This is a genomic window from Streptomyces sp. NRRL F-5755, assembly GCF_001279365.1.
Taxonomy (GTDB): Bacteria; Actinomycetota; Actinomycetes; order Streptomycetales; family Streptomycetaceae; genus Streptomyces; species Streptomyces rimosus.
Genome location: NZ_LGCW01000270.1, coordinates 1 through 57,671, shown reverse-complemented (window position 1 = coordinate 57,671; position 57,671 = coordinate 1). Strand labels below are relative to the sequence as shown.

The window sequence follows — 57,671 nt, the reverse complement described above, 5'->3', positions numbered from 1 at the left end:
GGGGACGGTCCCAAGGTCCCGCGCCCGGGGACCAACGGCCTTGCGACACGCGGCCCGACGCCCACCGAGGGCCCTTCGGCCTTCGGGTCGGGACCATCGCCGACGTGGGAAGACGGTGCGCGGGAGTGCAATGGAGGCGAGCGCAGGCACAGCGATTCGGAAGGTGCACCATGACCGCCACACCCCTGGAGAAGACGACCGACGGCACGGCCTGGGAGGGCTTCGACGGCGGTCCGTGGCGCGACACCATCGACGTCCGCGACTTCGTCCAGCGCAACCACGTCCCCTACGAGGGCGACGCCTCCTTCCTCACGGGCCCCACCGAGCGCACGACCGCGGTGTGGCAGAAGCTGCTCGGCATGTTCCCCGACGAGCGGGTGCGGGGCATTCACGACGTGGATGTCAGCACCCCGTCGCGGATCGACGCGTTCGCGCCCGGCTACATCGACGAGGAGCGGGATCTGATCGTCGGCCTGCAGACCGACGCCCCGCTCAAGCGCGCCATCATGCCCAACGGCGGCTGGCGGATGGTCGAGGGCGCCCTCGCCGCGTACGGGTACGAGCCGGACCCGGCGGTCAGGGAGATCTACACCCGGCTGCGCAAGACCCACAACGACGGCGTCTTCGACGCGTACACGCCCGAGATCCGTGCCTGCCGCTCCGCCGGCATCATCACCGGCCTGCCCGACGCCTACGGCCGGGGCCGCATCATCGGCGACTACCGCCGCGTCGCGCTGTACGGCGTCGACCGGCTCATCGAGGACAAGCAGGCCGCCAAGGCCGACGCCGACGCGCAGTGGCCCACCGAGGACGTGATCCGCGAGCGCGAGGAGATCGCCGAGCAGATCAAGGCGCTGCACGAGCTGAAGGCCATGGCCGCCTCGTACGGGTACGACATCTCCCGGCCGGCCGCCACCGGCCGCGAGGCCGTGCAGTGGCTCTACTTCGGCTATCTGGCCGCCGTGAAGGAGCAGAACGGCGCGGCCATGTCGATCGGCCGCATCGACGCCTTCCTCGACATCTATCTGCGGCGCGACATCGAGCGCGGCGTCCTGGACGAGCGGCGGGCACAGGAGCTGATCGACGACTTCGTCATCAAGCTGCGCATCGTGCGGTTCCTGCGCACCCCCGAGTACAACGAGCTGTACTCGGGCGACCCGACCTGGGTCACCTGGTCGCTGGCCGGGATCGGCGAGGACGGCCGCCCGCTCGTCTCCCGTACGACCTTCCGCGCCCTGCAGACGCTCTACAACCTGGGCCCGGCCCCCGAGCCCAACCTGACCGTCTTCTGGTCGCCGCGCCTGCCGGGCGGCTTCAAGGAGTTCGCGTCGAAGGTCGCCATCGACACCTCGGCCCTCCAGTTCGAGTCCGACGAGCTGATGCGCCCGAAGTACGGCGACGACACGGCCATCGCCTGCTGCGTGTCGGCCATGGCGGTCGGCAAGCAGATGCAGTTCTTCGGCGCCCGCGTCAACGTCGCCAAGGCCCTGCTGTACGCCATCAACGGCGGCCGGGACGAGATGACCGGCAAGACGGTGGTGGCGGGCTTCGAGCCGGTCGAGGGCGAGTACCTGGACTACGCCACCGTCGCCGAGCGCTACGACGCGATGCTGGAGTGGCTGGCCGAGACGTACGTCCACGCCCTGAACGTCATCCACTACATGCACGACAAGTACGCCTACGAACGCATCGAGATGGCCCTGCACGACCGCACCGTGCTGCGCACCATGGCCTGCGGCATCGCCGGGCTGTCGGTCGCGGCGGACTCGCTGTCGGCGCTCAAGTACGCCCGGGTGCGGGCCGTCCGCGACGAGACCGGGCTGGTCACGGGCTACGAGACCGAGGGCACGTACCCGGCGTACGGCAACAACGACGACCGGGCGGACCGGTTCGCGAAGGACATCGTCCACACCTTCATGCAGAAGGTGCGCAAGCACCCCACCTACCGCGGCGCCGTGCACACCCAGTCCGTGCTGACCATCACCTCCAACGTCGTCTACGGCAGGAAGACCGGCGCCACCCCGGACGGCCGCCCGGCGGGCGAGCCCTTCGCGCCCGGCGCCAACCCGATGAACGGCCGCGACGAGCACGGCTACATCGCCTCCGCGCTGTCGGTCGCCAAGCTGCCGTACGACGACGCCGAGGACGGCATCTCGCTGACCAACACCATCACGCCGGACGCGCTGGGCCGCACAGAACAGGAGCGAATCGCGAACCTGGCGGGCGTGCTGGACGGCTACATGGCCGGCGGCGGATTCCACATGAACGTCAACGTGCTGGACCGGGCGACCCTGGAGGACGCCATGGAGCACCCCGAGAAGTACCCGCAGCTGACGATCCGGGTGTCCGGGTACGCGGTGAACTTCGTGCGGCTGACACGTGAGCAGCAGCTCGACGTCATCAACCGCACCTTCCACGGGGCCCTGTGACCCCGCACCCCGGCCCACGGCGCCGGTGCCGGGCCCTCACCCCGGTACCGGCGCCGTGTCCTTCTCCTCGCCCGCACCCGGGCGACACCCCCTCAGGAGGGCCTGACATGACAGTTACGCTCGGGACCGAGATCCCCGTACGCACCCCGCCCCTCGCCGGGGTGACCGCCCAGGAGGCCGCCACCCCGGCCGCAGCGGTCCAGCACCGCCCGGTGGCCGGTTCGGTGCACTCCTGGGATCTGTCCACCGGCGTCGACGGGCCCGGCACCCGCTTCGTGACCTTCCTGGCCGGCTGCCCCCTGGCCTGCCTGTACTGCCACAATCCCGACACCTGGAAGATGCGCGACGGCAAGCGCGTCCTGGCCGACGCCATGGTGGCCGAGGCGGCGAAATACGAGGCGTTCATCCGGGCCGCGGGCGGCGGCGCCACCCTCAGCGGCGGCGAACCGCTCCTCCAGCCGGTCTTCGCGGGCGAACTCCTCCACCGCTTCAAGCACGAACTCGGCCTGCACACCGCCCTCGACACCTCCGGCTTCCTCGGCGCCCGCGCCACCGACGCGCTGCTGCGGGACACCGACCTCGTCCTGCTGGACATCAAGTCCTGGCACCCCGGCCTCTACAAGCGGCTCACCGGCCAACGCCTGCGCCCCACCCTGGACTTCGCGCGGCGGCTCGCCCGGCTGGACAAAGAGGTGTGGGTGCGCTTCGTACTCGTCCCGGGGCTGACCGACGACCCGGCCAACATCGAGGGCGTGGCATCCTTCGCCGCCTCGCTCGGCAACGTGACCCGCGTGGACGTACTGCCCTTCCACAAACTCGGCGCCTCCAAGTGGGACCGCCTCGGCATGGACTTCACCCTGCGGGACACCCCGACGCCCACCGCGCCGGAGCTGGCGACGGCACGGGAGATCTTCGAAGGGGCCGGATTGACGGCGGTGTGAACGGGGAGGCCCGTCAGCCGAACCGCACGCTGGAGAAGGACGTGCTGCGCGGTGCCTGCTTGCCCGGGGCGAGCGGAATGGGATGCCCCTTGCACTTCTTGCCCGGGAAAAGGACGGCCGGCGTCTTCGTCGCGTTGCGGGGAGCTTGCGCGTGCTGCCCCATCGTCAGACACCGGCCGTTCGGCGGATTCTCGACGAGATACGACTTGCCTTTCGGCCCCAGCCAGATGAACGACCCCTTCGCGGCGAACGCTGCGCCCATGGGAAGAGTCGTGGCGAAGGTGAGCCCCGCGAGAGCTACGACGACTGGACGGAAGACACGCATCGTTCATCCTTTTCTGGAACGGCCGGCCTGGCCGGATCGGGCTTTTCCGGGTCAACGACACCCGGCTTTGTCCGACACGCCTGGTACGCCCCATCGGACCACTTCGGCATCTGCCGGATTCCCCGCCGTGGTGAGCCGGGCGCACGCGTCGAAGCGCGCGAGAACGAGGCGGGCCATGGCGGCCTGGGCGCCGAGCGGGCGCGCGGTGCACATGCACCCCGTACGTTCGGCCTCCGCGTCCAGATAGTCGGAGAAGCGCCCCGGAGCCATCAGATAGGGGACGACCGCGATACGGGTACGGCCCTCGGCACGCAGGTCCTGGGCCGTACGGGCCGGCGACCGGTCCTCCTCGCGACCGGCACACAGCAGGGCCGGGCGTACCGGAACAGGTTCGCCTCGCCGGACGTGCAACGCCCTGCTCAGTTGCCGTGCGACGGCGTAGCAGCCCTCATTGCCGCCGGGCCGGCGCGAGCCCGCGGCGGCCAGCACCACGGCGTCCGCCGGAAAACCGGCACGCGCCTCGGCCTCCTCAAGACGGTACGTCAGCGCTTCGGTCAGCAGCAGGTGCGGAGCCAGCGGTTTCGCGGCGCGGGCGGGCCCGAGCAGAGCGGGCAGGTCCACGGTGAAATGAAAGCCCGCGCCCAGCAGCAAAGGCACCACAATCGCCGGTGTCCCCTTCAGGGCGGCAACGGCTTCGGCGACCGTGGGCCCGTGGATATCGAAGAACGCGCTTTCCACCCGGAGAGCGGGACGCAGCGCTCGGACCTCCGCCAGCAACCGGTCCGTTTCCCTTTGCGCTCGGGCCTCGCGGCTGCCGTGCGCAGCGGCGATCAGGACCGGAGGAAAGGACGCCATACCGGCACCGTAATGGCGCGTTCCCGCCGCGATAAGACGCCGCCGGTCCCGGACCCACAGGGACGACCGGCCCTGATCAAAAGGCCGTTCGGCGCGGGGGACCGGCGCACAGCGGGCATAGCCTGAAGTCGCTGCGGCCCGGGAAGGCGCGGGCTTCGGGCGGCAGGCGGGGGAATACGGAAAACGCGTCCCGGCGCCCAGCAGTTGGCAGGAGTGCTCTCATGGTGTCATCCACCGACCGGCCCACTCTCGTTCTCGTCGGCCACGGCATGGTCGGCCAGCGGCTGCTGGAGGAGCTGGCCGTACGGGACGCGCTCGCCGGGCCGGGCAGAACGGACGGCCCCGGCGGAGCCGACGGCCCGGACGCTGCCGGGGACGGTCGGCGGTGGCGCGTGGTGATCCTCGCCGAGGAGGAACGGCGCGCCTACGACCGCGTACACCTGTCCTCGCTGTTCACCGGGACCACCCCGGAGGAACTGAACCTCGCCGGCCCCGACTTCCTCGAACGCCACGACATCACCCTGCGCCTCGGCGACCCCGCCACCGCCATCGACGCCGCCACCCGCACGGTGACCACGCGCCGCGGCGCGGCCTGGCACTACGACGCGCTGGTGCTGGCCACCGGCTCCTACGCCTTCGTCCCGCCGGTCCCCGGCCGGGACGCGCCCGGCTGTTTCGTCTACCGCACGGTCGAGGACGTCCGGGCCATCCAGGAAGCGGCGCGCGGCGCCCGCACCGCGGCCGTCGTCGGCGGCGGGCTGCTGGGCCTGGAGGCGGTCGGTGCCCTGCGCTCGCTCGGCCTGGAGACCAGCGTGGTCGAGGCCGCGCCCCGGCTGATGCCCGGCCAGGTGGACCGGGGCGGCTCCGACGTCCTGGCCCGCACCATCGAGGCGATGGGCGTCCATGTGCACACGGACGCGGCGATCACCGAGGTGTGGACCGGCGCCGACGGCCGCGTGCGCGGCCTGTCGCTGTCGGACGGCGGCAGCGTCCAGGCCGACCTGATCGTCTTCTCCGTGGGCGTACGGCCCCGCGACGAACTCGCCAGGACCGCCGGCCTCGACGTCGCCGACCGCGGCGGCATCGTGATCGACGCCCAGTGCCGCACCTCCGTACCGCAGATCTACGCGCTCGGCGAGTGCGCCCGCGCCGCCGACGGCAACGTCTACGGCCTCGTCGCCCCCGGCTACCGGATGGCGGAAGTCCTGGCGGACACCCTCACCGGCACGGAGAACGGCTTCACCGGCGCCGACACCTCCACCAAGCTCAAACTGCTGGGCGCCGACGTCGCCTCCTTCGGCGACCCCTTCGCCCCGGACGCCGGCGGCTCGGTGCTGTGGGCCGACTCCGGCTCCGGCGTCTACAAGAAGCTGGTGCTCGGCCCGGACGGCAAGCTGATGGGCGGCATCCTGGTCGGTGACGCGGACGCGTACGGCACCCTGCGCCCCCTCGTGGGGGCCCAACTGCCCGGCCCGGCCGCCTCCTTCCTGCTGCCCGCCGACGGATCGGGCCCGGTGGACACCACGGCGGTGCTGCCCGACGACGCGGTGATCTGCTCCTGCAACGGCGTGACGAAGAAGGCCCTGCGCGACGCGGTACGCGGCGGTGCGCACGACCTGGCCGCCGTGAAGAAGTGCACCGGCGCCGGCACCCAGTGCGGCGGCTGCGTCGGCGCTGTCACCTCCATCATGGAAGCGCAGCTGGCGGCCGAGGGGATCGAGACGGGACCGGGCGGACTGTGCCCGGACTTCACGCAGACCCGCCGCGAGCTGTACGAGATCATCCGCGTGACCGGCATCGACAGCTTCACGCGCCTGGCGAAGGAGTACGGCGTACCCGGCCCGGACGGCAAGCCGCCGCACGGCTGCGCGGTCTGCCGCCCGACCGTCGCCTCGCTCCTGGCCACCCTCGGCCCCGAACTCGGCCTGCACCACATCCTCGACGGCGAACAGGCCGCCCTCCAGGACACCAACGACCTCTTCCTCGCCAACCTCCAGAAGGACGGCACCTACTCCGTGGTGCCCCGCCTGCCCGCCGGGGAGATCAGCCCGGAGCACCTCATCGTGCTCGGCGAAATCGCCCGCGAATTCGGCCTCTACACCAAACTCACCGGCGGCCAGCGCATCGACCTGTTCGGCGCCACCGTGGACCAGCTGCCGGACATCTGGCGCAGGCTGGTCGACGCCGGCCTCGAATCGGGCCACGCGTACGGCAAATCCCTGCGGACCGCGAAATCCTGCGCCGGATCGCGCTGGTGCCGCTTCGGACAGCGCGACTCCGTCGGCATGGCCGTGGAACTGGAACTGCGCTACCGCGGACTGCGGTCCCCGCACAAACTCAAGCTGGCGGCTTCCGGCTGCATCCGCGAATGCGCCGAGGCCCAGAGCAAGGACGTCGGTGTCATCGCCACCGCGAAGGGCTGGAACCTGTACGTGGGCGGCAACGGCGGCACCAAACCGCGCCACGCCGACCTGCTCGCCCAGGACCTGAGCGACACGGAACTGATCCGCACCATCGACCGCTTCCTCATGTTCTACATCCGCACCGCGGAACGCCTGGAACGCACCGCGACCTGGCTGGAGCGCATCGACGGCGGAATCGACCACATACGGGACGTCGTCCTGCACGATTCCCTCGGCCTGGCCGAAGAACTGGAATCCCAGATGCAGCGCCACGTCGACGCCTACCGCGACGAATGGCGGGCCGTCCTGGAAGACCCGGCCAAACTCCGCCGCTTCACCAGTGCCTTCCCCGCCCCCGACGGCCCGGCCGCCCCCGGCCACGTCCAGGTCCGTACGCACGAGGGCGACTGGCGGTCCGTCTGCCTCCTGGACGAACTCGAACCCGGCCGCGGCATACCGGTCCGCGTGGGCGACGAACCGGACCCGATCGCCCTCTTCCGCTCCCCGGACGGCGAACTCTTCGCCGTCTCCGACACCGACCCCGTCTCCAAGGCGGACGTCATCTCCCGCGGCATCTACGGCGCGGTCGACGGAACCCCCGTCGTCACCTCACCCATGTACAAGCAACGCTTCGACCTGCGCACGGGCGCCTGCCTGGACGACGAGAGCCAGCGGCTCGATGTGCGGGGGGTGCGGGTGTTGTGAGGTGAAGGTTCGGCGGCCCGGGTGGGGTGGTGGCCTGCCTGAGCTGCCGGTCACCGCGGTGACGCCCCGCCCGAAGCCGTTCGGACGGGGCGTCGTGGCGTCTGCGCGTCATGCCGCGCGGATCACCTGAAGAAGTTCCAGTTCCCCTCGATCGGCAGCGGGTAGCCACTGTCGGTCCGGTCGCTGACCAGGTCGTACCGGACGTACTGGTCGTCCTTGAACAGGTACACCTTGTCCGTGTCGAGCACCGAGTTGACGGCCGCGTCGATCCCCCGCTGGAAGGTCTCCGGCAGCCCGCGCCAGCCGCGCAGAATGGGCGTCGGCCCGCCGAGGAGCTTGTCGTTGGGTACGTCGTAGCGGATGTACAGGTCGTCCTTGAAGAACCAGCTGACGTTCGGGTCGCTCTGGTGGTTGACCGCCGCGTCGATGCCGAGCTGGAAGTCCGGCGGCAGCCCCTTCCACGCCTCCGCGATGCTGAGCGGGTAGCCCGGCTCCACCTTGTCGGAGTCCAGGTCGTAGCGGACGTACTGGCTGTCCTTGAAGAGATACACGACCTGCGGCTGGTCCCGGCGGTTGAGCGCGGCGTCGATGCTGCGCCCGAAGGAGTCGACCAGGCCGGGCCAGTTGCCCTCGATGAGCTTCGGGTACCCGTCGAAGCCGTGGTTCTCCTTCATGCCGTAGCGCACGTAGGAGTTGTCCTTGAGGACCCAGGTGATGGGGTCGTTGCCCTTGGCCCGCACCACGGCGTCGATACGCCGGTAGAAGGATCCGGGTGAAGCGGTGTGCTCTGCCACGTTCCACACCCTCTCGCGGTCGATGGGTCTGGTGCACGCCTGCCGGCCGGCGGCTCTGCGAGCTCGTCACGTCACATTGCCAGCCCACTACGGTCGTGTCACGCCACCATCACGCATCGGCTCATTCCTCATCACTCCGCCATTCGGATCGAGCCATGTCACATCCACCCAAACTCCCTCCATTGCCTCATGCTTCACCCGCGTGCCCCAGGCCCCCCTGAACCGCCTTGAAACTGTAAAAGCGCCCAACTGGCGCAACCCGCGGGGTGATCCGCTCATCTGGACGGTTGGCAATGAAGACCGGGACGAAGAGGCTGAGCGGCCGCCGCGTGGCCGTGACCGGCGCGCTGGGGCTGGCCTCGGCGGCGCTGGCCGCCGTGCCCGCACACGCCAAGGGCAGTGTGGACGTCACGGCGCCGGGCACGGCGGCGGTCGGCAAGACCTTCTCGGTCACCGCGCAGGGGAACGACGACGCGGCGTCCTACATGCGGATCTGCCTGGAGGGCCGCGGCGCCGGCAAGGCATGGCACCAGCTGGCCTGTGGCGCCACGGTCGAGTGGGGAGGATCGGACGCGCAGGTCACGGCCAAGGCGAAGGGCACGCAGCGCGGCGCCCTGGAATTCCGTGCCGTCCTGTACGCGTTGAACAGCCCGAGCGACAACCACCCCGTGCGGATGCGGGGTTCGGGTGTGGTGAAGGTGCAGGTTCGCTGACAAGGCCCTGAGGAACTGGGGCCCTTGGCCCCTCATTGCGAGAAGCGGCCCCGTATTCCTGCCGGCATGAGGTGGGGGTGCGGGGTCGGCAGCGTCGTCCGGATGCGCGGTGGCGGACCTCGGCAGCCGGAAGCCGGGCGCGGCCGCTGCGCGGCCACCGCCGGCAGCACGCCGACGTTTCGGCGTCCCCCGAAAGAACCGGCGCCTACCGTCCAGCCATGAGTCCGCACACCTATGCCACCCGCCTGCGCTGGGACGGTTCCACCGCTGCCGGCATCCGCTCCTACTCCCGTGACCACGTCGCCACCGCACCACCCGCGGACGCGGAGGTGGCACTGAGCGCGGACCCGGCGTTCCGGGGCAATGCCGAGCGGCTCAACCCCGAACAGCTCGTCGTCATGGCCGCCTCGTCGTGCCAGATGCTGTCGTTTCTCGGTGCCGCCGCCCGCGCCGGCATCGATGTGCTGTCGTACGACGACGAAGCGACGAGCCATCTCGACCTGACGGCCGCCCCCGCCCGCCTTGGAACGATCAACCTGGCGGTCACCGTCAAGGTGGCCGCCGGAACCGACACGGCCACGGTCCAGGAAGTGGCTGAACAGGCTCACCGCGCGTGCTACATCGCCAACTCGTTGTCGGTTCCTGTCGAGGTGACCACCACGGTGGTGGGCGAATGACCTGCCGACCGCGGCGCTGAGCCGGTCACAGTCTCACCCGGAAGGCCCCTGAACTGGCCGGACGGCGTCCCGGACGGTCCGGGACGCCGTCCGTGAGCATCCCGGACCGTTCCGGGCGGTGAATCGCTCGGCCACGTCTCTCCGGTTCGAAGATCACCGTGGTGGGCGGCAACCAGGGCACCCCGGCAGCGTGAGCACCCGCACCTGGACTTCCCACAAGGTCGGCAGCTGGGCCGACAGCGCCCAGAAGATCAGCGGTTACGTCACTCCGGTGGCCGGCTGACCGGGTGCCGGTGGTCCGCCATGTTCCCGGAGTGGCGGGTCACCGGCCTCGGCGCGTCCGGCGTCGTCATGACCTGTCGGGGCTTTCGCGGATGCGCCCTCCTATCCGGTGCCGAGTGCTTTCAGCTCGGTGCCGTTCGGGCCGGTCTTGTAATAGGTCACCGTGCCGGGTTTTTGGTTTTCCCCGAGCAGATCCGACCACGTCGCATAGGCACCGATCGACTGGTTCACGCAGAGGCCGATCACGAGGAAGACCGCCAGCTGGGTTGCGAGCAAGAGGCCGACGCGGCCGAGGACCGAGCGCCAGGAGCGCTTGGACAGGCGCGGCCACAGCCAGACGGTGAGGACGAAAAGTGCTGCCGCGGACAGTACGGCCAGGAGCAGCAACTTTTTGCTGGTGAGCTCCATGCGGTGCTTTCTTTCGGGCGGTCGGGTCCACGCGGGAGAGAGGCGGATGATGTCTGGCCGGGTAGATGGCGGGAGACGGCGGGATGGTTGCGTGGCATGCGTCACTTTGGCTGCGCGGCCCTGTCACACTCTCGTGCGGCGACGGTAAAGGCGCACTCATAAATGTCCTCTAACATGGCTGTGCCAACTGCCGATGGGCAATTGTGGGAGGGCAAGGAGCGGGAGGACGAGAGCGCGGTGAGGATTCGGCCGTGGGTCCCGGTATTGAGGCTGCCGGCGACGACGCTGTACGTCATGGTGCTCGCCGTCACCGCCGCCTGGCTGGCCGCCCAGCCGCTCCGCGAGCAGAAGCGCTTCATCCGTCACAACAGCAGCAATGTGCACCACCTCGAAGGCGGTGAGTGGTGGACGCTGCTGACCAGTGGCCTGGTGGTCGACGGAGTTCCCGTGCTGCTCGGTATCGCTGCGGTGGCCGCGGCGCTCGGACGCGCCGAGTGGCGCTGGGGCAGCGCGCGCGGCCTGGGCGTCTTCCTCTTCGGGCATGTGGCGGCGACCTTGCTCACGCAGGGCGTCGTGTGGCTGATGCGGCTCGCGCACGTGCCGGGCGCCCTGGCCCGTATGCAGGACGTCGGCATCAGCTACGGCCTGGTGGCCACCGTCGCGTGCCTGCTGGCCCTGGGCGGCGAGCGCGCCCGGCGCTACGGTCTGCCGGCCCTGGCCGTGACCCTGGCCGTCGCGTGGACGATCAATCAGGAACTGGCCGATGCCGGCCACCTGGTGGCACTGGGGCTCGGCGTCCTGGTCTCGCGTACCCGCTGGTTCCGGGCCGGTCCTGCCGGGCGAAGCAGCAGCCGTCCGGCTTGTCCCGAGGCGTGTAACAGCTTCGTGGAACGATCGAGAAGCGGCTGATACATGCCTTCGGGGTGGCCGCAACACCGAGCTGACTGACTGGTCGGCACGGGGCGGCCCCGGTGCCCTCCTCTCCCTCCGCCGGGGCCGCCTCATTCCCCGAGGACGGAAAGCGGACCTGCCTTCTGTCTGGCCGGTGCGAGAATTCCTCGCCTTCCCGTGAGCAGCCCATAGCGAACGTTTCTGAGAACGGTTCTTATCCTTTGCCCGCTCTTGGACGCGTCTCGTGGTATGCCGCCGTTGTCCTCGTGGTCGCGCCACTCCGGCGGAATCGGACCACATTTTGCGGAATGTTGGTGCGGAACTGTAAACGCCGCCTCCGCGCGGACTCTCTATACGGTCGGATGCCCATAGGGGCATTCGACCGTCTGCACGCTGAACCAAAGGCTCTCGATGTTCCTGCCCCCTTTCCTGTTCGCCCGCCCTCCCGCGGATACGAAACCGCCGGCAGCCGGTGCGCCCGGCCCGTCCGGTACGGCGGTCTTCCGGGGCGCCCCGGCTCACCCGCCGCGCACCCTGCTCGATGTGCTGGACGCCTCCGTGTCCGCTCACCCCGAGGCGCCCGCCCTCGACACCGGGGGAGAAGTGCTCGACTACCGCGCCCTGTCGGCGGAGGTCGGCCGGCGCGCCCATGCCCTTACGACGCATGGCATCGGGCCCGGTGACCGGGTCGGAGTGCGGGTCGCCTCCGGTACGGCGGAGCTGTATCTGTCCATCCTGGCCGTGCTGCGCAGCGGTGCCGCCTACGTGCCGGTCGACGCCGACGATCCGGAGGAACGGGCGGCCTCGGTCTTCCGCGAGGCGGGAGTGTGCGCGGTGCTCGACGGCGCGGCCGAGCCGCGGCTCACGGCGGCCGACGGGGATGCCGAAGCTTCACCAAAGCCCACCACTTCCTCACCCGACGGCAGCACCGTGCCCCCCACGGTGTCCCCGGAAGACGACGCGTGGATCATCTTCACCTCCGGCTCGACCGGCGCGCCCAAAGGCGTCGCCGTCACCCACCGGGCCGCCGCGGCGTTCGTGGACGCCGAGGCGGGGCTGTTTCTGCGCGGCGGCAGCCGGCCGCTGGGGCCCGGTGACCGGGTGCTGGCCGGACTGTCCGTGGCCTTCGACGCCTCCTGCGAGGAGATGTGGCTGGCCTGGCGGAACGGCGCGTGCCTGGTGCCCGCGCCACGCTCGCTGGTGAAGGCGGGCCATGAGCTGGGGCCGTGGCTGGTCGAACGCGGCATCACGGTGGTCTCCACGGTGCCGACGCTGGCCGCGCTGTGGCCGGACGAGGCCCTGGCGGCCGTGCGGCTGCTGATCGTGGGCGGCGAAGCCTGCCCCGCCGGGCTCGTGGAGCGCTTCGCCACCCCGGGCCGCGAGATGTGGAACACGTACGGGCCGACCGAGACCACCGTCGTGGCCTGTGCCGAGCGTATGCTTCCCGGAACGCCGGTACGGATCGGACTTCCGCTGGACGGCTGGGACCTGGCCGTCGTCGACGGCGACGGAGCGCCGGTGCCGTACGGTGCCCAGGGCGAGCTGGTCATCGCGGGCGCGGGTCTGGCCCGCTATCTCGACCGGGCCAAGGACGCCGAGCGCTTCGGCCCCTGCCCGGCGCTCGACGCGCGGCGTGCCTACCGTACGGGGGACGTGGTGCGGGCCGAACCCGAAGGGCTGGTCTACGTCGGACGCGTGGACGACCAGGTCAAGGTGGGCGGCCGGCGGATCGAACTGGGGGAGATCGACGCGGCGTTGGCCGAACTGGACGGAGTCCGCGGGGCCGCCGCCGCGGTGCGGACCACCCCGTCCGGCGGGCGGATCCTGGTCGGTTACGTGGTGACGGAGGACCGGCCCGGTACGGATACGGGTTTCAGCCCCGAGTCGGCGCGCAAGGTCCTGGCGGACCGGCTGCCCGCCGCGCTGGTTCCCGTACTGGCCGAGGTCGCCGAGCTGCCCACCCGTACCTCCGGAAAGGTGGACCGCGATGCGCTGCCCTGGCCACTGCCCGCGGCGGCCTCCGGGGGCCCGGACGCAGAACACGCGGCGAAGGAGAATACGGCAGGCGCGGAGGATGACGACCCGCGCGACGCTCTCCACGGCACCGCCGCTCGCCTCGCCGACGCATGGCAAGAACTGCTGGGCGTACGGCCCGACGCGGACAGCGACTTCTTCGCTCTGGGCGGCAGCAGCCTGAGCGCCGCCCAACTGGCCTCCCAGCTGCGCACCGACCATCCCGGCATCTCGGTGGCCGACCTCTACCGGCAACCTGTTCTACGGGAAATGGCCGCTTACCTGGAGACACTGGCGCCCGCCCGTACGGAGGCCGCCGGCAACGGAAGAACCCACGACAGCGGAGCCGAAGCGATACGCCCCGGCAAAGGGCTCGACAAACGTCACACGGACCGTCGGGAGACGGGCCCCGGCCGTGCGGGCGTCGTGCCGCGCCGTACCGGTGCCTTCCAGATCGTCGTCCAGACCCTTCTGTACGGTCTGACCGGGCTGCGCGTCGCGGTCGGGCTGGCCGCCGCCGACAACGTACTCGGGCTGCTGGCCCCGCAGACCTGGGCGCCGCACACCTCCTGGTGGGTGGTCTTCACCGGCTGGCTGGTGCTGCTGAGCGCCCCGTCCCGGTTCGTCATCGGCGCGCTCGCCGCCCGTGCGCTCACCCGCTCCATCGCCCCGGGCACGTACCCCCGGGGCGGACGGGTCCATCTGCGGCTGTGGGCCGCCGAGCGGACGGTGGCGGCTTTCGGGGTGCCCGCGTTGCTGGGCACGCCGTGGGCGCGGCTGTACGCACGGGCCCTGGGCTGCCGCGTGGGCGCCGATGTGGCGCTGCACGCCATGCCCCCGGTGACGGGGCTGGCCGAGCTGGGCGAGCGCGCCAGCGTGGAGCCGGAGGCCGATGTGTCCGGCTGGTGGCTGGACCAGGACGTGCTTCGCGTCGGGGCCGTGTCCGTGGGGGCGGGCGCCCGGGTGGGGCACCGCTCGACGCTGATGCCCGGCGCCGTGCTGGGCCCCGGTGCCGAACTGGCGCCCGGCGGCTGCCTGGACGGGACCGTACCCGCCGGGGAAGCCTGGGCCGGCTCGCCCGCCCGGCCCGCCGAGGAGGAGGACGTGCGTACGGCGGGCAGTGACTGGCCCGATGCCCGCCCGCCCCGCTCCCGGCGCTGGGCCGCCGCATACGCACTGACCTTGGCCGGACTGCCCGTACTGCCGCTGCTGGCCGCACTGCCCGCGCTCACCGGCGTCTACGCGCTGGTGCGCGACTGCGCGACGCTCTCCGACGCGGCACTGCGCCTGTTCGCCGCGGCCCCCGCGATCGCCGTCGTCACCACGGTGTGCTGGATCCTGCTGGTCGCCGCCGTGGTCCGGCTGCTGGGGCGCGGCATCCGGCCGGGTGCGTATCCGGTACGCGGCCCGGTGGCCTGGCGTGCCTGGCTGGTCACCCGGCTGCTGAACGGCACCAGGAGCAGCCTCTTCCCGCTGTACGCGAGCCTGGCCACCCCGCTGTGGCTGCGGCTGCTCGGCGCCCGGGTCGGCCGGCACGCCGAGATCTCCACCGTGCTGCCGCTGCCGTCCCTGCTCACCGTCGCGGACGGTGCCTTCCTCGCCGACGACACCCTGGTGGCACCGTACGAACTGCGCGGCGGCTGGCTGCGTGTGGGCACCGCACGCGTCGGGCGGCGGGCGTTCGTCGGTAATTCCGGGATCGTCGGACCCGGCCGGGAGGTCCCGGACCAGGCGCTGATCGGTGTGCTGTCGGACGCGCCCGCGCACAGCAAGCCCGGTTCGTCGTGGCTGGGGCGGCCCGCGCTGCCGCTGCCGCGGATTCCCTCGTCCGCCGACCCGGGCCGCACCTTCGAGCCGCCGCGCCGGCTGGTGCTGGCGCGGGCTGCCGTCGAGCTGTGCCGGGTGCTGCCGCTGATGTGCTCGGTGATGCTGGCCGAAGCGGTACTGATCGGTGAGCAGTACGCCCTGAGCGACGGCGGGTTCGGATGGGCGGCACTGGTGGGCGGGGCGCTGCTGCTGCCCTGCGCCCTGCTGGCCGCGCTGCTGGCGACTGCCTCCAAGTGGCTGCTGGTCGGGCGTTTCCGGCCGGGCGAGCATCCGCTGTGGTCGTCTTTCGTGTGGCGCAACGAGCTGTACGACACCTTCGTGGAATCACTGGCCGTACCGTGGATGGCCGGCGCCTTCACCGGCACGCCCGTGCTGAACTGGTGGCTGCGCAGCCTGGGAGCCCGTATCGGGCGCGGCGTGTGGTGCGACACGTACTGGCTGCCGGAGACCGATCTGGTCACCCTCGGGGACGGCGTCAGCGTCAACCGCGGCTGTGTGCTGCAGACGCATCTGTTCCACGACCGGATCATGCGGCTGGACGCCGTACATCTGGCGGCGGGCGCCTCACTGGGCCCGCACGGGATCGCGCTGCCGGGCAGTACGGTCGGCGAGCAGGCCGCCGTCGGGCCGGCGTCCCTGGTGATGCGCGGCGAGAGCGTTCCGGCCGGCACCCGGTGGGCGGGCAATCCGATCGCCGGTGAACGCCACGGCGCGGTGCCGCCGCCGCGCGACGGGTCACCGGAGGCCCTGCCGTCGGGTACCGGGAGGGCCCTCGTGGCGCGCCGCGCCTCCTGATCCGGGACGGCGGTGGTGCCTGCGAGGTCAGGGCCTGCTTCACGTGCCTGTGACGTTGTTGCGCGACGACCGAGAGGTGGCTGATACATGCTCTCGGGGTGGCTGCAACACAGTGCTGCCTAAGGTGCCGGACACCGGCGTCTCCAGTTGCCCCGGCCACGTCCGACGCCCACGACCGTACCTCTCACGAAGGGAGCCGACATGGCCCCGCAGGCCACACCGCCCGCCCGGCGGCCCAAGCGCCCGGTGCTGCGCATCGCCCTTGCCGTCGTGGCAACGGGTGCCGTCATCGCACTCCTGGCCGGCGCGGCAGCCGTCGCACTTGAGGACGAGAACACCGATGAGCTGTAGCCGATGCGGTGCCCAGGTCATCCAGAGCCGCGACGGCAGCTGGTCGTGCATCTGCGGCGCTTCGGGATGACCGGCGGCAGCCGTTCCACAGCGTGAAGCCGGGGCTCACGGGCCCCGGCTTCACGCTGTGGAGAACTTCCAGGCGACGGGCTACCGCGGAACGGCCCGTGAAACGCCCGGGGCGGCCTTCGCGGGCCGGTCGCCGATGCCGGGCTGGTCGAAGGTCTCCGGGACCGGCAGCGTCGCCCAGCGGTTGAGGGGCCACGCCACGACGACGGCACGGCCGACGACATTCCCGACCGGCACGAAACCGTGGGTCTTCGGGTCGTCCATGTGCCAGCGGGAGTCGGAGGACATCTGGCGGTGGTCGCCCATCACCCAGAGCTTGCCCGCCGGCACCTTGAACGGCCCGAACGGCTTGTCGTCACAGGCGCTGTTGCCGGGGTAGATGTCCGGCTCGTCCAGCGCCTTGCCGTTGACCTTGACCGGCCCGCCCCGCCGGCACTCGACGGTGTCACCGCCGATGGCGATGACGCGCTTGATCAGGTCCTTCTCGTCGGCCGACGGCATCAGGCCGATGAATCCGAGAACCTTCTGGACCGCGTTGGGCTCCGGGGCGGGCTCGCCCTCCAGCCAGTTGCCCGGGTCGCGGAAGACGACGACCTCGCCGCGCCCGGGCTCGGCGCCGAACCAGGGGGTGAGCTTGTCGACCAGGACCCGGTCCCCGCGCTGGAGGGTGTTCTGCATCGAGTCGGAGGGGATGGAGAACGCCTGGACCAGGAAAGTCTTGATCAGGAGCGCCAGTACGAGGGCTATGACGACGAGCAGCGGCAGTTCCTTCCAGAAGGAGCGCTGCTTTCCCTTGGCTTTCCCGCCCTCGCCGCCCGCATCCTGGTGCGGGATACCACCGTCGGGCTTTCCGGTCCGAGCGCTCACATGTCCTCCGGTCGTCCTCACATACGTCCCAAGAGGGTCAACACTATGCGATGGCCAACCGGTGGCCTACCACGAGAATGAGGGTCCGTACCGTGAGAAAGGGCCGGCCCGCACCGAAGGAAAGAACGTATGGACAGAACGGTTCGGTGCGGCCTAATGTCCCTTTGTGGTCCACAGAATCGAACCTCCGCCGGAGCCCCCGGTAACCCTCAGTGACCCGAGCGCACTGCTGACCGGCTATCTCGACTTCTACCGGGACGCCGTACTGCGCAAACTGGAGGGAATGTCCGAAGCGGAGCTGCGAAACAGCCGGCTGCCTTCCGGCTGGGCGCCGCTCGGCCTGCTCAAACACCTGGCCTACGTGGAACTGCGCTGGCTGCGGTGGGGGTTTTCGGGCGAACCCGTCGAAGAGCCCTGGGGCGACGTCAAGGTCCGCCGCGAACCGTGGCACATCGAGCCGACCGAGACGTTCGACGACATCAGGACGTTCTTCCTGGAGCAGTGCGCCCGCTCTCGACTCATCGTCGCCGGGGCGCGGCTGGAGGACGGCGCCGCCACGCTCGGTGGCCGTGTTCCGGCCGAAGAAGACCGCCCGACGCTGATGTGGATTCTCTTTCATCTCCTCCAGGAGTACGCCCGGCACGCCGGGCATCTGGACATCGCACGCGAACTCGCCGACGGCACCGTAGGCGAATAGCCGCCGGGCAGAATTCTGTGCCCCGTCCGGGGCCGGCGGCACCCGTAATCGCGGAGAAGTTCCACCATGCCACAGCCCCTCAAGCCGCCCAGCGCTTCCGCTGGCGGCGGCTGCGCAGTTTGCGGCGCTCTTCCTCGTCCATACCGCCCGAGATGCCGTAGAAGAGTGCGGACGGGTTTGTGACCTGATCTGGCCGGAAGTCCCGGAGAAGTTCCAGAGAGATCCCAACGGGGTGATGGCCCACGACCGCTCCGGCGGCTGTTTGCGTGGTGCGGAAGCAGCTCGTGGAAGACGCTCCCCGTACGTCATTGGCCCACTGATCGGGCAGCTGGTACTCCTTGGCTGGGTTGCTCTCGGCCGATCCAGCAGGAGAGCGTGGGGGCGGCCTGCTTCACACGAAGGATGAGCAGGGCTACTTTTTCGCTCGTGCGCGTTACGCGAAGACGGTGGGCTCGTCGCCCCCGGCGCCCTTAAGATCGCTGCCTTCCGAGGCTGCTCGTCATCGTCAAGGCCCAGTGATTGGCCGAGTACTGCCCACGGAAGTTGTACAGCACACGCTGCTGCTCAAGCGGCTGGCGCCGCCCGCCTCCGCCTCCGATCCCTTGTCGTCGGTCGCCTACGTCCCCAGGAAAAGCTTTTGGTATCGGCTTTGGTCGGGCCGGCCTACTCGTATCTGGCGCCGTGAGGCGGTCGAGGTGGTCGTTTTGCCTATGGGCATGCCGTTCCACCGTCCGCCCCATCACCAAGTGGCGCACGCGTACGTCTCGACGGTGAGCCGAACACCGCGGCGTCCCCAACCTTCGTCCATCGGCGATCCCTTTCAGCGTCTTTGGGGATCGTGCTGCGTTACGCAGCTGATTTTCCCCAGCAAACTTCCCCGGTCGAAGCCCTCTTCCGGTATGTGAAAGACGTGCAGTGACTGCCAACTGTCAACGGCGCTCGGTGAGACGCTCGACGGCATGACCGTGTGACGGGGCGAAACCCCTGCGGGGGCGGTCCCGATCGCCCCCGCAGGCAGTGCGGCGGTCAGCCGAGTGTTCAGCCCCTCGGGAAGGCGAGGGAGTGCACCTTCTTCCCGTCCTGCTTGACGAGGACGTAGGGGGGCACCTGGTCGCCCTCGCCCTCGGCCTTCGGGAAGACCATCTGGTACGTCCAGGATGCGTCGGCGTGGTGGTGCACCGGGCCGATCTTGTTGATGTTCATCGTGCCGATGACGGAACCATTGCGGTCCTTGACGTTGGCGGTGTTGGTCTTGCCGTCCAGCGTGAGGGTGTCGCCGTTTTCGAAGGTGGCCTTTTTGACGCTCTTCGCCGTGTGGGCCGCGGAAGATGCTGCGGAGGAAGAGCCCGCGTGGGCCGCCGGAGCGGCAATCGCCGCGGCGGCTGGAAGCGTGAGCGCGGCACCGACCGCGCCCACAAGTGAGCCAGCCCTGCATTGCAGCCGTCCCGAGATCCTGTATCAGCCGTACCTCGATCGTTGCGTGAAAACGTAACAGGCTGTCAGGGCCTGTCTCGTTTGCTGACGCGGTCCATAGGGCCCGTGGTCGGCACGCCCGCATCCCCGTGCATGCTCACCGGAGTTGCGCCCGGAATATAAAGCTGCGCCGGTTCCACTCACAGGCCGTGCGCCCACGGGCCTGTGTCGCTGGGCCAGTCGTCCTCCTGGGTCGCGTGGCCGGTCTCGCGTGCCTCGGGCAGCGGCAAGGGCGGGGAGCACATCTCGTAGGTTTCCAGACTGCTCGGCCCGCTGTCGTGGTCGGTGTGCCGGGCGTTTTCCGTGTCGGACATTGCTGTTCCTTTCGGCTGTGTATCGGGAGATGTCATGGCGGTCAGGAACGCCGCTGGAACATGCGGAGCACTGGTTCTCCGAACATGTCGACCACGGGCCCGTCGACCTGGAATCTGTCGAGGTTCACCAGGTGGTACTGGACTCCGAACCAGAGGGGGAGCAGCGGGAGGTCCTGGCAGGCCCTGGTCTCCGCCGCTGTGTACAGGCTTCGGCGCTCTGCGGCGTCGGCGGTGGCGCGGGCCTTTTCGATGAGGGTGTCCACCTCGGTGTTGTGGTAGCGCGTGAAATTGTCGTCGCTGATGGACGCCGAATGGAACAGGGGGTAGAGGAAGTTGTCGACGGACGGGTAGTCGATCGCCCAGGTCATGCGGAACAGCGTGTCCGCACGTCCCAGCCAGGACAGGAACTGCGGCCAGGCCATCGGCCGCGGGGTCACGTTCCATCCGAGGTTGTCATTGAGCTGTCCGACCAGGGTGGTCACCCAGCCGTCGTGGCCCAGGCCCGCGTTGTAGGTGAAGTCCGTGGTGACGGGGGCGATGCCGTGCGCGTCGAGCAGGGCGCGCGCGGCGGCCGGGTCGTATCGGATGCCGGTGAGGTCGGCGTCGTCCTCGCCCCGAAGTGCCGGCGGGAGAATGCGCTGGGCGATCGGCCGGGTGCCGCTGAATGCGGAGTCGATGATGGCCTGCCGGTCGACGGCCATGGCCGCCGCACGCCGCACCACCGGGTTGTCGAAGGGAGCCGTGTCGACGGGGAAGCCGACGTACTGCATCAGGGCGCAGGGGGTCCGGCGGAAGCGCTCTCCCAGGGGAAGGGCGTCGGGGATTCGGGCGGGCGGCACCTTGACGATGTCGAGCTCGCCGCGGTGCCAGTCCTGGTAGGCGTCTTCCAGTTCCTCGTAGATGCGGAATTCGAGCCGGTCGAGGTGTCCGGCCCCGCCGTCCGGGAAGGCGAGGTTGGTTCCGTGGTATCCGTCGAACCGCTCCAGGACGAGCCCTTTCCCGGGGGCCCACGGCTCGGCGATGCGGTACGGGCCGGTACTGACCGGGGCGGTGCGAAAGGCGTCGGGGTCCGCTTCGGTGAGTTCCGCGGGAACCGCGGCCGTCACGCGGTGGCCGAAGACCGCGGGTATCTCGTGGAAGGGGTGGGTGAGCCGGACGCGCAGTTGCCGGGGACCGATCGCGGTCACACCGTTCAGCGTCCGCGCCGCGCCGGTTCGCACCTCTTCGTAGCCCTGGACGCAGGCCAGGTGGTAGGCGAGCTTTGAACCGGTTTCCGGGCGGACCACGCGGGAGAGCGAGTGGACATAGTCGTCAGCGGTCACCTCTCGGCCGTGGTGGAAGCGGACACCGGGACGCAGATGGAAATCGACGTGGGTGCCGTCCGCGGCGACCTCCCAGCGTTCGGCTGCCGCCGGCCGCGGCTCGCCCGTGTTCGGGTCGTAGTCCACCAGGGGGTCGGCCAGGAACCTCAGGAGCAGTGCTCCGTCGTGCTCGAAACCGTTGCACGGGTCGATCGAGGACGGTTCCCCGATGAAGACCCTCACGTGCGTCGGGGCGCCGGACCGCTGGTCCGGGGCCATGGTGGTCGCGTTCACTGGCTGTCTCCTCCTGTGCCTTCCGGGCGGAGTTTGAACATCTCGGGGCCGGCGAGCCGCTCGGCCAGCGCGAAGATCTCCTGCGGACTGTCGACGGCCGCCACGACACGGACGAGATTGCTCGCCGTGCCGTCGGCCGAATCCACCACACAGTTGCGGGCCGCGACGTGGTGGACGCTGCGGATACCGGGGACGGCCCGGAGCGCCTCGGGGGTCGGGGCGACCTCGATCCGGTGGCGGCCGTCGGGGGGCTGGGGTGTCAGATATGCCGACCAGCGTCGGCAGTTCGCATCGGTGTCCGGCCGCCGCCCGACGGAGAGCCGGGCCAGGTTGAGCGGCAGGTCGTAGCCCGCGACCAGGAGCAACTGCTCCGGGACGCTGCCGCCGACGCGCCCGTTGACCTCGATGACGCGGGGACCGTCGGGGGTGAGTTTCACCTCGGTGTGGGTGGCGCCGAACCGTATTCCCAGAGCCCGGTGCGCGTCCCGTACGTGGGCAACGGCGGCAGCGGTGCCGGATGCGGGGCGCAGGGCCGGCAGGATGTGCCCGTTCTCCCGGTACGGCGGCGACAGCGGCAGCTTGTCCGAGACCGCCAGGACATGCAGCACGCCGTCCACCACCAGCGCCTCGACCGACAGGTAGTCGCCCAGCCCTCCTTCGGCGTGGCGGGGGTCTCCGGTCAGCTCCTCCTCCAGCAGCATCACCGGGTGGTGGTGGGCGATCCGGCCGTCGGCGAGCGCCAGCTCACGGGCCCGCTGCCAGGTGTCCTCCAGCAGGCCGGGATGGTCCACCCGGAACGTGGCGGTGCTGCCCATGCCGACCGACGGTTTGAGGACCGCGGGGAACGAGCAGGTGGCCGCGGCCCGCCGCAGGTCCTCCTCGCAGTGCAGTTCGGCCACGCCGGGCGTGGGCAGGCCGCTGTCCCGCAGCCGTGTGCGCTGCAGCCGCTTGTCCTGCAGGGCGTCGAGTACGTGCGGCGGGTTGGCGGGCAGCCCGGCGTCATGGGCGACGCGCTGGGCGATGTGGACGACCCGCTCGCTGAAGGCGAGGACGCCGGCCGCACGCGTTCGCGTCACCACTTCGGACAGCGCCTGGTGGACCTCTTGCGGAGCGGGTACGGCCGTGAGCGAGCCACCGGCTTCCTCGGCTGCTTGCAGTGCGGCTACGCGCCGCTGCCGCGGTGTGTTCGCCTCGACATCCAGCCAGACCACGTGGACGTCGAACTCGTCGAGCAGCGACGGCAGGTACAGCGAGGGGTGGGGGCCTCCTGGCGCGTCGGCGATCACCAGGGGGGCCTTGGGTGCCGCTGTCACTGGGCCACTCCTTCGGCCGGGGCGGGGGCGTACGCAGGCGGCAGTCCCAGCTGCGTGCGCAGGGACACCTCGCGGGCGGCGAGGCGGGTGGCCGCGTGCTCCCGCAGCGGCGCCGGCCAGTGCGTGACCCCGTACAGCGGGACAGGTGTGCACCCGCGGGCGAGCTTGGCCCCGTATGTGCCCGTGCCGAAGGAGTAGCGGGTGATCCCGTGGTCGATGCCCCACAGGATCGGCTCGTAGTACACGGCGTTGAAGTAGGCGAACTCGGCAGCCGCGGAATAGTCGAAACCGGCCAGGCGGACGTGCAGCCGGTCGCCGTCGACCAGGGCGAGGCTCATGCCGATCGGCCGGCCCTCCCGCTCGCACAGGAACACCCGCACCCGGTCGTCGACCGTGGCGCGCAGGTGGTCGTAGTCGCGCAGGATGGACTCCACGGAGCCGGCGGCTCCGTAGCGCTGCCGCAGCGCCAGTTGCAGCCGTGCGGTGGCCTCGTTCAGCTCGCCGGTGCCGTACAGGACGCGCGTGCTGATGCCTCCTTCGGCGAATTGCTTGCGCTCTCGGCGTATCTTGTTGCGCCGCGAGCTGCGCAGCGTGGCGAGGTAGTGCTCGAAGTCCGGCCAGCCGCCGGCCAGTTCGGTCTGGGCGGCGACGAGGAAGGGGGCTCCGGCCTCCGGTCCGAGTGCCTCGGCGACATCGCGGGCGGCCTCCTCGTCGAGGTAGAGGAATCCCGTTGCGGTACAGCTCTCCGCGCTCGCCAGTTCCGCCACTGCCCGCGCCAGGGCACCGCGGTGGGCGGAGCGCCGCGGGCCGTCGGCCGCCGGGTCGGTCAGCATCACGCAGTGTGCTCCGGACACCGCAGCGACCGCGCTGGGGAACAGGGGCACAGCAGGCGCGCCAGGGGCGGTGCCCGGCGGGTCGCCGAGGAGGGCCTCCAGGTTGTAGAGGGACATCACCTGGTCATCACGCACGATGCGTACGGACGCCAGCCCCACGGTGCGCCCCTCCCCGTCCTCCAGGGTGATGTGCCGCAGCAGACCGTCCGCTGCTGCCTCGCAGTAGCGCAGCCAGCCGGGCGAGTCGTACAGCGTTCCGGCGGCGAAGAGCGGTTCCAGCGAACTCAGCGGCAGTTCGTCCACGGTGCGGTGGATCCTTGTGGTGATCAGCGCTGCGGAGGTCATGTGAGCATCAGCCTTCCGGAGAGCAGGGACGTGACGGCACCGCCGAGCAGCACCTGTCCGTCGTCCTCGATGCGCAACAGCAGATGGCCCTGCCGGGCCGGGTCCCGCGGGCCCTGGCGCACCCGGATGTCCCCGCGCACGCCGTCCAGTGCCGCCAGCGTCCCGGCTCCCAGGACCGCCCCTCCTGTCGCGCTGTCCTCCGCGCCCGACAGGGAGGTGGTGAACACGCGCACGCGCCACTCGCCCGGCCCGTCGGGCGCCGACAGCACCAGGCCGTTCGTGCGGGTACGGGCGCACAGCTCCAGCACGTCGTCGGCGCGGATCCGTGCTGCCTCCAGCCGGCCGGCATCCGCGCAGCGCAGGTGGATCCGGCTGCGGGCCTGCCGCAGGACCACCGCCTGCGCCCGAGCAGCCGGTTCCACAGCGACAAAACCGGGCCAGTCGCACTCCTGGAGCTCGGGAGGCTCGCCCTGTTCGTGCCGGGCCCAGCTGACCTGGCCTTCCCGGTGGACGACCAGTTGCTCGCCGCGCTCGTGGCGGACCCGCCACGGCACCCGGTCGGGCACGTCCAGCGCGGTCAGGACTGCCAGGGAGGTCTGCAGGCACTGGGCCAGTTCCTCCACGGGCGAGAAGGTGCGCAGCACCACGGAGCCGGCGTCGAGGGCGGTCACGAACGCCGTGTCCGGTACGCCCAGCGCGGCCGCCGCCGTCGCGGGATCGGCGACCGGTGTGCCGGGCAGCACCACGGCGGTGTGATTGCCCCCGGTCACGCCGCGGGCGAAGACCCGGCCCCACCAGGCCCCGCCCCGCGTCGGGGTGTCGTGCTCGTTCGGCGTCCGGGTCATCGGCTGCTCCGTACGGCGTCCGTCTCCGTCGCCAGCGCCGCGGCCAGGACGGAGACCGAGTGCGCCAGCTCCGCCTCGGAGATCGTCAGCGGCGGAGTCCACTTGATCACGGCGCCGTCCGCGCCGCCGCGCAGGGCCAGCACCCCCAGCTCGCGCATCCGGCGGACCACGGCGCGGGTGAAACCGCCCCGGTCGCCGCGGGGCGCCGCCGTGATGCGGACGCCCGTCATGAGCCCGCGTCCGATGGCTTCCAGCCGCACTCCGGGTACGTCGACCTCGGCCACGCGGCGCACCAGGACGTCACCGAGCGCCGCGGTGCGCTCGGGCAACCGCTCGTTCAGGAGCGTGTCGACGACCACCGCGCCGGCGGCGCAGGCCACCGGGTTGGCGGAGAAGGTGCTGGTCTGACGGAGCGGTGGGACGGCGTTCAGCAGCTCGCGCGGTCCGGCTACCAGCGACACCGGCAGCCCGCCGCCGAGCGCCTTGCCCAGCACCACGAGGTCCGGCACCACGCCCTCGTGCTGGTAGCCGAACATCGCGCCGGTGCGGCCGAACCCGGTGAAGATCTCGTCGAGGATCAGCAGCATGCCCCGCCGCGTGGTGAACTCCCGCAGCTCGGACAGCAATCCGGGGGCGGCCGCCTGCATACCGCCCGCGCCCTGGACCGTCTCCACGATCAGGCCCGCCACGGCGTCGGCGCCGAAATCCGGATGCTCCAGGATGGCCCGGCCGAAGTCGTGCCCCGTCGCGAGCGCGGCTCCGGGCGCCACGTGCCCGGCGGCGGTGGGATAGGGAAGGGACAGGCCCGCGACCGGGATCTCGGTGACGTCGGCGCGGAAGCCCGCGTTGCCTGTCACCGTGAGCGCGCCGGCGGTCTTGCCGTGGTAGCCGCCCAGGAAGCCCAGTACCTGGCGCCGCCCGGTCGCCGCGCGCGCCACCTTCAAGGCGGCTTCCACGGCCTCCGACCCGGTGGTGCACCACAGCAGTACCGGATCGTCCCACGGCAGCAGGGCGGCGAGCCGTTCGGCGAGGTCGGCGCGGGCGGGGCAGCCGTACTGCCAGCCACCGTGCGCGAAGGCCGCCAACTGGTCCTGCATGGCCTTCAGCACCGCGGGATGGCCATGGCCCAGGGGCAGCACGCCCGAGCCCGAGGTGAGGTCGAGGTACGCGCGTCCTTCCTCGTCCCAGACGGTGCAGCCCTGCGCCCGGGTCAGCGTCACGCCGATGTCGCCCCGGATGGTGTGCGTCATGGACGGGCTCTCCCGGTGCAGCAGCGCGTCCAGGGCCGGCGCACCCGTCCGCGGCAGGGGCGACCGGGCTGCCGAAATCCCGGCGGTCACAGCCATCCCCGTTCCTTCACCAGTGCGTCCACCCGGGCCACGAGGGCCTCGGCGACGGCCTTGCCCTTTTCCGCGGTGGCGGCGCGCGGATCGCCGAGCACACCGGTGGGCACGTCCTCGGGCGAGAACCGCACCACGTGGTGGGCGCGCTTGCTGACGTGCAGATCGTCTCGCGTCAGGTCGCCGCTCGGCCGGGTGCCGGCGGCGATCCGGCCGGTGCGCACGCGCTCCGGGTACCAGTGCAGGAAGACGGAGGTCAGCCCCTCGCCCCCGTGCGACTCGCTGGTGGAGTCCGACACCTCGCGGATGACGTCGCTGACGAGCTGTGCCCATTCCACGACGACCACGTCGGTGCCGTGGCGTTCCACCAGGGAACGGGCGGCGACCAGCAGGGGCTCGTGGTTCTCGTCGTGGCCGTTCAGGATGAGGAGCCGGTTGCTGTACGGGACCGCGGTCCGGGCCATGGCCGTCACCTGCTCGGTCAGTACGGCGGCGGGTACGCGCTGGCTGCCGGGCCAGTCCTGGAACGCGTGCAGCACGCCGGTGCGCACGCTGCCCAGGATCACGGCGCCGTGCTCGGCCGACGCGAGCCGGGCCAGCCGCTCCACGACGAGGGTGTCGGCGCCGAGCGGCAGGTGCGGTCCGTGCTGTTCGGTGCTGCCGGTGACCAGGAGCCAGTACGGGACGGCGGGGGCCCGGTCGGCGAACTCCGTCCACGTCAGGTCTTCGAGTTCGGTGTGCGTTGGTGCAGTCGTCATGCCAGCCGTCCTCCGTCGATGATCATGGTTTGTCCCGTGATGTAGCTGTTCTGCGGGGAAATCAGGAAGGAGATCGCGTCGGCCACCTCGTCGGCGTCGGCGAGTCTGCCCAGGGGGATCTCCGTCCGGTACCTGGCGACCGCGTCCGGCGCATCGGGCCAACCAGGGTTGGTGATTTTGCCGGGAGCCACGGTGTTGATCAGTACGCCCTGCGGGGCGTACCGCACGGCGAAGGTCCGCACCAGGGCGGCGACACCGGCCTTCGCGGCCGCGTACGCGGATGTGGCCGTGGTCCTGCCCGTGTGCGCCGCGGCGGAGCCGACCGCCACCACGCGTCCGAAGCCGCGGCCCGCCATGGCCGGAACCAGCGCGCGCATCAGCAGGAAGCAACTCGTGAGATTCGCGTCCAGGGCCTGCCGGAAGAGGCCGGCCGGCATCTTCTCCTCCGGGATGGCGGTGCCGTCCTCGCCCTTGGGGGACCATCCGTGGCACATGACGAGGCGGGCGGGGGCGCCGCGCTCGGCCAGCAGACGGTCGAGGGCGCCCTGGAGCGCGGTCTCGTCGGAGAGGTCGACCTGGACGGGCACGGCGCCGGGACCGCGGGGCGGCGTACGGTCGAGCACCACCACCTGGCGGCCCTCGGCCAGCAGCCGGTCCGTCAGCGCCGAGCCGAGGAATCCGGAGCCGCCGCTGATCACCGTGTAGCCGTCGCGGTCGTCCGCGCCCATGCTTCCGGCATCTGTCGTGAGTTCGGTGGTCACAGCACATCCACAGGGGCGTAGCGGGTCAGGTCGTCGAGCGCGCCGGGATGCGAGGTGGCCGCGGCGGAGATCCCGTGCAGTTCCGTGGCGCCGCCGGCGAGCAGGGTCAGGACGAAGGCCGCGAAGACCACCCGGTGGTCCGGCGGCAGGACGACCCGGCGCGGGGGCGTGAGCGGGCGGGGCTCGATGACCAAGCCGTCGGCGGTGGCCCGGACCCCGGCTCCGAAGGCGCTCAGCAGCTCGGCCGTGGTGGCGATCCGGTCGGTGTCCTTGGCCCGTAGCTCTGCCGCATCGCGGATGACCGTGCGGCCGGCGGCCATGGTGGCCAGGGCGGCGATCAGTGGCACTTCATCGATGGCGCTCTGCACCAGCCGGGGCCCGGCGATCTCGATGCCGGTGAGCCTGGCGGGCAGGCTGATCCGGAGGTCCGCCACGGGCTCCGGCCCCTGCCCGTCCGACGGTATGTCACTTACGGCAGCCCCCATGGACCGCAGGATCCGGAAGAACCCCGTACGCCGCGGGTTCACGCCCACCCGGCGCAACGTCAGCTCCTGGCCCGCCCGGGGCGAGGCCAGGTGCAGTGCGGCGAGCAGCGCGGCTCCCGAGGGGTCACCGGGCACGTCCAGGTCGAAGGGGCGTGGCCGGCCCGGAGTCACGACGAGCTCGGTCTCGGTTTCGGCCACGGCGACGCCGGTCCAGCGCAACAGGCGCTCGGTGTGGTCCCGGGCCGGGGTGCGCCGGGTGATGCGGACCGGCCCGGTGGCCTGCGAGCCTGCGAACAGCAGTGCCGACACCGGCTGGGCGGAGTCCACGGCGACATCGACCGTGCCGCCGCGCAGCCGCCGGCCGTGCACCTCGACCGGCAGCCTTCCCGGTTCCGCCAGTTCGCTGAGGTCGGCGCCCAAGTTCCGTAGGGGGCCGATCACTTCCGCCATCGGACGCGAGCGCAGCAGGGCGTTGCCGGTGACGGTGCAGTTCGCCGTACTGCCTGCCATAACCGCCAACAACAGGCGTGAGGTGGTCGCGCTGTTGCCGGCGTCCAGCACCAGGCCGGATCCGTTCAGGCCGTCGGTGCCGCGGCCGTCGATCTCCACGGTGGCGTCCTCGGTGGCCCGGACCCGCACCCCCAGCAGGGACAGCGCACGCAGGTTGGCGCGCACATCCCGGCAGTCCGCGAGCCGCCGGATCCGGCAGGTGCCGTCCGCGAGGGCGGCCAGCAGCGTCGCGCGCTGGCTGATCGCCTTGTCCGGGTGCGGTTCGAGGTCCGGCGGCAGCGGCCGGTGGCCTCCGGGGTAGGGGGCGTGCACCGCGATGCGGTCCGGAGGTCGCCGTTCGGGGCCGAACAGCGCGGTCAAGAGCCTCTCGTCGGTGGCCGTCACGGTCATCGGGGCCTGCTCATCGATTCGATCAGCGCATCGTCGTCGAGCGGCTGCTCCAGTTGTTCACCCGTGACCGGTGGTTCGGGGACGTTGCCGGGGTGCTGCGTGGCGTAGTTCGCGTACCGGTGCCGCTTGCGCTGGAGGCCGAGGCTCTCTTCGGGGATAAACGTTTCTTCAGCGATCCGCAGGTCTCCGTTCGCCACGGCGGCGTCGACCAGTTCCTGGCCGCGGCCGGTCCGGGTGATGAGCAGCGACGCCTTCTCCGTTCGCTCGGTCTCCCGGCTGGTACGGAAGATGTTGGGGTCGCCGTCGGCGATCGACACGTCGGCCAGGCCGCTCCACCAGTCGGGGCACGCCATGCAGCGGTAGGTCTTGAACTTCTTGAACTCCAGCACGAGTTCGTGGAAGGGCAGCGAGTGGCGGGTGCCTTCGCGGTCCCGGACGGTGAACTCGCCGGGGTATTCACCGGAGCGGTACTTCATGCCCGTGACGTCGACGAGCGGGAGCCCCAGCCGGTTCTCGATCAGGTGCTCCGTGCCTTCGCGCCGGGTGTTGGAGGCGCAGCCGATCTCCACGGTGAAGGCGATGCGGTCGGCGGGCGCCGGCCGCTCGGGCAGGTTGCGCATGCGGTTGACGGCCTCGATCTGGCACGCGAGGCCGACCACGCCTATCCGCTCGTACGGCGCGTCGCGCAGCAACTGCAGATTGGGCGTGATGCAGTACGTGGCCTGGGCGCAGGAGACGATCTCCTCCACACTGGTCGCGAGCCTGGGCACCGGCACCCACGGGCGCTCGGTGTCCCGGCCGATCACCAGAGCGGCCTGGATGTCGCCGCGTTCGAGGGCGGAGACGAGCAGCGCGGTGGCGGCTCCGCCCGCCGAGGCGGCGTTCTTCACGCGGGGCTCGGCCGCCTGGGCGGAATAGGTCTTCCGGACGATCCCGGTCCACCGTTCCTCCAGCGTTCTCGTCCGGCCGAAGACCCTCAGTTCGGACTCGGGGACGGCGGTGTCGCGTCCCGGGCACACATCGGTGCACAGCGTGCACGACGCGCAGGTCTCCGCGGAGGCGCCCGGGGCCAGTTCGGGAACGGGACGGTCGGAGGAGATCGTCAGCAGCTCCTCCGGGCACACCGCAGCACAAGCGCCACAGCTGGCACAGAGATCGGTGTCGAGTACGGTGTCACGCAGATCAGCGAAGGTCATGTGGGGAACCCATCCGTAACGTGCGCCGTGGGGGCGCCGGGCAGGGAGTCAGAAGCTGCACAGGAGGGGCGTCAGGCTCCCGCGGCGAGGGTGTCACGCAGTTGGTCCAGGTGATCGCGGTCGTGTCCCGCCAGCACCGCCAGCAGTACGCGCAGGGACTCGGCACCGCGGTAGGACAGGACGCCCTTGCGGTCCAGGTCCTCGGAGCTGAGCGAGCGCACCAGCGCGACGGTGTTCCGGCGCGACACCTCGAAGCGCTCCAAGGCGTCCTCCACCGGTTCCACGCTGAAGAACCTGGTCCACGGATCCGAGTCGTAACCGAAGATTTCGGGTGTGTCCTCGGTGAGGACGGAGCGTATACGCACCGCATTGACGGCCTCGTTGTCCGCCAAGTGGTGAACAATCTGTACGGCGTTCCACTCGCCGTCGCCCGGAGCGACCAACAACCGGTCCGCAGGAACGGATTCCACCATCTTCCTGACGGCGCCGGGAGTCGTCTGGAGAAGTTCCACGACGCTTTCGCCGGTGGTCAGCAGCCCGTAAGCCCGGTGCTGTCCAGGAGTGCACGCTCCGCGGGCTATTTCACCTTCCGCCCAGGAACGGATCTTCTGATTCTGCGGGTCTTCGAAAAGCCGGTCAAGGGCACTCGCCCAGTCGATTTCAGACATGCTGTGGCAACTCCGGTCCGAGGATGGAAAAAGGAAACGTGAAGAAGGGGGAGAAGGGGAGGGAAGGGGAAGAAGCGGCGGGCAGCGCAGGCCGGAATGGGAAGCCGGAATCGGCGAAAGAATCAGGCGGGCACGCTCTGGCCCCGGGAAACATCGCGTCTCAGCTCCACTCGGTCACCAAAAAGGCGCTGCCGCAGGAACGCGAACGCAACGACGAACAGGGTGAGGTAGCAGGCCGCTACGAGCGCGTACACCGCGGCGGTGAAAGGAATGCCGCGGTCGCTCGCAAACTCCCCGGAAAGCGGCAGCAGGGCAACAGCGGTGACGGAGACGACGCATTCCTGCGTGATGAACAGCCGTCCGAGGATCTCCTCGGCGCTGCGCATCTGCAAGAGCGTGTCCAGGGTGGTCGCGCCGAGCGTTGTCGCGACTCCCAGCAGCCAGAAGGACAAGCCGGCGACGAACAGGCTGGAACCCGATGCCAGCAGGAGCAGCGCCACGGCGGACAGCCCACAGGCCACGCCGACGAGATAGGTGCGGGTCGCCAGCCGGCGGGCCAGCGCGATGGAGCACAGCGCCCCGACGGCGACACCTCCGTCCAGCACCGCGATGCCGTACGAGCCCCCGTGCACCCAGTGGTTGACGGGGGCGACCAGCACCGCCGCCAGGGCGGTCACCGTCGCGGGCATCCCGCTGAGGACCAGGTGGACGCAGAGCCCCGGAACGGCACGCAGTGCCCGTCCGAGCTGTTGCCAGCTCTCGGAGAGGCTGGTGGGGCGCACGGAGGCGGCACCGGACCGCCCGGTCTCCGGGGCACCGCCCGGCAAGCGGCTGAGCGCGGCGAAGCCCAGCGTACCGACGAAGAAGAACACGGTGAGCACGCAGAGGACAACGCCACTTGAGCAGAAGGCGGCGAGCAGGGCAACTGTTCCCAGGCCGGTGAGTTTTGCTGCCGGCAGATATGCCGAGCGCAGCGCGTTGATCCGTTGCAACTGCGCGGGAGGGGAGACCTGGCGCGCCAGCACGAAGCTGGCAGAACGGTACTGTGGCCGAATGAAGGCCGAGACGACGAAGGCGGCCATCAGCGGCAGCTGCGCCCCGGTCAGCAACAGGAGTATGCCGCCGAGAAAGACCGACACACAGCGCACCGAATTCGTGAGCAGCGCCACGCCGAGCGTGCTGTAGCGGTCGAGTACGCTCCCGCCCACCATTTGCCCAAGGAATCCGACGGCGTATTCCAGGGCTACCAGGAGTCCGAAGGTGGTGGCGCTTCCCGTCTTCTCGTAGAACGCGAGTCCGACTGCCAGGGTGAACCCGCCGACACCAATGTTGGTCAACGTGAACCCTGCCAGGTAGACAGGAATGGCCCGGTCCGCGCGGAGTTGCTTCATAAGATGCGCCGATCGTTTCCCAGAGTGTGCATGAGCCAAGACGGCAAAGCGCGCCTCCCCGAGTGCGGCATATTTCTCTCACTTTCAACCATGTAAGCGCGCGGCTCATGGCCGCCTCACACCCTGCCGATTTCCCCGGTGGTGATCAACCATCGATCTCGGCACCTGAGACGCCGGACTGATTATTTGCCGTTCCATTACGCATGCGGAGTGGGCACGGCCCCCGAACGCCAGGTCCTCGTGCTCAAAGGACGCCAACCCCCGACCAGGTGAGGTCGATCCCCAGATACAGCGGGAAGCCTTCCAGTAGGTCGGCCGCCCGCCTGGGGCGCCGTGAGCACCGGATGCATCAGGAGGTCGGTGTTTGCGTCCGTCTCCGCTGTACCGAGCCCGCGGGTGGTCCACGTCGGCGTGCCCATGCGGACGCCGGAGGTGAACCAGGACCCGCCCAGAGCCCTCCGGCCAACTCCTGTGAATTGCTCACGATCCGCTGTGCGCAGTACCCGAAGTCCGGGCTGCAGGCTTCGGCCACGGGTACGCTGAGGACCCCGCGAGGACCAGCAGGCTCCGGAACCCGCGTGCTGACGACCGGAGTTCGCCGAAACCGAGAAGGGCGATGTCCGGATGGGTGTGGTAGCTGCGCTGCCCGTGTGTCACCACGGGATGTCCGCACCGTCTGTGTCGACAAACCTGCCGTTCAGGTCGCCGTCCGCCCGTGACAGCAGGGCGCTCAGCCGACGGCTTGCCTCCTGGGCCGAGAGCGGTGCTTCCGGCCCTCCCAGGTCGGTCGCGACCCATCCGGGGTGCACGGCGAAGACCGTCGTTCGCCCGCGCTCCGGCCACCAGGAGAGCTTCTTGACGAGCATGTTCAGCGCGGCCTTGCTCATCGCATAGGAGATGGAACCCGGTCCGTCCGTCAATTCCAGTGAGCCCCGGTGGGAGGAGAGGCACATGACCACCCCGGGCGTGGCGGATCGGTCCATGAGCGGTATGAAGCGTTGCAGGACCAAAGCGGGGCCGAGCGCGTTGGTGCAGAAGACCTCCGTCATGGCACTGTCCGAGAGGTGCGGCAGCGGTCCCTTGGAGTGTGTGGGGTGCTCGTCCCGGGCGTGCGTGGCGCCGGCGCAGACGACCAGCTGGTTGATCGTGCCGAAGCGCTGATCGACCGTCTTGGCGGCCTGCTCCACCGAACCGGCGTCGGTGACATCCAGGGGCAAGGCCATGCCGCCGTACGGTTCAAGGACGTGGTTCAGGTCCTCGACGGCCTCCGGCGTGCGGCAGCCCGCCACCACGGTGTGTCCCGTCTTACTCAGCTCCACGGCCAGCGCGCGCCCGATGCCCCTGCTGGCACCGGCGATGACCACGACGGAACCGGACCCGCGCTCCTCCAGCTTCTCATTTCCCGTCACGATTGATTCCGTCCTTTCCGTCCCACTCACTCATGAACTCTTGCAGGAACGACTGCACCACGGTGTGCCGGTGCTCGGCACGCCGTCTCCCGGACGCCGTCGTCATACGGCCTTTCAGCACGAGCAACTTCTCGTGAAAGTGGTTGATCGTGGTCCCGCGGTTACTCCGGTAGGCGTCTTCGGTGGCATGCAGTTCCGGTTCGGTCGAGGGGTCCCACATCGGGCGCCCGACCCGTCCTCCGTACGCAAAGGCCCGCCCGATACCGATGGCGCCCAGCGCGTCGAGACGGTCCGCGTCGCGGACGCACCGGCCTTCGAGGCTCATCTCCGGGTCGGGGACTCCTGCTCCCTTGAACGACAGCGTCGCAACGATGTCGGCCACGTGCTCGACCTCCGTCTCCACGAGTCGCTGTGCACGGCAGAAGGTACGCGCAGCCTCCGCGCCGGCCGTCAGCGAGCCGGACAGCTTGAAGTCGGCGATGTCATGCAGCAGCGCTGCCAGTTCGGTGATGAACGGGTCCGCACCTTCCTCGTGCGCAAGTGCAACCGCGAGGTTACGGACCCGATGCACGTGCCACCAATCGTGGCCGCTTCCGTCACCGCCCAGCTCCCGCTGGGCGTACTCTTCGGCGGCCCTCAGGACCGCTGCGGCCTCGGGCCGGCTCATGCGGCCCGTCCTCCGTTTCGTACCAGGTCCGCGCCCAGTTCGCCGATCATGATGGTGGCGGCATGGGTGTTCGCGGAGACGATGCGTGGCATCACCGACGCATCGATGACCCGGAGCCCTTCAACGCCGTGGACCCGCAGCTGATCGTCCACCACGGACTCGGAGTGGTGCCCCATGGCACACGTCCCCACGGGATGGAAGACGGTTTCGACGTGGTTGATGATGTACTCCTTCAGTTCTGTGCTGGTCACGGCATCCGGGCCGGGAGCGAGTTCTGGGCCTCGGAAGGGGGTGAAAGCCGGCATGTGCGCCAGCTCGCGTGCCATGCGAATGCCGAAAGCCAATGCTCTGGCATCGTCCTCGTCGGCCAGGAAGCGCGGATCTATGCGAGCCGGATCCCGGGGGTCGGCGGACCGCAGTGTGACCTGCCCTTCGCTGCGCGGCTGCAGCAGCGTGGGCGCGATGGTGAATCCCGGCGCGCCGGGATCCCCCACCAGTGAGGCGGGCCCCAGGTGCAGGTCGCGGAAGAAATGGAACTGCAGGTCCGGTCCGGCCACACCGGTGTCCCAGGGGGTGGACAGGAAGAGCCCGACCTCGCCGACTGCCGCCTCTTCGGCCGGTGTCCGCGAGGCGTAGGCGACACCGGTGATGAGGTGGTCTTGCAGGTGCCGGCCGACGCCGGGGAGGTCGGCCACGCAATCGATGCCGTGCTCCCGAAGCGCGTCCGGGCGCCCGACCCCGGACAGCATCAGCAGTTTCGGGGAGTCGATGGCTCCGGCACACAGCACGACTTCCGCGCGGGCGACGGCCTCGTGCATCTGGCCCTCACGCGAGTACTGAACGCCCCGTGCCCGGCTGCCGTCGAAGCACACCCGCGTGGTGAGGGCGTCGGTCGCCACGCGGAGATTCGGTCTGCCGAGCGCCGCGCGGAGGAAGGCGGTGGAGGTGCTGGCCCGTGTGCCGTCGGGGCTGACCGTCACCTGGTGAAACCCGGCGCCGTTCTCCTGACGTTCCCCGTTGAAGTCCATGACCGGTTCGTCGAACCCGAACTGCGCCACGGCTTCGACGAAGGCGAGCTCGGTACCGGTGGAGTCCTCTGCGGACTTCTGCCGCACGGCGAGTGGACCGTCGTGCGCGTGGTGCTCGGAGCCCGGACCGTCGTAATGCTCCGACTTGAGAAAGTAGGGGAGTACGTCTCGGTAGCCCCAGCCCTTGTTCCCCAGCGACTGCCAATGGTCGAAGTCGCGTGGGTTGCCGCGTACGTAGAGCATTCCGTTGATCGAACCGCTGCCCCCGAGAACGCGGCCCCTGGGACACGGCACGGCCCGTCCGCCCAGGTGCTGCTGGGCGGTGGTCGTGTAGGACCAGTCGTACTCGGAGCCCCACAACTCACGGAATCTGCCGGCGTCGTGGATGCCCGGTGCATCGTCCCAGGCACCGGCCTCGATCAGGAGCACGTTCACAGCCGTGTCCTCACTCAGCCGACTGGCCACGACACAGCCGGCGGAGCCGCCTCCCACGATGATGTAGTCGAACTCGTTCGTGCTGTTCACGAACCTCTTTCCTTCCTCACGGCGGCGCGGGCGAGCTGCCCGTCGGGCGTTCAGACGCGCTCGGCGGCAGGCTGCACAAGCTCGATGCGACGCACCAGGTCGAGCAGGCATTCATCCAGTCCCGCACGCTCCAAATCCGGCGCGGTGAAGCAGTAACGAATTTGCGTCAGACGGCTGCGCAGTTCCTGGACGGCGGCGCGGCCGGCCTTCGGGGAGTCGCCCCCGACCATCACGCCGATCAGCACATCGGCGAGCATCCCGACTTCGTCCTCCGTGGCGCCGTAGCGAGTCAGTTCGGCCACGGAAAGACGGAACGCCGGGTTCGGGATGCCGGGCAGCGCACCGAATCTGTTGACCCGCACCCCGCTTTCCTGCAGTCGCGCGGTGATGTCGAGCGCAGCGTAGCCGGACACCGGATCGACCCAGACCTGGTGGCACGCAGTGTGTCCACGTGATGCCCCGGCCACCTTCAGGCCCCCGTCCGCCAGCCGGCGAGCCAGGCTCCGGGCGTTGGTGAGGATGTTCTGCGCGTACGCCTGCCCTCCGCACTTCAGCATCTCCAGCAGGGTGACGGCCAAGGAGACCACCGCAGCCGGCTGGTGCTGGCTGATGAGCACGGCGGCCGCGGCATCGATGCGCTCCGCGATCGCGGCGTCGTTGGTCGCCAGGAAGCCCTTGTGCGGCCCGGGAAGCGTCTTGTGAGTGGACCCGCCATAAACGTGTGCTCCGCTGTCCAGCGGGTTGGCCATGGCTCCGCCCAGAATGAGCCCGTTCACATGGCTGGAGTCGTAATGGATCAGCGTGTGCAATCCCAGGGCATCGACCAGGCCCCGGAGGAGCCGCGGATCCAGAGGAAACAGCTGGGTGGACTGGTCGATGTAGATCAGCGCCGGCGGATCGTCGGCGAGCACGGATTCGAGACGGTCGATGTCGACCTCGTACGGCCCGTCCATCGGGAGCACACCCATCCGCAGGCCCAGGCGCTCTCCCAACGGGAGCGTGCTCGCATGTCCTCCGCAGTCCGGGGGGACGCACAGCACCTTCTCACCGCGATCGGCAAGGGCGGCGAGCGCGAGTGTCATGCAGCTCAGGCCGGACAGCGCCTTGACGTTGACATGGGCGGCTTTGCTCATCCGCCGCAACAACGGCTCCAGGATGCCGGTCTCCACCTCGCCCGGTTCCAGCCCTCCGAAGAAGGCGTGGACGCCGTACTTCGGCAGGTCGTCGAAGAAGTAGCGTCCGTACATGTCGAGCACGAACGGCAGCCGGGCCAGTGGGGAGAGTACGTTCTCGCTGGGAGCGAGGTTGACGGCGGTGCGGGCAGCATCCTCGTGACGCTGTACCAGGCCGACGATGTCCGCGAGATGGTCGGTGTGCAGCAGCTGCGACGAAGCCGGTGCAATGTGCGGGTATCGCGTGGTCATGAGGCTCCCGCCAGCGCGGCTCCGCCGCGGGACGAGGGCAGGTCGACGGGCGGGAGTGCCACCGCGGCCTTCCCGCGCAGGGAGGTGTACAGCGCGTCGGTGAGAGCCATCACCTGCAAGCCCCGCAGGCACTCCGCCCGGGCGATCCGCGCATCGCCCATCGAGGCGAGGAATGTGGTGAGAACCTCGCCGCCCGCGCCGGCTGCGGAGCGAGATTCGGTGCGGACCTCGGTCTCCTCGCCCGTCTTGTCGCGGCGGCGGAAGATGCCCGGCGCGACCGTGAGGCTTCCTTCGGTGCCGGTCACCGACAGGCTTTCATGCTTGCTCGATTCGCAGCGCGACAGGAAGATCCGGCCGACCAGCCCGGATGCGTACTCCAGGATCGCTGCTGCGCTTTCCTCAACCGTCAGGTTCTCCGACCCCGTGCGCCCGGGAACTTGGACGGCACGAACTGTGTGCGGCATGCCGAAGTACGACACGATGAGGTCCAGGGTGTGGTATCCCATGTCGAGCATGGCTCCACCGCCCGCCTGCTTCTCGTCTCCCCGCCACGTATTGCCATAAGGGTGGGTGTTGAGGTGGTAGACCGCTTCGAAGTGCCGCAGCGCTCCGAGGTCGGGCAGGGCCTCCTTGGCTTGGGTGAATACCTTGCTGAACTGCCGTTGAACAGCCAGCCGCAGGAAACCGTTCTCGTCGTCGATCAGTTGAGCGAGCCGGTGTGCCTCCTGCACATTGAGTGCGAACGGCTTCTCTTTGAGCACTGCCACGCCAGACCGCAGCAGGCGCTCGGTGATTGCGAAGTGTGTGTGGTGAGGTGTGGCGACGATCGCCATGGTCGGGCGGGTGGCGGTGAACGCGGCGTCCACGTCAGAAAAGACCGGAATGCCGACCGGTAGGTGTGCCGCGACGTCCGGATTGGTGTCGCATGCCCCGACCAGTTCGATGTCGCGGCACCGCACCAGTGCGGGAAGGTGTCGTTTGAGCGAGCGGCTACCGAGCCCGACTATCAGGCACCGTTCCTTCTGCGTACGGTGCCTGGCATCCCGACCGGTGCCGGTGGTGTCAATCAACGTGAAACTCCCTTTGCAACTCGGTGGTTCATATCGAAGTGCTTCAGCCGCACAGCAGGAATGTGTTTCAAGTGCGGCGGAACCGTCGTACCACTGGAGGATTCGAAAGGTCTCGCGGAGCGCGGACGTGGCTGCCATGGCCACCGGCCGACGCCCGTCCTGGTACGTCAGGAACCTTTCGATCTCATCCGTCGAACCCGGAGTGGGCGAGGGCGGCCGTGGAACCGGCGTTGCAGTACGCGTACCCAGATTCCAGAGCGACTTCGGTGTCCAGCCCACTGACCAGGGCCCCGGTTCGGGCTACTACGCAGAACTCGTGAGCGGACAGGGCTGTTTGTACGGATACCGCTGCGAAAGCTTCTCCGTACCGAGCAGTGCCTGATGGCCGCCGATGAAGCCGTTGAGCTTCGGGAAAGCCGCACTCCGTGCAGCAGTCCGCGATGCCTGCCTCTTCGGCGAATGCGCCGTACGACGCATCGTTCGCTTCGACGACTGGAACGCACCATCTCTTCGCAAGCAATCGGAAGGAAGCGGTCAGTGCGCAGCACGACTGTTCTCCTATTTTGGGAATCCCAACGTCTCCAGGCGTGCCGGCGCATACACCATGTGGGTCGGTAGGCGCGCAGCCCGAATCCGGCGGATGAGAGCCAGTGGGCAGCGTCGCCCACAACTGAGAGCCATCCGGCGTCCGCTCTGGATGGTGTCCTGAACATCGAAAGCGCGGCGCAAACGCCACTGAGCAGTTCGATGTGAGCCGCGACTGAAGAGGTGAAAGACGTCGGAACGGCGCTGTTCCAGGAAGGATGGTCGACGCAAGGTCACAAGGTGCCGGCCCGACAGCAGAGTTGCGTCCTGAATGAGGAATGCCTTGCCATCGCTCCGGACGCCCCATGACGAGTAAACAGAGACGCGCCATGACCAGAACGGTGTTGCTGCCCGAGTGCATCGCTCTCGGGCCAGGACAAGGCTGCTTTGGCCGCTGATCAATGTCAACCCCGCAGATGGCCGGGGAAGTCCGGGATTCAACAGCCGAGGCTGCGGGGCGAATCATCCGGCCGGCCCCGTCGAGGGGGAGAGTCTCGAGTTGCCAAGGTTGACCCAAGGGGGGCTTTGTTTGGGGTAATGGGAGGGTAAAGCGACTCCGGCTTACTCGCAGGTAGATCACCAATACCCCATTTATCTGCGCCGGTGGGCCCCGCCATCCCTTCCGCAACCGGACGTAGCCCTGCCCATGCGGCGTTGACATGGGTTTTGCCGCGGTGATTCGGTGTTGATCGCACCGGTCGCCCGTGCAGGCGGGGCCGCTGCGCCCCCGGAACATCGATTCCCTCGATGCCGATCTTCCGTGGCGGCACCGGCAGTTGCTCACACGATGACGTGGCCGCGCAGCTCGAGGGCCCGTCCATACCGCTGCCCGCACCGTCGCCCTGCCCAGGGGCGGAACAAGAGGTAGACATGTCCCACATCGAGGCGTCGTGCGGTGGATCGCTCGCCGGCACCACGGTGCCGGACGCCACGGCGACGTTCTGCACTGCTGCCTCCCGGCACCCGAACGCTGAGACCGTTGTCTCCGGCGTCGCGTCGGCCACTTACCGCGGCCTCGACCGGTCGACCGGGACACTGTTAGGCACCCGGCCCCATGCCGGCAACGTCACACTCCACGACCCGGCCACGATCCCCCTGCCCAAGTGTCGCGTCCGGCAGTGTGATCACGCCCGGCAGGCCGGGAGGGCCGGGCGCGCCAGTGGCTACCTGACCGCCCCCTCCACCAACATGGTCGCGGCCATAGAGGCCGGCAGCCCTCCGGATGCACGATCACCTCCGGCCACTTCGGTCACCAGACCCCCTTTCCGAACTACCTGCCGGAGCAGCATGCTGATCGAGGACCTGGGAGCCGTCGCATGAGGCGCATCCCCCTTCTGACCGCCTTCGGGCGCGCACTCAAGGACGGAGTGTCGGGTCTCCCCGGACAGTTCTGGTGGCTGTGGACCAGTACGCTGGTCAACCGTCTCGGCAGCTTCGTCACCACGTTCCTCGCGCTGTACCTCACGGTGGAGCGCGGCTATTCGGCAAGCTACGCAGGACTGGTGACCGCGCTGTACGGGCTTGGCGGCGCGGCGGCCTCGGTGCTCGGCGGGGTGTTCGCCGACCGCATCGGGCGCCGTCCGACACTGCTGCTGTCGCAGATCGCGACCGCGCTGTCCACCGCAGCACTGGGTCTGGTAGAGGACCCAGTGGCGATTGCCGTGGTGGCCTGCGTGGTGGGAATCTCCAGCAATGCCTCGCGGCCCGCAGTGCAGGCGATGATCGCCGACCTGGTGCCTGCCGAGGACCGGACCCGGGCGTTCTCCCTGAACTACTGGGCCATCAACATCGGGTTCGCCGTCGCCTCGTCGGGCGCCGGCTTGCTGGCCCGGCACGGCTACCAACTGCTGTTTCTCGTCGGCGCGGGAGCGACCCTGCTGTGCGGCGTCCTGGTCTTCGTCAAGCTGCCCGAGACACAGCCGGTGCCCTCCGCCCCGGCCCACGGTACTGCTGCGCCCGGGCAAACCAAGGGACTCGGCACGGTCGTACGAGACGGACGGTTCATGGCCCTGACCGGCCTGTCGTTCCTGATCGCCCTGCTGTTCCAGCAGGGCTCCACCTCCCTGCCCCTGAGCATGAGCCAGGAAGGCATGTCCAGTACCGACTACGGACTGGTCATCAGCGTCAACGGACTGCTCATCGTGCTCCTCCAGATCCCGGTGACCCACCTGATCGACAAGCGCAGCCCCACTGCGCTGCTGGTGCTGTCCTGCCTGCTGTGCGGTGTCGGCTGGGGCCTGACCGCGTTCGCCGGTTCGGTCGCCTTTTACGCGCTGACCGTAGGGGTGTGGACACTGGCAGAGGTCATTCACTCGCCCACGAACATGGGCCTGGTGGTATCGCTGTCCCCCGCCCAAGCCCGGGGACGCTATCAAGGCATGTATGCCCTGGCCTGGCAGTCGGCCTCGTTCGTCGGCCCCCTGCTCGCCGGCCTCGCCATCGATCGATTCGGCGATACCGCGTGGTGGTTCGCATGTGCGGCAATCAGTATCGCGGCCGCAGCCGGATACCGGCTGCTGCGCCAAGGGGGCGGACCCACCGCAAGTGCGGAGGCCGAGTCGGCCGCACCGAAGAAGCTGGCAACCGGATGAAGCCGCCCCGCGCCCGCACCTTCAGGACGGGGACCGACAGCGAACGGAGTCCCTGAGCGAGATATACGACCAAGGGCACGGCACTGCCCTGGACGACACGCACAGGGCAGCGGACCCGCTCACTCCCGACATGGAACCCACCCGCTTCAGCGGAAGCGTTGCTTCATGCCTGCATGCTTCCGTTCGCGCCAGGGTGCCGACGAACCCGAAGGATGACGCGATGCGCGACATGATGCTTTTGATCATGGTGTCCAGAGTCCGCTCGGGGATGCCCACCATCGAGTAAGGGGGCCGTGGCTTCGGTGCGCCAAGTGCCTGCCCGTTCCTCCGACCAGAAGAAACAGAAGGTGATCATGCACGAACATGCGGACAGGCCCCTGCTCGTTCTCGTGGCCAGCGGCCGGCAGGAGTACCGGGAGGACGCGCTCGCCTCCATAGCCCGTCGGTTCCGCGTCCATCTGATCGAAGGCGCCGAGCCGACCTGGCAACGGCCATACCTCGATTCCTATGACGTGGTTCCGGGCTTCGAGGAGACGACGCTCATCCCCTTGGGACAGCGGCTTGCCGGGCAGCGGACCGTGGCCGGAGTGGTGTGCTGGGACGAGGCCCGGATCCTCCCGGCGACCGTGCTCGCGGACACCCTGGGACTGCCGTCCGCGGGCACGGAGGCGGTCCGGTGCTGCCGTGACAAATACGCGACACGGAAGAGGCTGGCCGAACACGGCGCCCCGCAGCCGCGGTTCGCTCTCGTCTCGGACGTGGACGGTGCACGCGAGGCCGCTCGGCGCATCGGGTACCCCCTGGTGCTCAAGCCGCGATCGGCGGCTGCGAGCCTCGGCGTCGTACGTGTCGAAGGTGAGCAGGAACTCAACGAGCAGTTCACGTTCGCCAGCGGCGCCTCCATCTCCGGCGCCCCGCAGCACCAGGACCCCGTGCTGCTGGAGGAATTCGTGGGCGGAGCCGAAGTCAGCGTCGACTCGCTCGTGGAGGACGGTGCCGCCACGCCGCTCTTCGTCGCGCGCAAGTCCGTCGGCTTCGCGCCGTTCTTCGAGGAAACCGGCCACGAGGTCTCCTCCCACGACCCGTTGCTCGACGACCCGGAGTTCACCCAGGTCATCAAAAAGATCCACCACGCACTCGACTTCGGCTGGGGATGGACTCATGTCGAGATGAAGCTGACGGAGCGGGGACCCGTTCTGGTGGAGGTCAACGCCCGGATCGGCGGTGACCTGATTCCCCGGCTGGCATACCTGGCCCACGGAATCGACGCCGCCGACCTCGTCGCCGATGCGGTCCGCGGAATCCGGCAGCCGCTCCCGCAGCCCACACCCACCGCCCGCCGACCGGTCGTGGCGGCGAGCCGCTTTCTCTACCCTGACCAGGACGATGTCGTGGTCGAGTCAGTCGCCTTCGACGAGACCGCGTTGCCTGCCGGTATCGACCGCGCAGTCGTTCTCACCGAACCCGGTGCGCATCTGCGGCTACCGCCGGAAGGGCTGTTCTCGGGACGCGCGGCGCTCATCAGCGTAACCGCCGAAGACAGCCGATCAGCGCATGAAGTGCTCGACATCGCCTCCGACGCCCTGCGGTTGCACGTCTCCGACCGGAAGGGGCGGTCTGCGGAATCCCCGTTGCCGAACACATCAAGCAAGGAGTGTGCTCACTGAAGAGCTCTACCTGATGGGCTTGGCCTCGACCTTCGCATGCCAGCAGCTGCCTGACCAGTGTGGATAGACCTTTGAGGTGCTTTCAATGCGGTTCAGCGTTACGCAGCTGATTCTCCCCAGCCGCTCCCCGGCGAGGCTCCGTTCTTCCCGAATCTGCCCGGCAGGGCTTCAGCATGGGGAGGACGTGCAGTGGCTGCCAGCTGTCAATGGTGCTCAGTGAGGTGCTCGACGGGGGCCCGGTTACGCATCATGTGGAGTGCGTGGTGATCCTTGAGAAGGCCGCTAAGGGCTCCTGGCTTGCGGTTGTGTCCGTGCGCATCATGTGCAGTGTGGGCGTTACGGGCGATATCTTGACGCTGAGATGACGCTCGTGATGCTCATTTGACGCTCGTCCTGATGGGGAGTCAGGTGCGCTGCCGGGCTGGCTGGTTGGCGCAATCTCCACTTTACTTTCGCAGCTCTGGTCGCTCCTACCTCATAGAGCGATTCCAGAGGTAGGCGGAACCCTCTTCTGGCGTCCACGTGGTCTGGGTCGACGCCGTTCACGCAGGTGTGACCTCTGTGGTCCAGATGCGCCGCAGGTATGGGTGACAGCGATGTGACACGTGAGGGACGCTGAGGCCCCCGGCCGGCCAGGCGCTCGGGACTCAGGATTCGTTGCAAGACCCCAGCCCATGGGGAACGATGGAGTTCGAGATCCGTAAGGCGCCGACGGTGGCCTCAACGAGGGATCCAGCGCCGCGTCCTTCTCGACTCGCACGACCCCGCGGTGGTCGCAGCCGCGCGCGAGGGCATTCCGCGTGACTGGACCGAGGCCGCGCGGCGCCTTTCGGCGAAGCCTCGGGCGGTGCCGCCCCGATCGAGGTGAAGGAGGTGGCGCCTGCGGGACGACGAACTGCCCGACCACCTCGCCGTCGTCCTGGCGTCCGCCGCCACCGAACCGGGTACCGGAATGTGCCTGCGCACCGAGCACCGCGCCGGGCCGGAGCTGCAGCGCTCGGACCTGAACGACGACGGCTCGCCTCGGGCCCAGGTGCTGGACTCCGTCTCGGCCACCCTGCCCGCCATCACCGGGGGCGAGCGCGAAGCGGTTCCGCGACTTGCCGCGGACGGCCCGCCGGAGACGCGGATCGCTGGGCGAGGACCACCGGAGGCGGCTCCGGGCACGGGCCGCGAACCGCGGACCATCGGTCTGCTGTCCGGGACCTTCGGGCCCTCCGGGGGCGGCCGGCACGGTACGAGGCTGTAAGCGGGTCCGCGAACCGCGGACCACACGGTTGGGGCGGCCCGCGCCGTAACGCCGGCCGACTGTGCGAAGGACAGAGGGAGCTCTCCATGACCCGGGTGAACACCAAACTGCGCAGCACGAGCGAAAAGGCTCCCTCGGATACGGCTGTCGCCGTGGACCGGCTGGTGGAGAACGCTCTGAAGGCGCTGGCCGACTACGAGAGCCGCACGCAGGAGCAGGTCGACCACATCGTGGCCAAGGCGTCGGTCGCCGCGCTCGACCGGCACACCGCCCTGGCCCGGCTGGCCGTGGAGGAGACCGGCCGCGGGGTGTTCGAGGACAAGGCTGCCAAGAACATGTTCGCCTGCGAGCACGTGACACACAGCATGGCGCGGGTCAGGACGGTCGGCGTCGTCTCCCGCGACGACATCGACGGAATGATCGAGATCGCCGAGCCGGTCGGCGTGGTGTGCGCGATCACCCCGGTCACCAACCCGACGTCCACCACCGTCTTCAAGGCACTGCTCGCCCTGAAGACCCGCAACCCCATCGTGTTCGCGTTCCACCCCTCGGCGCAGCGGTGCAGCGCCGAGGCCGCACGTATCGTGCGGGACGCCGCCGTCTCCGCGGGCGCGCCCGAGCACTGCGTGCAGTGGATCGAGGCGCCGTCCATCGAGGCCACCGGCCTGTTGATGCACCACCCCGGCGTCGCGATGATCCTCGCGACCGGCGGCAACGGCATGGTTAAGGCCGCCTACTCGGCGGGCAAGCCCGCGGTGGGCGTCGGCGCCGGCAATGTGCCGGCCTATGTGCACCGCAGCGCCGACCTGCGGCGGGCGGTCAACGACCTGGTGCTGTCCAAGTCCTTCGACAACGGCATGATCTGCGCCTCGGAGCAAGCGGTCATCCTCGACGGCGAGATCTACGATGCGGCACTGGACCACTTCCGCACTCTGCACGCGCACCTGGCCACGGCCGAGGAGAAGCGGAAGCTGGAGACCTACCTCTTCCCCGAGGTACCGGCCGGGAGCGAGCCCAAGGTCAACCCCGCGGCCGTCGGGCAGAGCCCGGCGTGGATCGCCGAACAGGCCGGTTTCACGGTACCGGCGGACACCTCCCTCATCCTCGCCGAGGCCGGCGGGGTGGGCCCGCACGAGCCCCTCACCAGGGAGAAGCTCTGCCCGGTGCTGACGGTGCTGCGTGCCGGCTCGACCGAGGAGGGTTTCGGTCTGGCGGCCGGCATGGTCGCCTTTCACGGGCAGGGCCACAGCGCTGTCATCCACACCGGCGACCCGGCGCTCGCCGAGGACTACGGGCGCCGTATGAAGACGGTGCGCATCCTGGTCAACGCCCCCTCCTCGCAGGGCGCCATCGGCGGCATCTACAACCGCCTGCTGCCGTCCCTGACCCTGGGCTGCGGCTCCTGGGGCAGTACCTCGGTCTCCGACAACGTCTCCGCCGCCCAGCTCCTGAACGTCAAGCGGGTCACCACCCGGCAGAACAACCTGCAGTGGTTCAAGGTTCCCCCGAAGATCTACTTCGAGCCGCAGGCCGTCCGCTACCTCACCTCGATGCCCGAGGTCCACCGGGTCACCGTGGTGACCGACGCGACCATGACCCGCCTCGGTTACGTCGACCGCGTCAGCCGGGTCCTGAACCAGCGGCGGGAGCCGGTGACCATCCAGGTCATCGACGACGTGGAGCCCGAACCGAGCATCGACTCCGTCCAGCGCGGCGCCGCCCTGATGCGTGACTTCCGGCCCGACACCATCATCGCGCTGGGCGGCGGTTCGCCCATGGACGCGGCCAAGGTGATGTGGCTGCTGTACGAACAGCCGGACATCGACTTCTCCGACATGCGGCAGAAGTTCTCCGACATTCGCAAGCGCGCCTTCCGTTTCCCGGCCCTGGGTGCACGGGCCCGGCTCGTCTGCATCCCCACCACCTCGGGCACGGGTGCGGAGGTCACCCCCTTCGCGGTCATCTCCGACCCCGCCACCGGCAAGAAATACCCGCTGGCCGACTACGCCCTGACCCCCAGCGTGGCCATCGTCGACCCGGTTCTGACCGCGGACCTGCCCGCTGCGCTCGCCGCCGACAGCGGCTTCGACGCCCTCACCCACGCCACCGAGGCGTACGTATCCGTCTACGCCAACGACTACACCGACGGCCTCGCCCTGCACGCGATCAAGCTGGTCTTCGAGAATCTGGAAGCGTCGGTGACCGGCGGCGACGCCGGGCGCCGGGCTCGCGCCCGGGAGAAGATGCACAACGCAGGCACCATCGCGGGCATGGCCTTCGGCAACGCGTTCCTGGGCATCGTGCACGCCATGTCCCACACCCTCGGCGCCACCTTCCACATCGCCCACGGACGCACCAACGCGATCCTGATGCCGCACGTCATCCGCTACAACGGCACCGTCCCCACGAAGCTCACCGGCTGGCCGAAGTACGAGAGCTACCGGGCACCCGAACGCTTCCAGGACATAGCCCGCTCCCTCGGCCTGCCGGCGTCCACCCCGGCCGAGGGCGTCGCCTCGTACGCCGCCGCGGTGGAACGGCTGCGCGACGCCGTCGGCATCGAGCCGTCCTTCAAGGCACTGGGCGTCGACGAGACGGCCTTCATCACCGCCCTGCCGCAGCAGGCCCTCAACGCCTACGAGGACCAGTGCGCCCCGGCCAACCCGCGGATGCCCATGCTCGACGACATGGGGCAGATCATGCGCGCGGCCTACTACGGCACGGACGGGAAGCCGGTCACCTCCCCTGCCAAGAGCGGCAGGAAGCGCTGAGCGGCCAGAACCGGAGAAAGACGTACGACTGGGGAAGAAGGGCCGTCCGGCCCTGGCCCTTCGGCCCTGGTGTGCGACAGGCTGATCAGTGGCACCGTCCACGCGGGCGGGGCGGATCAGGAACATCGGAGCTGTGTGATGACGGAGAACCCGGCCGACGCCCGGACGAAGGCACCGGTCAGCGTCTTCCTGCTCGACGACCATGAGGTGGTGCGCCGTGGCGTGCACGACCTGCTGGACGCGGAGCCGGATCTGACCGTGGTGGGGGAGGCGAACACCGCCGAGCAGGCGTTGGTGCGTGTGCCGGCGCTGCGTCCGCGGGTGGCGATCCTGGACGTCCGGCTGCCGGACGGCGACGGGGTGAGTGTGTGCCGTGAGCTGCGCTCGCGGATGCCGGATCTGGTGTGTCTGATGCTGACCTCGTTCGACGACGAGGAGGCCCTGCTGGATGCGATCATGGCGGGGGCGGCGGGGTATGTGCTCAAGCAGATCACCGGGACCGATCTGGTCAATGCCGTACGGACGGTGGCTTCGGGGCAGTCGTTGCTGGACGCCGGTGCGACCGCCCGTGTCATGGCGCGGCTGCGTGGTGAGCCCAGGCAGGAGGAGCGGCCGGGCGGGCTGTCGGGGCTGAGCGAGCGGGAGCGGGAGATCCTGTCGCTGGTGGGTGAGGGGCTGACCAACCGGGAGATCGGCAAGCGGCTCTATCTCGCGGAGAAGACGGTCAAGAACAACATTTCCCGTCTGCTGGCCAAGCTCGGTGTGGAGCGCCGTGTGCAGGCCGCGGTCATCGCCACCCAGGCGCTCGCGGCCGCCCAGGAACCTCGTACGGATACCGGTCCTGCGTCACCGGGTGACGGCAACCGGCGGCTCTGAGGAATCGCCTGGCCCTGAAGCCGACCGGCGACAGCCGAGGGCTGCGGCTCGAATGCGGTGGCGATGCGGTGTGGCGATTCGACCCGCTACGCCGACGACTCAACGATCGTCCGTGTCCGCGGCGCACGCCGCGACCGCGGGTTGTGCCACCAGTCGGAAGCCGGTGACCAGGTCGGGTTGGATGCGCAGGACGCCGTTCATGGTCTGCTGCACCCACGGCCGCAGCAGATTCTCGTAGCGGGCGACTTGCGCCGGGTCGGCCACCAGCCGTGCGTAGCCGGTGACGATGACGCTCCAGCCGAGGTGGGTACGCGGGTCGATGGTGTCGGCCTCGTATGCGACCACCAGGCCCGCCTCGCCCGCGGGCGGTGCGATCGAGGTCAGGGTCGCGCCGTCGTTGAGCCGGACGACGATGTCCTCGCCGTCCATGAGGTGGTTGACGGGGCGGATGGCCGGCAGGGCGTTCTGGGTGAACACCAGCCGGCCGAGCGGGACGCTGCCCAGCAGCCGCAGCGATTGACTGCGGTCGAGCTGTTCCCTGTACCGGGGGTTCACTGCCGCACGTGAGCCCTGCGGTCGCCGTGTCTCCGCGTCGTTCATGATGCACACCCTCTGCTCCGGCGGCGTTCGTCCGGGCACTCGTCGCCTGACTGCCGGCCTCCCGCGAGCGGGATCGCGATGACAGGGCCGAGCGGACCCATCAGGACGGACGCAGGGCCCAGCCTGTGCGGACGGTGCGCTTACGGATGGGGCACAACGGCCACGGGAGCGGTGGAACGGTGCAGCACGGCATGGGCGACAGAGCCGATGCGGGGGCCGATGGGCGCGCGGCGGGCGCGGCGGCCGACGACCACGAGCCCTGCCTCACGGGCGGCTTCCACGAGGTCGCGTGCCGCCCGGCCGGTCCGGCACCGGACGGTGACCGGTACCCCCGGATACTTGTGCCGCCACGGCTCCAGCAGCTCGGACAGCGCCGCCTCCTTCGCGGCCGTCACCTCCGACTCGACCACGGGCGTGGCCGCTGTGGGCGAAGTGCCGTAAAGAGGCGGTGGGCTCCAGGTGTGCAGCACCCGCAGTGCCGCACCGCGCCGGTCGGCGTGGGCGAACGCGAAGTCCAGTACTTCGTCGCTCCGGTGGGCGAGGTCCACGCCGAGTACGACGTCGCCGGAACCCCCGCCCCGGATGCTGCTTTCGGCCGTTTCCGATTCCGGCTCCGGAACAGGGACGAGGATCACCGGGAAGCGCGTACGGGCGACGACGGCCAGGGCGACGGACCCGACCATGGCGCCGGCCAGGCCACCGAGGCCGCGCGAGCCGAGAACGAGCAATGCGTCCTCTTGCGCCGCCTCGCACAGTACGGCCGCGGGTTCGCCGCACTTCTGGTCCGTCCGCGTTTCCAGGTCCGGATGCGTCTCGCGCATCCGCTCCGCGACCTTGCGGGGCATGCGCTCGGCCCAGTAGGGCCGGACATCGGGGCCGAGCAGCGGCGTGTGAACGTCCGGCCCGAGGTCCCACACATGCAGCAGCCGGAGCGGAAGGCGCCGCAGCAGAGCCTCTTCGGCGGCCCAGGCGGCGGCCGCGACGCTCTCTCGGGAACCGTCGAGGCCGACCGTGACAGTACGGGACATGGGATTCTCCAGGGCAGGGTGGGAGTGACAAGTTCACCCTGACGGCCACCGGCGCGCCGCAGGAGGGGCCGCAGGTCCCTGCCCCGGGCCGACCGTCCTCCGGCGCGTGGAAACGGCAGACTCGGCCCGTACGGCTCTGGCGGGCCCGGGCCGTACGGGGACAGGCTGGTGCGCGCGACACGGGAAGCCCACCTTCAGCCCCGGAGGCACGCATGTCCCCCGCGCCCGACCTCACCGATGACGAACTCCAGGCGCTCGATGCCCACTGGCGCGCCGCCAACTACCTCGCCGTCGGACAGATCTACCTCATGGACAACCCCCTGCTCGCCGAACCGCTGCGGCCCGAGCACGTCAAGCCGCGGCTGCTCGGCCACTGGGGCACCTCACCCGGCCTCAACCTCGTGCACACCCACCTCAACCGGATCATCAAGGCCCGGCACCTGGACGCACTGTGTGTCTGGGGACCGGGACACGGTGGTCCCGCGGTGCTGGCCAACTCCTGGCTGGAAGGCAGCTATTCCGAGACGTATCCGGACATCGGCCGGAACGCCGCCGGCATGGCCCGGCTGTTCAAGCAGTTCTCCTTCCCCGGCGGCGTGCCCAGCCACGTCGCGCCCGAGACACCCGGCTCCATCCACGAGGGCGGCGAGCTGGGCTACTCCCTCGCACACGCCTACGGCGCCGCCTTCGACAACCCTGACCTCCTCGTCGCCTGCGTCATCGGCGACGGCGAGGCCGAGACCGGGCCGCTCGCGGCGTCCTGGCACTCCACCACGTTCCTCGACCCGGTGCACGACGGCGCCGTCCTGCCGGTCCTGCACCTGAACGGCTACAAGATTGCAAACCCGACGGTGCTGTCCCGGCTGCCCGAGCCGGAACTCGACGCGCTGCTGCGGGGCTACGGCCACGAGCCGATCTTCGTCACCGGAGACGAGCCCCTGCCCGTCCACCACGCCATGGCATCCGCCATGGACACCGCCGTGGACCGCATCGTCGCGATCCAGCGCGCGGCCCGCGACGGAAGCACCACCGAGCGCGCCGCCTGGCCCATGATCGTGCTGCGCACGCCCAAGGGCTGGACCGGCCCCGCCGAAGTCGACGGGCTGCCCGTCGAAGGCACCTGGCGCGCCCACCAGGTCCCGCTCGCCGCCGTCCGCGACAACCCCGACCACTTGCGGCAGCTGGAAGAATGGCTGCGCTCGTACCGCCCGGAGGAGCTGTTCGACGCGGACGGCCACCCCCGGCCGCAGGTCTTGGAATGCGTACCTGAAGGACACCGCAGGCTCGGCGCCACCCCGCACGCCAACGGCGGCCTGCTGCTGCGCCGTCTGCCGGTACCGGCCCTGGAACGTTTCGCCGTGCCCGTCGACAAGCCCGGCGCGACCCTCCACGAACCCACCCGGATTCTCGGCAGCCTGCTGCAGAAAGTCATGGCGGACACCGCCGACCGCCGCGACTTCCGTATCGTCGGCCCCGACGAGACCGCCTCCAACCGTCTTCAGGCGGTTTTCGAGGCCAGCGGCAAGGCGTGGCAAGCGGCGACGGCCGACACCGACGAGCACCTGGACCGGCACGGCCGCGTCCTGGAGATCCTGTCCGAACACACCTGCCAGGGCTGGCTGGAGGGCTATCTGCTCACCGGCCGGCACGGCCTGTTCTCCTGCTACGAGGCGTTCGTCCACATCGTCGACTCCATGGTCAACCAGCACATCAAATGGCTGCGCGTGACCCGGCGCCTGCCCTGGCGCCGCCCCATCGCCTCGCTCAACTACCTGCTGACCTCACACGTATGGCGCCAGGACCACAACGGCTTTTCCCACCAGGACCCCGGCTTCATCGACCACGTCCTCAACAAGAGCCCCGAAGTCGTGCGCGTCTACCTGCCGCCGGACACCAACACCCTGCTCTCGGTGGCCGAACACGTCCTGCACAGCCGCGACTACGTCAACGTCGTGGTCGCCGGCAAGCAGCCCTGCTTCGACTGGCTGAGCCTCGACGCGGCCCGCGCGCACTGTGCCCGTGGGGCCGGTATGTGGGAATGGGCGGGCACCGACGACGGCACCCGCGAGCCGGACGTGGTGCTGGCCTGCGCGGGCGACGTCCCCACCCAGGAAGTGCTGGCCGCCGCCGGACTGTTGCGGCAGTACCTGCCGGAGCTGTCCGTACGCGTCGTCAACGTCGTGGACCTGGCGCGGCTGCTGCCGAGGGAGGAACACCCGCACGGCATGTCCGACGCGGAGTACGACGCCCTGTTCACCCCCGGCAAGCCGGTCATCTTCGCCTACCACGGCTACCCCTGGCTCATCCACCGCCTCGCCTACCGCCGCGCCGGACACGCCCACCTGCACGTGCGCGGCTACAAGGAGATCGGTACCACCACCACGCCCTTCGACATGGTCGTCACCAACGACCTCGACCGCTACCGCCTGGTCATGGACGTCATCGACCGCGTCCCCGGCCTGGCCGTCCGGGCCGCCGCCGTACGCCAGGAAATGGAGGACACCCGCACCCGCCACCACGCCTGGATCTGCGAACACGGTACGGACCTGCCGGAAGTCGCCGACTGGTGCTGGGAACGGTGACGGCTTCTTCACGCGTCCGCATGTGACGGTGGCGCCACCCCGCGGCCGGGGTGGCGCCACCATCAGGTGGCTCTCCGCGGTCCTCAGCCGAGGGCCGCTCCGAGCAGCATGAACCCGATGACCGCGGCCAGCAGGACGCCCATGAGGGGGGCCACGAAGCGCAGGTAGCGGTCGTAGCGCACCTTCGCCAGGGCCAGGCCGCCCATGACGACGGCGGAGGTCGGGGTGATGAGGTTGATCCAGCCGGAAGCCGACTGGTAGGCGGTGACCACCATGGCCCGGCCGACGCCGGCGAAGTCGGCGAGCGGGGCGAGGATGGGCATGGCCAGGGCCGCGTGTCCGGAGGACGAGGGCACGAAGAACGCCAGCGGCAGGTTGACCAGGAACATCAGCACGGTGAAGAAGCCCGAGGAGGTGCCCGAGACGGCGCTGTGAAGGGCGTTGAGGATGGTGTCGGTGACGCTGGCGTTGTTCATGATGACGGTCACGCCGCGGGCCAGCATGATGATCATCGCCGCTCCGATGAAGTCACCGGCACCCGCCACGACGGCGCCGGTCGTGCCCTTCTCGCCGAGCCCGCCGACCAGGCCGACCACGACGGACGCCACGATGAACAGCGCCGCCAGTTCGGGGAAGTACCAGCCGAGCGTCGGCAGGAAGCCGAGGTGCAGGTCGGCCCAGGGGATGACGGCGAAGATCATGAAGAGGAAGGTCGCCGCGAACAGGGCGAGCACGGCCCGCTGACGCCCGGTCAGCGGTTCGGCGGCCGATCCTGCCGTCCGCAGCCCGGCGTCCTCCGGCAGCGGGGCGACCAGCGAGCGCTCCGGGTCCTTGAGCACCCGGTTGGCGTAGCGCACCACGTATCCGGCGGCCAGCGCCGTCAGGACGGCCCACATCAGCAGCCGCAGCACGATGCCGTCACCGGTGCCGATGCCGGCGCTGTCGGAGGCGACGCCGGTCGCGAAGGGGTTGACGGTCGAGGCGAGGGTGCCCACCCCGGCCCCCACCATGATCACCGCGGCGCCGACCATCCGGTCGTAGCCCAGTTTGAGCACCAGCGGGATCATCAGCCCGTAGAAGCCGAGGGTCTCCTCGGCCATGCCGTAGGTGGTGCCCCCGAGGGAGAACAGGGCGGTCAGGACCACGAGCAGGAGCGTGCGGTGCCGGGTCAGGCGCTCGGCCAGGCGCGCCACTCCGCTGGTCAGGGCGCCGGTGCGCAGGGTGACGGTGATGAAGGCGCCGACCGCGAGGACGAAGAGGAAGACGCCCGCGGCGCCGAAGAAGGCCCCTTCGCCACCCGGCGCGGTCAGTCCGCTGCCCGCGTCCGTGACGCCGTACAGCCCGTTGACGGGCGACAGGAACAGGTCCTTGAGCCGGTCCCCGAAGCCCGTGGGCAGCTCGATCCGGTGGTATGTGCCGGGGACGGGCGCGCCGTCCTTGGTGTCGTACCGGCCGGCGGGGATCACGAAGGTCAGGGCCCACACGGCGACGGTGACGAGTGCGAGGACGGTGAACGCCGAGGGGAACCGGATCCGGCGCTTGCCGCCCGCTTCCGGCGGGCTGGCGGACGTACCGCCCGGTCCGGGCTGCGCCGGAGCGGGGACGCGGGTGGTCATGGCCGGTCCTCAGGAGTTGCGGCGCTGTTGTGGAACGGGCGGCCGCTGGGGGTGACGACCGTGCCGGCGGTCCCGTCGAGGAGCGCCGCCGCGTCGTCCAGAGAGCCGATGGCGGCCATGCCGCCGGTCAGTTCCACGAACCGGCACACCGCCTCCACCTTCGGCCCCATCGAGCCCGCCGGGAACCGTTCGGCCCGCAGCCGCGGGGGAGTGGTGTGCCCGATGGGCTCCGCTTCCTGCGTCCCGTACCCGAGCACGACTTGGGGGACGTCCGTGAGCAGCAACAGCGCGTCGGCGTCCAGGGCCTCGGCGAGCAGGGCGGCGGTCAGATCCTTGTCCACGACCGCCTCCACGCCGGTGAGCTGTCCGTTCTCGTCGCGGATGACCGGGACGCCGCCGCCCCCGGCGCACACGGCGACGGCCCCGGAGTTGAGCAGCAGCCGGATCAGCCGGGTCTCGACCACGCGCTGCGGGTCGGGGGAGGGAACCACCCGGCGCCAGTGCGCCCCGTCCTGCCGTACCGTCCAGCCGCGCGAGGCGGCGAGCGCTTCGGCCTCCTGGCGGCCGTAGACGGGGCCGACGAACTTGGTGGGGTGGGCGAAGGCGCGATCCGCGCTGGAGACGAGGGTCTGGTTGAGCAGGGCGCACACCTGGCGCCCGGGCAGGGCGTTCTGCAGCGACTGAAGCAGCCAGTAACCGATCATTCCCTGGGTCTCGGCGCCGAGGACGTCGAAGGGGTAGGGCGAAGTGAGGCTCCGGTCGGCCGCGCTCTGGAGGGCGAGCAGGCCGACCTGCGGTCCGTTCCCGTGGGTGATCACCAGCTCGTGCTGGTGGGCGAGGGGCGCCAGGGCGGCCACGGCCGCCTTGACGTTGGCGTGCTGGACGGCCGCGTCCGGGCAGTCTCCCCTGCGCAGCAGGGCATTGCCGCCGAGGGCGACGACGACGCGCATGATGTCTCCTGGGTGCCGTGGGTGAGCGGGGCGGCGGCTCAGTCGCCGAGGGTGGCGACGAGGACCGCCTTGATGGTGTGCAGCCGGTTCTCCGCCTGGTCGAAGACGACGGAGTGGGGCGACTCGAAGACCTCGTCGGTCACTTCCAGGGCCGACATGCCGGTCCGGGCCAGTACGTCGGCGCCCACGGTGGTGCCGCTGTCGTGGAAGGCCGGCAGGCAGTGCAGGAACTTCACCCGGGGATTGCCCGTCGCCTTGAGCACGTCCATGGTCACCTGGTACGGGGTGAGCAGGGCCACCCGCTCGTCCCAGATCTCCCGGGGCTCGCCCATCGACACCCACACGTCGGTGTAGACGAAGTCCGCGCCCGCCACCCCTTCGGTGACGTCCTCGGTGAGCGTGATCCGCGCGCCGGTCTCCGCGGCGATCCGGCGGGCCTCCGCGACGGCCTCCGGGGCGTTGCGTAGGCTCTCGGGGCCGACCATGCGGACGTCCATCCCGAGCATGGCTCCCATGACCAGCAGGGAGTTGCCCACGTTGTTGCGGGCGTCACCGAGGTAGGCGAAGGAGATCTCGTGCAGCGACTTGTCGGTGTTCTCCCACATGGTCAGCGCGTCGGCGAGGGACTGGGTCGGGTGCCACTCGTCCGTCAGGCCGTTCCACACCGGGACGCCGGAGTACTCGGCCAGTTCCTCCACGATGCGCTGGCTGCTGCCCCGGTACTCGATGCCGTCGTAGAAGCGCCCCAGGACGCGGGCGGTGTCCTTGATCGACTCCTTGTGCCCGATCTGCGATCCCGTCGGTTCCAGATAGGTGACGTGCGCGCCCTGCTGGTGTGCCGCGGTCTCGAAGGCGCAGCGGGTGCGGGTGGAGGTCTTCTCGAATATCAGCGCGATGTTCCTGCCGCACAGGCGCTGCTGCTCGGTGCCCGCGGCGCGGGCGGCCTTGAGCCGGGCGGACAGGTCGAGCAGGAAGCGGAACTCCGACGGGGTGAGGTCGAGTTCCTTCAGGAAGCTGCGGTGACGCAGGTTGAGAGCCATGACGGTGTGCTCCTTCGTGCGGAGGTGCGATAGGGAGGGCGCGGACGGTCAGACGCTGTCGCGTTCGACGGGGCAGCTCATGCACCGCGGACCACCCCGGCCCCGGCCCAGCTCGCTGCCCCGGACGGTGATCACTTCGATGCCGCTGCGCCGCAGATGGGTGTTGGTGGTGACGTTGCGCTCGTAGGCGACGACGACCCCGGGCTCGACGGCCAGGACGTTGCAGCCGTCGTCCCACTGCTCGCGCTCGGCCGAGTGGACGTCCTGGGTGGCGGTGAGCACGGTCACCGAGGCCAGCCCGAGTGCGTCGGCGATCGCCTGGTGCATGTCACCGGCGGGGTGCTCGGTGATCGACAGGGTGCCGGGGTCGGTGCCGGGCTCGATGGTGCACGACGGCAGCGGTCCCAGCCCGGCGTACTGGGTGAAGGTGTCCCCGCTGACCATGGTCATCACGGTGTCCAGGTGCATGAAGCTGCGCTTCTTCGGCATCTCCAGGGCCACCACGCGCCGGGCCGAGCCGGCCGCGAACATCCGCAGGGCCAGCGCTTCGACGGCCTGCGGCGTGGTGCGCTCGCTCATGCCCACCAGGACGGCCCCGTTGCCGATGACCAGCACGTCACCGCCCTCGATGGTGGACGGGTATCCGGCCTGCCCCGGGGACCACAGATGGTGTTCCTGCTTCTCGAACAGCGGGTGGTGGCCGTAGACCGCCTCGAAGTGGACGGTCTCGCGCCGCCGGGCCCGCTTCTTCATCGGATTGACGCTCACCCCGTCGTACACCCAGCAGGAGGTGTCCCTGGTGAACAGGTGGTTCGGCAGCGGGGCCAGGACGAAGTCGTCGTCGGCCATGGTGTGCAGCCGCACACTGGGCACGGTGGCGGTGCGGTACGTCAGCTCCCGCTTGGTCATCCCGCCGATGAGGTACTCGGTCAGCTCGGCCGGCTCCAGCGCGTCGAACGCGGCGCGGATCCGGTCGGTGGCCAGCGGCCCGTACTCCCGCTCGTCGAAGACCCGGTCGTGGACCAGGGCGCGGGCGGCCGGTTTGGCGAGGACCTCGGTGAGCAGGTCGGTCAGGTAGTGGACGCGCACTCCGCGGTCGCGGAGGGTGTCGGCGAACGCGTCGTGCTCCTCGCGCGCCCGCTTGACCCACAGCACGTCGTCGAAGAGCAGGTCGTCCTTGTTCGTCGGCGTGAGCCGCTTCAGCTCCAGACCCGGGCGGTGCAGGATCACCTGCCGGAGCCGGCCTGCCTCGGAATCCACGTGGAAGTTCATGACTCTCCTGCAGGGGAGCAACGGGCGCCGCACCCGATCACGGATGCCTCAGCCCTGGCGGGACCGGTAACTCCTGTGACAGAAGCGCCGGTTGAACACTTAAACCGTGTCACCGGTGCCCCGCCCCGAGCGGAAGCCGCAAGTCCCTGCCACCGGGTCGGCGGGCCCGCGCACAAAGGGCCTGCCAGGCATTCATCAGGGCCATAGGTCCCGGCCCCACCCTGCTTCCGGTCCGGCCACGGCAGCCGGCGCCGGGCAGCGAAAGAGCCGGCAACACCGCTCGAAGCGGCGGTTGCCGGCTCTTGCTGCGCCGTTTGGTTACGGGTGGGGCACCACGGCCACCGGGCACGCCGCGTGGTGCAGCGCCGCGTGCGCGACCGCGCCGATCTTCCTCAGGTCGTGCCGGCCCGGGCTGCGGCGCCCCACGACCAGCAGCCGGGCCCGCGCGCCGGCGGACAGCAGG

At 69.9% G+C, this 57,671-nt stretch carries 45 protein-coding genes; 15 read left to right on the top strand and 30 right to left on the bottom strand.

Going from position 1 to position 57,671, the window contains the following annotated elements; all coding sequences use genetic code 11:
• The first annotated feature begins 170 nt into the window (after positions 1–170).
• Positions 171–2,429, top strand: coding sequence for a formate C-acetyltransferase (pflB, locus tag ADK86_RS25150; RefSeq protein ID WP_053698625.1), 2,259 nt, complete (start codon positions 171–173; stop codon positions 2,427–2,429).
• Positions 2,430–2,536: 107 nt separating this feature from the next.
• A complete protein-coding gene (gene pflA / locus ADK86_RS25145) occupies positions 2,537–3,370 on the top strand; it encodes a pyruvate formate-lyase-activating protein (RefSeq protein WP_053698624.1) in 834 nt (277 codons plus the stop codon).
• A 13-nt stretch (positions 3,371–3,383) separates the two neighbouring features.
• On the opposite strand, the gene ADK86_RS25140 is transcribed toward pflA, so the two are convergent.
• The gene (locus tag ADK86_RS25140) at positions 3,384–3,632 is read right to left on the bottom strand and encodes a hypothetical protein (RefSeq protein ID WP_078952256.1); all 249 of its coding nucleotides are present in this window, start codon (positions 3,630–3,632) and stop codon (positions 3,384–3,386) included.
• 114 nt (positions 3,633–3,746) lie between these two features.
• Positions 3,747–4,550, bottom strand: coding sequence for a sirohydrochlorin chelatase (locus ADK86_RS25135; RefSeq protein ID WP_078952255.1), 804 nt, complete (start codon positions 4,548–4,550; stop codon positions 3,747–3,749).
• A gap of 221 nt (positions 4,551–4,771) precedes the next feature.
• Between ADK86_RS25135 and nirB the strand changes: the two genes are divergently transcribed.
• Positions 4,772–7,657, top strand: coding sequence for a nitrite reductase large subunit NirB (gene nirB / locus ADK86_RS25130; protein ID WP_053698621.1), 2,886 nt, complete (start codon positions 4,772–4,774; stop codon positions 7,655–7,657).
• Positions 7,658–7,779: 122 nt separating this feature from the next.
• Here the strand turns inward: nirB and ADK86_RS25125 are convergent, their stop codons facing one another.
• Positions 7,780–8,451, bottom strand: coding sequence for a hemopexin repeat-containing protein (locus ADK86_RS25125; RefSeq protein ID WP_053698620.1), 672 nt, complete (start codon positions 8,449–8,451; stop codon positions 7,780–7,782).
• A 293-nt stretch (positions 8,452–8,744) separates the two neighbouring features.
• Between ADK86_RS25125 and ADK86_RS25120 the strand changes: the two genes are divergently transcribed.
• Together ADK86_RS25120 and ADK86_RS25115 are read left to right on the top strand one after the other, a co-directional pair.
• Positions 8,745–9,164, top strand: a complete 420-nt coding sequence (locus tag ADK86_RS25120) for a hypothetical protein (protein ID WP_053698619.1) — start codon at positions 8,745–8,747, stop codon at positions 9,162–9,164.
• A 218-nt stretch (positions 9,165–9,382) separates the two neighbouring features.
• On the top strand, positions 9,383–9,841 hold the full coding sequence (locus ADK86_RS25115) for an OsmC family protein (RefSeq protein WP_053698618.1): 459 nt from the start codon (positions 9,383–9,385) through the stop codon (positions 9,839–9,841).
• A gap of 384 nt (positions 9,842–10,225) precedes the next feature.
• On the opposite strand, the gene ADK86_RS25110 is transcribed toward ADK86_RS25115, so the two are convergent.
• Positions 10,226–10,531 (bottom strand): hypothetical protein, encoded by a 306-nt coding sequence (locus ADK86_RS25110; RefSeq protein ID WP_053698617.1) that lies wholly within the window; start codon positions 10,529–10,531, stop codon positions 10,226–10,228.
• 174 nt (positions 10,532–10,705) lie between these two features.
• On the opposite strand from ADK86_RS25110, the gene ADK86_RS25105 reads away from it, so the two are divergent.
• From ADK86_RS25105 to ADK86_RS43300, 3 genes are all read left to right on the top strand, one after another.
• Positions 10,706–11,440, top strand: coding sequence for a rhomboid-like protein (locus ADK86_RS25105; RefSeq protein ID WP_234346017.1), 735 nt, complete (start codon positions 10,706–10,708; stop codon positions 11,438–11,440).
• Between the two features lie 393 nt (positions 11,441–11,833).
• Entirely contained in the window at positions 11,834–16,057 is a 4,224-nt protein-coding gene (locus ADK86_RS25100; RefSeq protein WP_063789080.1) for a Pls/PosA family non-ribosomal peptide synthetase, read from the top strand.
• A 201-nt stretch (positions 16,058–16,258) separates the two neighbouring features.
• The gene (locus tag ADK86_RS43300; protein ID WP_159393951.1) at positions 16,259–16,408 is read left to right on the top strand and encodes a hypothetical protein; all 150 of its coding nucleotides are present in this window, start codon (positions 16,259–16,261) and stop codon (positions 16,406–16,408) included.
• Positions 16,409–16,558: 150 nt separating this feature from the next.
• Here the strand turns inward: ADK86_RS43300 and lepB are convergent, their stop codons facing one another.
• Complete coding sequence (gene lepB, locus ADK86_RS25095) at positions 16,559–17,311, bottom strand: signal peptidase I (RefSeq protein WP_234346019.1); 753 nt, start codon at positions 17,309–17,311, stop codon at positions 16,559–16,561.
• Between the two features lie 199 nt (positions 17,312–17,510).
• Between lepB and ADK86_RS25090 the strand changes: the two genes are divergently transcribed.
• A complete protein-coding gene (locus tag ADK86_RS25090) occupies positions 17,511–18,041 on the top strand; it encodes a DinB family protein (protein ID WP_053698615.1) in 531 nt (176 codons plus the stop codon).
• Between the two features lie 1,038 nt (positions 18,042–19,079).
• Here the strand turns inward: ADK86_RS25090 and ADK86_RS25085 are convergent.
• The 18 genes from ADK86_RS25085 to ADK86_RS25005 form a co-directional block, all read right to left on the bottom strand.
• Positions 19,080–19,457 carry a hypothetical protein gene (locus tag ADK86_RS25085; RefSeq protein ID WP_053698614.1) on the bottom strand — a complete coding sequence of 126 codons (378 nt, stop codon included), beginning with the start codon at positions 19,455–19,457 and terminating at the stop codon, positions 19,080–19,082.
• A 197-nt stretch (positions 19,458–19,654) separates the two neighbouring features.
• A complete protein-coding gene (locus tag ADK86_RS43295) occupies positions 19,655–19,828 on the bottom strand; it encodes a hypothetical protein (protein ID WP_159393950.1) in 174 nt (57 codons plus the stop codon).
• A gap of 41 nt (positions 19,829–19,869) precedes the next feature.
• The gene (locus ADK86_RS25080) at positions 19,870–21,423 is read right to left on the bottom strand and encodes an ABC transporter substrate-binding protein (RefSeq protein ID WP_053698613.1); all 1,554 of its coding nucleotides are present in this window, start codon (positions 21,421–21,423) and stop codon (positions 19,870–19,872) included.
• On the bottom strand, positions 21,420–22,736 hold the full coding sequence (locus tag ADK86_RS25075) for an ATP-grasp domain-containing protein (RefSeq protein ID WP_053698612.1): 1,317 nt from the start codon (positions 22,734–22,736) through the stop codon (positions 21,420–21,422). The genes ADK86_RS25080 and ADK86_RS25075 overlap by 4 nt, the downstream gene beginning before the upstream one ends.
• A complete protein-coding gene (locus tag ADK86_RS25070; protein ID WP_053698611.1) occupies positions 22,733–23,914 on the bottom strand; it encodes a GNAT family N-acetyltransferase in 1,182 nt (393 codons plus the stop codon). The genes ADK86_RS25075 and ADK86_RS25070 overlap by 4 nt, the downstream gene beginning before the upstream one ends.
• Positions 23,911–24,759 carry a PhzF family phenazine biosynthesis protein gene (locus ADK86_RS25065; RefSeq protein WP_053698610.1) on the bottom strand — a complete coding sequence of 283 codons (849 nt, stop codon included), beginning with the start codon at positions 24,757–24,759 and terminating at the stop codon, positions 23,911–23,913. The genes ADK86_RS25070 and ADK86_RS25065 overlap by 4 nt, the downstream gene beginning before the upstream one ends.
• The gene (locus ADK86_RS25060; RefSeq protein ID WP_078952253.1) at positions 24,756–26,105 is read right to left on the bottom strand and encodes an aspartate aminotransferase family protein; all 1,350 of its coding nucleotides are present in this window, start codon (positions 26,103–26,105) and stop codon (positions 24,756–24,758) included. Before ADK86_RS25060 ends, ADK86_RS25065 begins: the two co-directional genes overlap by 4 nt.
• On the bottom strand, positions 26,096–26,857 hold the full coding sequence (locus tag ADK86_RS25055; RefSeq protein WP_053698608.1) for a creatininase family protein: 762 nt from the start codon (positions 26,855–26,857) through the stop codon (positions 26,096–26,098). The genes ADK86_RS25060 and ADK86_RS25055 overlap by 10 nt, the downstream gene beginning before the upstream one ends.
• Positions 26,854–27,618, bottom strand: coding sequence for an SDR family NAD(P)-dependent oxidoreductase (locus ADK86_RS25050; RefSeq protein ID WP_159393949.1), 765 nt, complete (start codon positions 27,616–27,618; stop codon positions 26,854–26,856). Before ADK86_RS25050 ends, ADK86_RS25055 begins: the two co-directional genes overlap by 4 nt.
• Positions 27,615–29,003 carry a 3-phosphoshikimate 1-carboxyvinyltransferase gene (locus ADK86_RS25045; protein WP_053698606.1) on the bottom strand — a complete coding sequence of 463 codons (1,389 nt, stop codon included), beginning with the start codon at positions 29,001–29,003 and terminating at the stop codon, positions 27,615–27,617. The genes ADK86_RS25050 and ADK86_RS25045 overlap by 4 nt, the downstream gene beginning before the upstream one ends.
• Positions 29,000–30,199 carry a Coenzyme F420 hydrogenase/dehydrogenase, beta subunit C-terminal domain gene (locus tag ADK86_RS25040; protein WP_063789079.1) on the bottom strand — a complete coding sequence of 400 codons (1,200 nt, stop codon included), beginning with the start codon at positions 30,197–30,199 and terminating at the stop codon, positions 29,000–29,002. Before ADK86_RS25040 ends, ADK86_RS25045 begins: the two co-directional genes overlap by 4 nt.
• A gap of 71 nt (positions 30,200–30,270) precedes the next feature.
• Positions 30,271–30,867, bottom strand: coding sequence for a DinB family protein (locus tag ADK86_RS41325; protein WP_078952252.1), 597 nt, complete (start codon positions 30,865–30,867; stop codon positions 30,271–30,273).
• A gap of 122 nt (positions 30,868–30,989) precedes the next feature.
• A complete protein-coding gene (locus tag ADK86_RS25030; protein ID WP_053698603.1) occupies positions 30,990–32,258 on the bottom strand; it encodes an MFS transporter in 1,269 nt (422 codons plus the stop codon).
• A 653-nt stretch (positions 32,259–32,911) separates the two neighbouring features.
• A complete protein-coding gene (locus ADK86_RS25025; RefSeq protein WP_053698602.1) occupies positions 32,912–33,667 on the bottom strand; it encodes an SDR family oxidoreductase in 756 nt (251 codons plus the stop codon).
• Positions 33,654–34,334 carry an HD domain-containing protein gene (locus ADK86_RS25020; protein WP_053698601.1) on the bottom strand — a complete coding sequence of 227 codons (681 nt, stop codon included), beginning with the start codon at positions 34,332–34,334 and terminating at the stop codon, positions 33,654–33,656. The genes ADK86_RS25025 and ADK86_RS25020 overlap by 14 nt, the downstream gene beginning before the upstream one ends.
• Positions 34,331–35,887 carry a GMC family oxidoreductase gene (locus ADK86_RS25015; RefSeq protein WP_053698600.1) on the bottom strand — a complete coding sequence of 519 codons (1,557 nt, stop codon included), beginning with the start codon at positions 35,885–35,887 and terminating at the stop codon, positions 34,331–34,333. The genes ADK86_RS25020 and ADK86_RS25015 overlap by 4 nt, the downstream gene beginning before the upstream one ends.
• A gap of 50 nt (positions 35,888–35,937) precedes the next feature.
• Positions 35,938–37,311 carry a hypothetical protein gene (locus tag ADK86_RS25010; protein WP_078952249.1) on the bottom strand — a complete coding sequence of 458 codons (1,374 nt, stop codon included), beginning with the start codon at positions 37,309–37,311 and terminating at the stop codon, positions 35,938–35,940.
• Complete coding sequence (locus ADK86_RS25005) at positions 37,308–38,381, bottom strand: Gfo/Idh/MocA family protein (RefSeq protein ID WP_159393948.1); 1,074 nt, start codon at positions 38,379–38,381, stop codon at positions 37,308–37,310. Before ADK86_RS25005 ends, ADK86_RS25010 begins: the two co-directional genes overlap by 4 nt.
• A gap of 1,901 nt (positions 38,382–40,282) precedes the next feature.
• Here ADK86_RS25005 and ADK86_RS25000 point away from each other — a divergent pair.
• From ADK86_RS25000 to ADK86_RS24980, 5 genes are all read left to right on the top strand, one after another.
• Entirely contained in the window at positions 40,283–41,557 is a 1,275-nt protein-coding gene (locus tag ADK86_RS25000; RefSeq protein ID WP_053698598.1) for an MDR family MFS transporter, read from the top strand.
• Positions 41,558–41,910: 353 nt separating this feature from the next.
• A complete protein-coding gene (locus ADK86_RS24995) occupies positions 41,911–43,224 on the top strand; it encodes an ATP-grasp domain-containing protein (RefSeq protein ID WP_159393947.1) in 1,314 nt (437 codons plus the stop codon).
• 952 nt (positions 43,225–44,176) lie between these two features.
• Positions 44,177–44,473 (top strand): hypothetical protein, encoded by a 297-nt coding sequence (locus tag ADK86_RS24990; protein WP_053698596.1) that lies wholly within the window; start codon positions 44,177–44,179, stop codon positions 44,471–44,473.
• A gap of 86 nt (positions 44,474–44,559) precedes the next feature.
• Positions 44,560–47,244: a bifunctional acetaldehyde-CoA/alcohol dehydrogenase gene (adhE, locus tag ADK86_RS24985; protein ID WP_053698595.1), complete on the top strand. Its 2,685-nt coding sequence runs from the start codon at positions 44,560–44,562 to the stop codon at positions 47,242–47,244.
• A 138-nt stretch (positions 47,245–47,382) separates the two neighbouring features.
• Positions 47,383–48,120: a response regulator gene (locus ADK86_RS24980; protein WP_053698594.1), complete on the top strand. Its 738-nt coding sequence runs from the start codon at positions 47,383–47,385 to the stop codon at positions 48,118–48,120.
• Between the two features lie 99 nt (positions 48,121–48,219).
• Here the strand turns inward: ADK86_RS24980 and ADK86_RS24975 are convergent, their stop codons facing one another.
• Together ADK86_RS24975 and ADK86_RS24970 are read right to left on the bottom strand one after the other, a co-directional pair.
• A complete protein-coding gene (locus tag ADK86_RS24975; protein ID WP_053698628.1) occupies positions 48,220–48,720 on the bottom strand; it encodes a pyridoxamine 5'-phosphate oxidase family protein in 501 nt (166 codons plus the stop codon).
• A 140-nt stretch (positions 48,721–48,860) separates the two neighbouring features.
• A complete protein-coding gene (locus tag ADK86_RS24970; RefSeq protein ID WP_053698593.1) occupies positions 48,861–49,748 on the bottom strand; it encodes a universal stress protein in 888 nt (295 codons plus the stop codon).
• Between the two features lie 212 nt (positions 49,749–49,960).
• Here ADK86_RS24970 and ADK86_RS24965 point away from each other — a divergent pair, with 212 nt between their 5' ends.
• A complete protein-coding gene (locus ADK86_RS24965) occupies positions 49,961–52,330 on the top strand; it encodes a phosphoketolase (RefSeq protein ID WP_053698592.1) in 2,370 nt (789 codons plus the stop codon).
• 83 nt (positions 52,331–52,413) lie between these two features.
• Here ADK86_RS24965 and ADK86_RS24960 read toward each other — a convergent pair whose 3' ends face one another.
• From ADK86_RS24960 to ADK86_RS41320, 5 genes are all read right to left on the bottom strand, one after another.
• On the bottom strand, positions 52,414–53,946 hold the full coding sequence (locus tag ADK86_RS24960; protein ID WP_078952247.1) for a YfcC family protein: 1,533 nt from the start codon (positions 53,944–53,946) through the stop codon (positions 52,414–52,416).
• The gene (locus ADK86_RS24955; RefSeq protein ID WP_053698591.1) at positions 53,943–54,896 is read right to left on the bottom strand and encodes a carbamate kinase; all 954 of its coding nucleotides are present in this window, start codon (positions 54,894–54,896) and stop codon (positions 53,943–53,945) included. The genes ADK86_RS24960 and ADK86_RS24955 overlap by 4 nt, the downstream gene beginning before the upstream one ends.
• 38 nt (positions 54,897–54,934) lie before the next feature.
• Entirely contained in the window at positions 54,935–55,936 is a 1,002-nt protein-coding gene (gene argF / locus ADK86_RS24950; protein WP_053698590.1) for an ornithine carbamoyltransferase, read from the bottom strand.
• Positions 55,937–55,984: 48 nt separating this feature from the next.
• Positions 55,985–57,208 (bottom strand): arginine deiminase, encoded by a 1,224-nt coding sequence (locus ADK86_RS24945; protein WP_053698589.1) that lies wholly within the window; start codon positions 57,206–57,208, stop codon positions 55,985–55,987.
• A 318-nt stretch (positions 57,209–57,526) separates the two neighbouring features.
• A partial coding sequence (locus ADK86_RS41320; RefSeq protein WP_159393946.1) for a universal stress protein occupies positions 57,527–57,671 on the bottom strand: 145 nt, incomplete at its 5' end.

Excerpts from the sequence above, each read along its gene's own strand:
- ADK86_RS25045 (WP_053698606.1), bottom strand. The coding sequence starts at position 29,003 with ATGACCGTGACGGCCACCGACGAGAGGCTCTTGACCGCGCTGTTCGGC.
- nirB (WP_053698621.1), top strand. The coding sequence starts at position 4,772 with ATGGTGTCATCCACCGACCGGCCCACTCTCGTTCTCGTCGGCCACGGC.
- ADK86_RS25060 (WP_078952253.1), bottom strand. The coding sequence starts at position 26,105 with ATGGCTGTGACCGCCGGGATTTCGGCAGCCCGGTCGCCCCTGCCGCGG.
- ADK86_RS24965 (WP_053698592.1), top strand. The coding sequence starts at position 49,961 with ATGTCCCCCGCGCCCGACCTCACCGATGACGAACTCCAGGCGCTCGAT.
- ADK86_RS25020 (WP_053698601.1), bottom strand. The coding sequence starts at position 34,334 with ATGAGCCGGCCCGAGGCCGCAGCGGTCCTGAGGGCCGCCGAAGAGTAC.
- argF (WP_053698590.1), bottom strand. The coding sequence starts at position 55,936 with ATGGCTCTCAACCTGCGTCACCGCAGCTTCCTGAAGGAACTCGACCTC.
- ADK86_RS25140 (WP_078952256.1), bottom strand. The coding sequence starts at position 3,632 with ATGGGCGCAGCGTTCGCCGCGAAGGGGTCGTTCATCTGGCTGGGGCCG.
- ADK86_RS25100 (WP_063789080.1), top strand. The coding sequence starts at position 11,834 with ATGTTCCTGCCCCCTTTCCTGTTCGCCCGCCCTCCCGCGGATACGAAA.
- pflA (WP_053698624.1), top strand. The coding sequence starts at position 2,537 with ATGACAGTTACGCTCGGGACCGAGATCCCCGTACGCACCCCGCCCCTC.
- ADK86_RS24955 (WP_053698591.1), bottom strand. The coding sequence starts at position 54,896 with ATGCGCGTCGTCGTCGCCCTCGGCGGCAATGCCCTGCTGCGCAGGGGA.
- ADK86_RS25120 (WP_053698619.1), top strand. The coding sequence starts at position 8,745 with ATGAAGACCGGGACGAAGAGGCTGAGCGGCCGCCGCGTGGCCGTGACC.
- ADK86_RS24990 (WP_053698596.1), top strand. The coding sequence starts at position 44,177 with ATGTGCCTGCGCACCGAGCACCGCGCCGGGCCGGAGCTGCAGCGCTCG.
- ADK86_RS43300 (WP_159393951.1), top strand. The coding sequence starts at position 16,259 with ATGGCCCCGCAGGCCACACCGCCCGCCCGGCGGCCCAAGCGCCCGGTG.
- ADK86_RS25110 (WP_053698617.1), bottom strand. The coding sequence starts at position 10,531 with ATGGAGCTCACCAGCAAAAAGTTGCTGCTCCTGGCCGTACTGTCCGCG.
- adhE (WP_053698595.1), top strand. The coding sequence starts at position 44,560 with ATGACCCGGGTGAACACCAAACTGCGCAGCACGAGCGAAAAGGCTCCC.
- ADK86_RS25135 (WP_078952255.1), bottom strand. The coding sequence starts at position 4,550 with ATGGCGTCCTTTCCTCCGGTCCTGATCGCCGCTGCGCACGGCAGCCGC.
- ADK86_RS25010 (WP_078952249.1), bottom strand. The coding sequence starts at position 37,311 with ATGACCACGCGATACCCGCACATTGCACCGGCTTCGTCGCAGCTGCTG.
- ADK86_RS25040 (WP_063789079.1), bottom strand. The coding sequence starts at position 30,199 with ATGACCTTCGCTGATCTGCGTGACACCGTACTCGACACCGATCTCTGT.
- ADK86_RS24945 (WP_053698589.1), bottom strand. The coding sequence starts at position 57,208 with ATGAACTTCCACGTGGATTCCGAGGCAGGCCGGCTCCGGCAGGTGATC.
- ADK86_RS24980 (WP_053698594.1), top strand. The coding sequence starts at position 47,383 with ATGACGGAGAACCCGGCCGACGCCCGGACGAAGGCACCGGTCAGCGTC.
- ADK86_RS25105 (WP_234346017.1), top strand. The coding sequence starts at position 10,706 with ATGGCTGTGCCAACTGCCGATGGGCAATTGTGGGAGGGCAAGGAGCGG.
- ADK86_RS41325 (WP_078952252.1), bottom strand. The coding sequence starts at position 30,867 with ATGTCTGAAATCGACTGGGCGAGTGCCCTTGACCGGCTTTTCGAAGAC.
- ADK86_RS43295 (WP_159393950.1), bottom strand. The coding sequence starts at position 19,828 with ATGTCCGACACGGAAAACGCCCGGCACACCGACCACGACAGCGGGCCG.
- ADK86_RS24975 (WP_053698628.1), bottom strand. The coding sequence starts at position 48,720 with ATGAACGACGCGGAGACACGGCGACCGCAGGGCTCACGTGCGGCAGTG.
- ADK86_RS24995 (WP_159393947.1), top strand. The coding sequence starts at position 41,911 with ATGCACGAACATGCGGACAGGCCCCTGCTCGTTCTCGTGGCCAGCGGC.
- ADK86_RS25070 (WP_053698611.1), bottom strand. The coding sequence starts at position 23,914 with ATGACCTCCGCAGCGCTGATCACCACAAGGATCCACCGCACCGTGGAC.
- ADK86_RS25055 (WP_053698608.1), bottom strand. The coding sequence starts at position 26,857 with ATGACGACTGCACCAACGCACACCGAACTCGAAGACCTGACGTGGACG.
- ADK86_RS25000 (WP_053698598.1), top strand. The coding sequence starts at position 40,283 with ATGAGGCGCATCCCCCTTCTGACCGCCTTCGGGCGCGCACTCAAGGAC.
- ADK86_RS25065 (WP_053698610.1), bottom strand. The coding sequence starts at position 24,759 with ATGACCCGGACGCCGAACGAGCACGACACCCCGACGCGGGGCGGGGCC.
- ADK86_RS25115 (WP_053698618.1), top strand. The coding sequence starts at position 9,383 with ATGAGTCCGCACACCTATGCCACCCGCCTGCGCTGGGACGGTTCCACC.
- ADK86_RS24960 (WP_078952247.1), bottom strand. The coding sequence starts at position 53,946 with ATGACCACCCGCGTCCCCGCTCCGGCGCAGCCCGGACCGGGCGGTACG.
- ADK86_RS24970 (WP_053698593.1), bottom strand. The coding sequence starts at position 49,748 with ATGTCCCGTACTGTCACGGTCGGCCTCGACGGTTCCCGAGAGAGCGTC.
- pflB (WP_053698625.1), top strand. The coding sequence starts at position 171 with ATGACCGCCACACCCCTGGAGAAGACGACCGACGGCACGGCCTGGGAG.
- ADK86_RS25030 (WP_053698603.1), bottom strand. The coding sequence starts at position 32,258 with ATGAAGCAACTCCGCGCGGACCGGGCCATTCCTGTCTACCTGGCAGGG.